The 55,194-nt window shown below is 71.9% G+C and carries 56 protein-coding genes and 1 pseudogene (2 of these 57 running past the window's edge); 25 read left to right on the forward strand and 32 right to left on the reverse strand.

Going from position 1 to position 55,194, the window contains the following annotated elements:
- A protein-coding gene (locus ACFYPR_RS15640; RefSeq protein ID WP_355063374.1) for a deoxyribonuclease IV crosses the window boundary here: on the reverse strand, window positions 1-728 show its 5' portion. It extends 64 nt beyond the left edge of the window; the window shows 728 of its 792 coding nt (coding positions 1-728); its start codon is at window positions 726-728; its stop codon lies off the left edge, out of view.
- Between the two features lie 641 nt (window positions 729-1,369).
- Between ACFYPR_RS15640 and rpsF the strand changes: the two genes are divergently transcribed.
- From rpsF to rplI, 4 genes are all read left to right on the forward strand, one after another.
- Window positions 1,370-1,660 carry a 30S ribosomal protein S6 gene (rpsF, locus tag ACFYPR_RS15645; RefSeq protein ID WP_007453836.1) on the forward strand — a complete coding sequence of 97 codons (291 nt, stop codon included), beginning with the start codon at window positions 1,370-1,372 and terminating at the stop codon, window positions 1,658-1,660.
- Between the two features lie 90 nt (window positions 1,661-1,750).
- The gene (locus tag ACFYPR_RS15650) at window positions 1,751-2,284 is read left to right on the forward strand and encodes a single-stranded DNA-binding protein (protein WP_234582687.1); all 534 of its coding nucleotides are present in this window, start codon (window positions 1,751-1,753) and stop codon (window positions 2,282-2,284) included.
- A 41-nt stretch (window positions 2,285-2,325) separates the two neighbouring features.
- Window positions 2,326-2,565, forward strand: a complete 240-nt coding sequence (gene rpsR / locus ACFYPR_RS15655; RefSeq protein ID WP_007073789.1) for a 30S ribosomal protein S18 — start codon at window positions 2,326-2,328, stop codon at window positions 2,563-2,565.
- Between the two features lie 14 nt (window positions 2,566-2,579).
- Entirely contained in the window at window positions 2,580-3,026 is a 447-nt protein-coding gene (gene rplI / locus ACFYPR_RS15660; RefSeq protein ID WP_007453817.1) for a 50S ribosomal protein L9, read from the forward strand.
- Window positions 3,027-3,108: 82 nt separating this feature from the next.
- Here the strand turns inward: rplI and ACFYPR_RS15665 are convergent, their stop codons facing one another.
- Entirely contained in the window at window positions 3,109-4,671 is a 1,563-nt protein-coding gene (locus ACFYPR_RS15665; protein ID WP_387180764.1) for a hypothetical protein, read from the reverse strand.
- 384 nt (window positions 4,672-5,055) lie between these two features.
- On the opposite strand from ACFYPR_RS15665, the gene dnaB reads away from it, so the two are divergent.
- Entirely contained in the window at window positions 5,056-7,821 is a 2,766-nt protein-coding gene (dnaB, locus tag ACFYPR_RS15670) for a replicative DNA helicase (protein WP_387180762.1), read from the forward strand.
- Between the two features lie 177 nt (window positions 7,822-7,998).
- Here the strand turns inward: dnaB and ACFYPR_RS15675 are convergent, their stop codons facing one another.
- The 5 genes from ACFYPR_RS15675 to ACFYPR_RS15695 form a co-directional block, all read right to left on the reverse strand.
- Window positions 7,999-8,676: a maleylpyruvate isomerase N-terminal domain-containing protein gene (locus ACFYPR_RS15675; RefSeq protein WP_387260503.1), complete on the reverse strand. Its 678-nt coding sequence runs from the start codon at window positions 8,674-8,676 to the stop codon at window positions 7,999-8,001.
- A gap of 133 nt (window positions 8,677-8,809) precedes the next feature.
- A complete protein-coding gene (locus ACFYPR_RS15680) occupies window positions 8,810-9,193 on the reverse strand; it encodes a zf-TFIIB domain-containing protein (RefSeq protein ID WP_354855770.1) in 384 nt (127 codons plus the stop codon).
- A 22-nt stretch (window positions 9,194-9,215) separates the two neighbouring features.
- Window positions 9,216-9,848 carry a phosphoribosyltransferase family protein gene (locus ACFYPR_RS15685; RefSeq protein WP_355063386.1) on the reverse strand — a complete coding sequence of 211 codons (633 nt, stop codon included), beginning with the start codon at window positions 9,846-9,848 and terminating at the stop codon, window positions 9,216-9,218.
- 41 nt (window positions 9,849-9,889) lie between these two features.
- Window positions 9,890-11,227 (reverse strand): glycosyltransferase 87 family protein, encoded by a 1,338-nt coding sequence (locus tag ACFYPR_RS15690; RefSeq protein WP_387260650.1) that lies wholly within the window; start codon window positions 11,225-11,227, stop codon window positions 9,890-9,892.
- A 115-nt stretch (window positions 11,228-11,342) separates the two neighbouring features.
- Complete coding sequence (locus ACFYPR_RS15695; RefSeq protein WP_387180756.1) at window positions 11,343-13,871, reverse strand: putative bifunctional diguanylate cyclase/phosphodiesterase; 2,529 nt, start codon at window positions 13,869-13,871, stop codon at window positions 11,343-11,345.
- Window positions 13,872-14,399: 528 nt separating this feature from the next.
- On the opposite strand from ACFYPR_RS15695, the gene ACFYPR_RS15700 reads away from it, so the two are divergent.
- From ACFYPR_RS15700 to ACFYPR_RS15720, 5 genes are all read left to right on the forward strand, one after another.
- Complete coding sequence (locus ACFYPR_RS15700; RefSeq protein ID WP_355063390.1) at window positions 14,400-17,498, forward strand: BTAD domain-containing putative transcriptional regulator; 3,099 nt, start codon at window positions 14,400-14,402, stop codon at window positions 17,496-17,498.
- A gap of 260 nt (window positions 17,499-17,758) precedes the next feature.
- A complete protein-coding gene (gene moaC / locus ACFYPR_RS15705) occupies window positions 17,759-18,250 on the forward strand; it encodes a cyclic pyranopterin monophosphate synthase MoaC (RefSeq protein ID WP_354855775.1) in 492 nt (163 codons plus the stop codon).
- A complete protein-coding gene (locus ACFYPR_RS15710; RefSeq protein WP_354855776.1) occupies window positions 18,247-18,717 on the forward strand; it encodes a MogA/MoaB family molybdenum cofactor biosynthesis protein in 471 nt (156 codons plus the stop codon). Before moaC ends, ACFYPR_RS15710 begins: the two co-directional genes overlap by 4 nt.
- A 77-nt stretch (window positions 18,718-18,794) precedes the next feature.
- On the forward strand, window positions 18,795-20,051 hold the full coding sequence (locus ACFYPR_RS15715) for a molybdopterin molybdotransferase MoeA (protein ID WP_387260506.1): 1,257 nt from the start codon (window positions 18,795-18,797) through the stop codon (window positions 20,049-20,051).
- Complete coding sequence (locus ACFYPR_RS15720) at window positions 20,048-20,476, forward strand: molybdenum cofactor biosynthesis protein MoaE (RefSeq protein WP_354855778.1); 429 nt, start codon at window positions 20,048-20,050, stop codon at window positions 20,474-20,476. The genes ACFYPR_RS15715 and ACFYPR_RS15720 overlap by 4 nt, the downstream gene beginning before the upstream one ends.
- Before the next feature lie 4 nt (window positions 20,477-20,480).
- On the opposite strand, the gene ACFYPR_RS15725 is transcribed toward ACFYPR_RS15720, so the two are convergent.
- Together ACFYPR_RS15725 and ACFYPR_RS15730 are read right to left on the reverse strand one after the other, a co-directional pair.
- On the reverse strand, window positions 20,481-21,926 hold the full coding sequence (locus tag ACFYPR_RS15725; protein WP_354855779.1) for a glycosyltransferase 87 family protein: 1,446 nt from the start codon (window positions 21,924-21,926) through the stop codon (window positions 20,481-20,483).
- 215 nt (window positions 21,927-22,141) lie between these two features.
- A complete protein-coding gene (locus ACFYPR_RS15730; RefSeq protein WP_354855780.1) occupies window positions 22,142-22,687 on the reverse strand; it encodes a DoxX family protein in 546 nt (181 codons plus the stop codon).
- Window positions 22,688-22,821: 134 nt separating this feature from the next.
- Between ACFYPR_RS15730 and ACFYPR_RS15735 the strand changes: the two genes are divergently transcribed.
- Window positions 22,822-23,370, forward strand: a complete 549-nt coding sequence (locus ACFYPR_RS15735; protein WP_354855781.1) for an N-acetyltransferase — start codon at window positions 22,822-22,824, stop codon at window positions 23,368-23,370.
- A 21-nt stretch (window positions 23,371-23,391) separates the two neighbouring features.
- On the opposite strand, the gene ACFYPR_RS15740 is transcribed toward ACFYPR_RS15735, so the two are convergent.
- From ACFYPR_RS15740 to ACFYPR_RS15750, 3 genes and pseudogenes are all read right to left on the reverse strand, one after another.
- A complete protein-coding gene (locus ACFYPR_RS15740; protein WP_355063398.1) occupies window positions 23,392-24,633 on the reverse strand; it encodes an ATP-binding protein in 1,242 nt (413 codons plus the stop codon).
- Window positions 24,634-24,766: 133 nt separating this feature from the next.
- On the reverse strand, window positions 24,767-25,222 hold the full coding sequence (locus tag ACFYPR_RS15745) for a hypothetical protein (protein WP_355063528.1): 456 nt from the start codon (window positions 25,220-25,222) through the stop codon (window positions 24,767-24,769).
- Between the two features lie 304 nt (window positions 25,223-25,526).
- Window positions 25,527-26,030 (reverse strand): annotated as a pseudogene (locus ACFYPR_RS15750) (flagellar basal body protein FliL); the annotation flags it as partial.
- 456 nt (window positions 26,031-26,486) lie between these two features.
- Here ACFYPR_RS15750 and ACFYPR_RS15755 point away from each other — a divergent pair.
- Both ACFYPR_RS15755 and ACFYPR_RS15760 read left to right on the forward strand, forming a co-directional pair.
- On the forward strand, window positions 26,487-27,491 hold the full coding sequence (locus tag ACFYPR_RS15755) for an EamA family transporter (protein WP_387260509.1): 1,005 nt from the start codon (window positions 26,487-26,489) through the stop codon (window positions 27,489-27,491).
- Between the two features lie 10 nt (window positions 27,492-27,501).
- A complete protein-coding gene (locus ACFYPR_RS15760; protein WP_355063402.1) occupies window positions 27,502-28,128 on the forward strand; it encodes a prepilin peptidase in 627 nt (208 codons plus the stop codon).
- 204 nt (window positions 28,129-28,332) lie between these two features.
- Here ACFYPR_RS15760 and ACFYPR_RS15765 read toward each other — a convergent pair whose 3' ends face one another.
- From ACFYPR_RS15765 to ACFYPR_RS15785, 5 genes are all read right to left on the reverse strand, one after another.
- Window positions 28,333-31,512: a UvrD-helicase domain-containing protein gene (locus ACFYPR_RS15765; RefSeq protein WP_387260512.1), complete on the reverse strand. Its 3,180-nt coding sequence runs from the start codon at window positions 31,510-31,512 to the stop codon at window positions 28,333-28,335.
- A 61-nt stretch (window positions 31,513-31,573) separates the two neighbouring features.
- Window positions 31,574-32,824 (reverse strand): metallophosphoesterase, encoded by a 1,251-nt coding sequence (locus tag ACFYPR_RS15770; RefSeq protein WP_387260515.1) that lies wholly within the window; start codon window positions 32,822-32,824, stop codon window positions 31,574-31,576.
- 13 nt (window positions 32,825-32,837) lie between these two features.
- Window positions 32,838-33,092, reverse strand: coding sequence for a MoaD/ThiS family protein (locus tag ACFYPR_RS15775; protein WP_355063406.1), 255 nt, complete (start codon window positions 33,090-33,092; stop codon window positions 32,838-32,840).
- A gap of 2 nt (window positions 33,093-33,094) precedes the next feature.
- On the reverse strand, window positions 33,095-34,108 hold the full coding sequence (gene moaA, locus ACFYPR_RS15780; RefSeq protein WP_354855788.1) for a GTP 3',8-cyclase MoaA: 1,014 nt from the start codon (window positions 34,106-34,108) through the stop codon (window positions 33,095-33,097).
- Window positions 34,105-35,019 carry a fructosamine kinase family protein gene (locus ACFYPR_RS15785; RefSeq protein WP_355133832.1) on the reverse strand — a complete coding sequence of 305 codons (915 nt, stop codon included), beginning with the start codon at window positions 35,017-35,019 and terminating at the stop codon, window positions 34,105-34,107. Before ACFYPR_RS15785 ends, moaA begins: the two co-directional genes overlap by 4 nt.
- 152 nt (window positions 35,020-35,171) lie before the next feature.
- Between ACFYPR_RS15785 and ACFYPR_RS15790 the strand changes: the two genes are divergently transcribed.
- Together ACFYPR_RS15790 and ACFYPR_RS15795 are read left to right on the forward strand one after the other, a co-directional pair.
- On the forward strand, window positions 35,172-36,218 hold the full coding sequence (locus ACFYPR_RS15790) for a DUF4192 domain-containing protein (protein ID WP_354855790.1): 1,047 nt from the start codon (window positions 35,172-35,174) through the stop codon (window positions 36,216-36,218).
- 256 nt (window positions 36,219-36,474) lie between these two features.
- The gene (locus tag ACFYPR_RS15795; RefSeq protein ID WP_354855791.1) at window positions 36,475-36,795 is read left to right on the forward strand and encodes a helix-turn-helix transcriptional regulator; all 321 of its coding nucleotides are present in this window, start codon (window positions 36,475-36,477) and stop codon (window positions 36,793-36,795) included.
- Window positions 36,796-36,954: 159 nt separating this feature from the next.
- On the opposite strand, the gene ACFYPR_RS15800 is transcribed toward ACFYPR_RS15795, so the two are convergent.
- Window positions 36,955-37,149 (reverse strand): DUF397 domain-containing protein, encoded by a 195-nt coding sequence (locus tag ACFYPR_RS15800; RefSeq protein WP_354855822.1) that lies wholly within the window; start codon window positions 37,147-37,149, stop codon window positions 36,955-36,957.
- Complete coding sequence (locus ACFYPR_RS15805; protein WP_387260653.1) at window positions 37,146-37,895, reverse strand: Scr1 family TA system antitoxin-like transcriptional regulator; 750 nt, start codon at window positions 37,893-37,895, stop codon at window positions 37,146-37,148. The genes ACFYPR_RS15800 and ACFYPR_RS15805 overlap by 4 nt, the downstream gene beginning before the upstream one ends.
- A 197-nt stretch (window positions 37,896-38,092) precedes the next feature.
- Here ACFYPR_RS15805 and ACFYPR_RS15810 point away from each other — a divergent pair, with 197 nt between their 5' ends.
- Together ACFYPR_RS15810 and ACFYPR_RS15815 are read left to right on the forward strand one after the other, a co-directional pair.
- Window positions 38,093-38,386, forward strand: a complete 294-nt coding sequence (locus ACFYPR_RS15810) for a hypothetical protein (RefSeq protein WP_354855792.1) — start codon at window positions 38,093-38,095, stop codon at window positions 38,384-38,386.
- Complete coding sequence (locus ACFYPR_RS15815; protein WP_354855793.1) at window positions 38,383-38,619, forward strand: flavin reductase; 237 nt, start codon at window positions 38,383-38,385, stop codon at window positions 38,617-38,619. The genes ACFYPR_RS15810 and ACFYPR_RS15815 overlap by 4 nt, the downstream gene beginning before the upstream one ends.
- Window positions 38,620-38,704: 85 nt before the next feature.
- On the opposite strand, the gene fdhD is transcribed toward ACFYPR_RS15815, so the two are convergent.
- Window positions 38,705-39,571 (reverse strand): formate dehydrogenase accessory sulfurtransferase FdhD, encoded by an 867-nt coding sequence (fdhD, locus tag ACFYPR_RS15820; protein ID WP_387260519.1) that lies wholly within the window; start codon window positions 39,569-39,571, stop codon window positions 38,705-38,707.
- Window positions 39,572-39,752: 181 nt separating this feature from the next.
- Here fdhD and ACFYPR_RS15825 point away from each other — a divergent pair, with 181 nt between their 5' ends.
- The 3 genes from ACFYPR_RS15825 to ACFYPR_RS15835 all read left to right on the forward strand — a co-directional run bounded on the left by ACFYPR_RS15825 (window position 39,753) and on the right by ACFYPR_RS15835 (window position 41,833).
- Window positions 39,753-40,355, forward strand: a complete 603-nt coding sequence (locus ACFYPR_RS15825; protein ID WP_354855795.1) for an NTP transferase domain-containing protein — start codon at window positions 39,753-39,755, stop codon at window positions 40,353-40,355.
- The gene (locus ACFYPR_RS15830) at window positions 40,352-40,615 is read left to right on the forward strand and encodes a DUF6457 domain-containing protein (RefSeq protein WP_363935556.1); all 264 of its coding nucleotides are present in this window, start codon (window positions 40,352-40,354) and stop codon (window positions 40,613-40,615) included. Before ACFYPR_RS15825 ends, ACFYPR_RS15830 begins: the two co-directional genes overlap by 4 nt.
- Window positions 40,616-40,738: 123 nt before the next feature.
- On the forward strand, window positions 40,739-41,833 hold the full coding sequence (locus ACFYPR_RS15835) for a hypothetical protein (protein WP_363935553.1): 1,095 nt from the start codon (window positions 40,739-40,741) through the stop codon (window positions 41,831-41,833).
- On the opposite strand, the gene ACFYPR_RS15840 is transcribed toward ACFYPR_RS15835, so the two are convergent.
- Window positions 41,830-42,786, reverse strand: a complete 957-nt coding sequence (locus ACFYPR_RS15840) for a zinc-binding dehydrogenase (RefSeq protein ID WP_387260522.1) — start codon at window positions 42,784-42,786, stop codon at window positions 41,830-41,832. The two genes, ACFYPR_RS15835 and ACFYPR_RS15840, sit on opposite strands and share 4 nt — an antisense overlap.
- A 61-nt stretch (window positions 42,787-42,847) precedes the next feature.
- Window positions 42,848-43,309 (reverse strand): Lrp/AsnC family transcriptional regulator, encoded by a 462-nt coding sequence (locus tag ACFYPR_RS15845; RefSeq protein WP_354855798.1) that lies wholly within the window; start codon window positions 43,307-43,309, stop codon window positions 42,848-42,850.
- Window positions 43,310-43,368: 59 nt separating this feature from the next.
- Here ACFYPR_RS15845 and ddaH point away from each other — a divergent pair, with 59 nt between their 5' ends.
- Window positions 43,369-44,202: a dimethylargininase gene (gene ddaH, locus ACFYPR_RS15850; RefSeq protein WP_354855799.1), complete on the forward strand. Its 834-nt coding sequence runs from the start codon at window positions 43,369-43,371 to the stop codon at window positions 44,200-44,202.
- Window positions 44,203-44,278: 76 nt separating this feature from the next.
- On the opposite strand, the gene ACFYPR_RS15855 is transcribed toward ddaH, so the two are convergent.
- Window positions 44,279-45,466, reverse strand: a complete 1,188-nt coding sequence (locus tag ACFYPR_RS15855) for an ABC transporter substrate-binding protein (RefSeq protein ID WP_354855800.1) — start codon at window positions 45,464-45,466, stop codon at window positions 44,279-44,281.
- A gap of 79 nt (window positions 45,467-45,545) precedes the next feature.
- Window positions 45,546-46,343 carry an alpha/beta hydrolase family protein gene (locus tag ACFYPR_RS15860; protein WP_387260524.1) on the reverse strand — a complete coding sequence of 266 codons (798 nt, stop codon included), beginning with the start codon at window positions 46,341-46,343 and terminating at the stop codon, window positions 45,546-45,548.
- An 84-nt stretch (window positions 46,344-46,427) separates the two neighbouring features.
- On the opposite strand from ACFYPR_RS15860, the gene ACFYPR_RS15865 reads away from it, so the two are divergent.
- Complete coding sequence (locus tag ACFYPR_RS15865) at window positions 46,428-47,030, forward strand: bacterial proteasome activator family protein (protein ID WP_354855802.1); 603 nt, start codon at window positions 46,428-46,430, stop codon at window positions 47,028-47,030.
- 9 nt (window positions 47,031-47,039) lie between these two features.
- On the opposite strand, the gene ACFYPR_RS15870 is transcribed toward ACFYPR_RS15865, so the two are convergent.
- The 3 genes from ACFYPR_RS15870 to ACFYPR_RS15880 all read right to left on the reverse strand — a co-directional run bounded on the left by ACFYPR_RS15870 (window position 47,040) and on the right by ACFYPR_RS15880 (window position 49,648).
- Window positions 47,040-47,852 carry an HAD family hydrolase gene (locus ACFYPR_RS15870; protein ID WP_354855803.1) on the reverse strand — a complete coding sequence of 271 codons (813 nt, stop codon included), beginning with the start codon at window positions 47,850-47,852 and terminating at the stop codon, window positions 47,040-47,042.
- On the reverse strand, window positions 47,852-48,673 hold the full coding sequence (locus ACFYPR_RS15875) for an HAD family hydrolase (protein ID WP_363935545.1): 822 nt from the start codon (window positions 48,671-48,673) through the stop codon (window positions 47,852-47,854). Before ACFYPR_RS15875 ends, ACFYPR_RS15870 begins: the two co-directional genes overlap by 1 nt.
- Before the next feature lie 249 nt (window positions 48,674-48,922).
- Window positions 48,923-49,648, reverse strand: a complete 726-nt coding sequence (locus ACFYPR_RS15880; RefSeq protein ID WP_354855805.1) for a hypothetical protein — start codon at window positions 49,646-49,648, stop codon at window positions 48,923-48,925.
- 174 nt (window positions 49,649-49,822) lie between these two features.
- Here ACFYPR_RS15880 and ACFYPR_RS15885 point away from each other — a divergent pair, with 174 nt between their 5' ends.
- The 3 genes from ACFYPR_RS15885 to ACFYPR_RS15895 all read left to right on the forward strand — a co-directional run bounded on the left by ACFYPR_RS15885 (window position 49,823) and on the right by ACFYPR_RS15895 (window position 51,588).
- Window positions 49,823-50,254, forward strand: coding sequence for an OsmC family protein (locus ACFYPR_RS15885; protein ID WP_007453754.1), 432 nt, complete (start codon window positions 49,823-49,825; stop codon window positions 50,252-50,254).
- Window positions 50,255-50,402: 148 nt separating this feature from the next.
- The gene (locus ACFYPR_RS15890) at window positions 50,403-50,750 is read left to right on the forward strand and encodes a metallopeptidase family protein (RefSeq protein ID WP_354855823.1); all 348 of its coding nucleotides are present in this window, start codon (window positions 50,403-50,405) and stop codon (window positions 50,748-50,750) included.
- Window positions 50,751-50,865: 115 nt separating this feature from the next.
- Complete coding sequence (locus ACFYPR_RS15895) at window positions 50,866-51,588, forward strand: AIM24 family protein (protein WP_234582643.1); 723 nt, start codon at window positions 50,866-50,868, stop codon at window positions 51,586-51,588.
- Between the two features lie 73 nt (window positions 51,589-51,661).
- Here the strand turns inward: ACFYPR_RS15895 and pheA are convergent, their stop codons facing one another.
- The 5 genes from pheA to ACFYPR_RS15920 all read right to left on the reverse strand — a co-directional run.
- Window positions 51,662-52,618, reverse strand: a complete 957-nt coding sequence (gene pheA / locus ACFYPR_RS15900; RefSeq protein ID WP_354855806.1) for a prephenate dehydratase — start codon at window positions 52,616-52,618, stop codon at window positions 51,662-51,664.
- Between the two features lie 10 nt (window positions 52,619-52,628).
- Entirely contained in the window at window positions 52,629-53,252 is a 624-nt protein-coding gene (locus ACFYPR_RS15905) for a hypothetical protein (protein WP_387180718.1), read from the reverse strand.
- A gap of 66 nt (window positions 53,253-53,318) precedes the next feature.
- Entirely contained in the window at window positions 53,319-53,708 is a 390-nt protein-coding gene (locus tag ACFYPR_RS15910) for an ACT domain-containing protein (protein WP_354855808.1), read from the reverse strand.
- Between the two features lie 137 nt (window positions 53,709-53,845).
- A complete protein-coding gene (locus ACFYPR_RS15915; RefSeq protein ID WP_354855809.1) occupies window positions 53,846-54,304 on the reverse strand; it encodes a hypothetical protein in 459 nt (152 codons plus the stop codon).
- A 167-nt stretch (window positions 54,305-54,471) separates the two neighbouring features.
- Window positions 54,472-55,194, reverse strand: partial view of a hypothetical protein gene (locus ACFYPR_RS15920; protein WP_354855810.1) — the 3' portion only. Its footprint extends 18 nt past the window's final position; the window shows 723 of its 741 coding nt (coding positions 19-741); its start codon lies beyond the right edge, outside the window; it ends in the stop codon at window positions 54,472-54,474.

The following is a 55,194-nucleotide window of genomic DNA, read 5'->3' on the forward strand; positions in this document are numbered from 1 at the left end:
GACACGCCGCCCGGGGTCTCGACGACCACCGGCGCCCCGGCGGCCCGGATCACGGCCACCACCAGCTCCGGGTCGATCGTCCCGCCGTCCAGGTTGTCGTGCCGGTCCTGGCCGGAGTTGAACGCGCCCTTGGAGTTGTTGGCGTGCACCAGATCGATCCGACCGGTGATCGCCTTCACCCGGTCGACCAGGCCGAGCAACTCCTCGCCACCGGCGTACGCGTGGCACGTGTCGAGGCAGAAGCCGACCTCGTGGTCGCCGATGGCGTCCCAGAGCCGGGCCAGCGCGTCCAGCCGGCGGGCGCAGGCGTTGTCGCCGCCGGCGGTGTTCTCGATGAGGACCGGGACGCCGAAGCCGCCGGAGTCCGCCGCGTACGCGAAGGTCTTGCGCCAGTTGTCGAAGCCGACCGACAGGTCGTCCCCGGCGTTGACGTGCCCGCCGTGGACGATCAGGCCCTTGGCGCCGATCGCGGCCGCCGCGGTCGCGTGCCCGAGCAGCAGCTTGCGGCTGGGGATCCGGATGCGGTTGTTGAGGGTCGCCACGTTGATGACGTAGGGCGCGTGCACGTAGAGGTCGACCTCGGCCGCGCGCAGCCGCTCGGCGTCCTCCCGCGGCTTGGGGGCCTTCCATCCCTGCGGGTCGGAGAGGAAGAACTGCACGGTGTCGGCGGACCGGGCGGCCGCCTCCGCCAGCGGGTCGGTCGAATCGACGTGGGCTCCGATACGCATGGCAGCGAGCCTACGTCGCGACCCCGACGGCTGCGGCGACGGCTGGCGCGGTGTCGTCGCTCGTCGCGTCACCCCGGCTGCTCGACGATCGTTGATGGGATGGAACCCGGCGAGCACGGCCCGGGGCTGCGCGTGGCGGGTCCGCCGCGCATGGCAGTCGGCGCTCGTCGGCCCGAGAGCGAGGTCATCCCCGCGGCGCGGCCCGGCACCGCGGGGGCGACCCCTCGACGTACCAGATCTCCGCCGTTGCAGAATCTCGGAAAATTCTGCCTTTTGCCCCGACAAGGGACGAGAGCCGTTGTATCGTCGGATAACAACACGATAAAGCTCCGCGGGGCGTCTTCGGTCCAACCTCATCGGTGTGGTCGTTCCTCCCCAGGTCCCACCCAAGGAATGCGGACGGGACGCTCCGCGGCCTCGTTGACGGGGGCTCGCCACCGACCAGTGACGGTCGGGTGGTGGGTCCCCGTCGGCACGCCCGGGGCACTGGCCCGACCGCCCCGGGCATGATCGTCCGGACCGGGTATCCTGGTCAGGTTGTCCGCGTCCGGCCGGGTTCCCCCGGCACGTGCGGGCAGCGACGCACGACCTCCTGCCACGGAAGGACCGTGGCCGCTTAGCCCACAGGAGGTGAGCACGTCTTGCGTCATTACGAGATCATGGTGATCCTCGACCCCAGCCTCGAGGAACGCACCGTCGCCCCGTCGCTCGACACGTACCTGAACGTGATTCGGACCGCGGGTGGCTCGGTTGAGAAGACGGACGTGTGGGGCCGCAGGCGCCTCGCGTTCGAGATCAACAAAAAGGCCGAGGGCATCTACGCCGTCGTCGACCTGCAGGCTACGCCTGCTGCCGTGGCCGAGCTGGACCGTCAGCTCCGGCTGAACGAGTCCGTGCTGCGCACCAAGGTCATCCGGCCGGAGATGCGCTAAGCATTCAGTCCGGCATTCAACCCGGTTCGCCCGGATCAGCCTCCGCGACTCTGTCGTACGGCTCTGAGAGCCTGTACGACGAGACGCTGAGTGCGCGAGGAGATGGTCATGGCAGGAGACACCACCATCACGGTCATCGGCAACCTGACCGATGACCCCGAGTTGCGGTTCACCCCGTCCGGTGCGGCGGTCGCCAAGTTCCGGGTCGCTTCGACGCCCCGTTTCATGGACAAGACCACCAATGAGTGGAAGGACGGCGAGCCGCTCTTCCTGGCTTGCACCGTGTGGCGTCAGGCGGCGGAGCATGTCGCCGAGTCGCTGCAGCGGGGCGCCCGCGTGATCGTCTCGGGCCGGCTGCGTCAGCGGTCCTATGAGACCCGCGAGGGCGAGAAGCGCACCGTCATCGAGCTTGAGGTCGACGAGATCGGCCCGTCGCTGCGCTACGCCACGGCGAAGGTGCAGAAGATGTCCCGCTCCGGTGGCGGTGGCGGCGGCTTCGGTGGTGGCGGCGGTGGTGGCCAGGGTGGCGGCGGAGGCAACTTCGACGACCCCTGGGCTTCGGCCGCACCCTCTCCCGCGCGTGCCGGTTCGGGCGGCAACTTCGACGAGGAGCCTCCGTTCTAATGGCGCCGAGCGCCCGCGATCGCAAACCAGGAGCAAGGTCAATGGCCAAGGCTGCGGCACTTCGCAAGCCGAAGAAGAAGGTGAACCCGCTCGACAAGGACGGGATCACCTATATCGATTACAAGGACACGGCGCTGCTGCGCAAGTTCATCTCCGACCGCGGCAAGATCCGCGCTCGGCGGGTCACCGGCGTGACCTCGCAGCAGCAGCGGCAGATCGCCCGCGCGGTCAAGAACGCCCGCGAGATGGCGCTCCTGCCGTACACCGCAACGGCCCGCTGAGAGGAGGCACCGATATGAAGATCATCCTGACTCAGGAAGTGTCCGGCCTCGGTGCCCCGGGCGACATCGTCGAGGTCAAGGACGGCTTCGGCCGTAACTACCTGCTGCCGCAGGGCTTCGCGATCGCCTGGACCAAGGGCGCGGAAAAGCAGGTCACGGTCATCAAGCGGGCCCGTTCGGCCCGCGAGATCCGCGACCTCGACCACGCGAACGAGGTCAAGGGTCAGCTCGAGGGTCTCAAGGTCAACCTGAAGGCCCGCGCCGGCGACGGCGGTCGGCTCTTCGGCTCGGTCACCTCGGCCGAGATCGTCGACGCCGTCAAGGGCGCCGGCGGCCCGGTCCTCGACCGCCGCCGGCTGGAGGTGCCCGGTCACATCAAGTCGACCGGCACCTACCCGGTGAAGATCAAGCTGCACCCCGAGGTCACCGCGTCGTTCAACCTGAACGTCGTTCAGGGCTGACGACCAGCTGCACCACGACGAGGGCCCGCACCGAGCGATCGGTGCGGGCCCTCGCGCATGCCCTGGCGTGCCCGGCTCGCCGTCAGCCGATCGGTTGACCGGTCACCGCGCTGATCAGCACCGTGGAGAGGCCACCGCCGACCACCGCGGCGGCCAGCGCGATGGTGGCCGACCGCCACGTCGTGCCGACCCGCCGCAGCAGGGCCGCCACCACCAGACTGCTCACCAGCGCCAACCCGAAACGCGGCGAGCCGGCCAGCAGCGACTCCAACGCGCGTGACCGGGCGGAGTCGCAGCCACCCCCGCTGATGTCGGTGACACACCCGGCCGGCGCCTGCCCGTCCAGCGTGAGCAACCACAGGAAGATCAGCACTGCCGGCACCAGGTAGCAGGCGGCGGTGTAGAGCAGCGGCCGGACGGACCCACCGGGATCCGGGTCGAGCAGGTCGTCCTCCAGACGACGCGCCCAACCGCCCGTCGCCACCGACTCCACCCGCCGTCGGACCGACGCCGCGCCGACCGGCGGCCGGTCCGACCGACGCCGGGCGCCATCAGGGGGTACGGGAGCACTGCGCGGTCGCGGAGCCGTGTAACCCACCACCGGCGACCGGGGTGCCGACGTCGTCGTATCCATCCAGCGCGGATCGTCGCCGGACAACCGCGTGCCGGACCAGAAACCGTTGTCCCGGCTTGACCACCCCTCGGCCGCCGTGAACCGGTCGGAACGGGGTGGGAGTGTCCGGTCCCACTGGTCGTCCTCGACCGCCGAGCGTTCCCACTGGCCGGTGCGGTCCGACCGCTCCCAGCCACCGATGTTCTCCGCCTGCGACCACTGCTCGCTCAGGTCGGCGCCGTCCGGGCCGGCCGGCGGCCAGGCGTGCACACCCGACGCGTCCCACGGGTCCACCGCGGGCGCGTACGACGGGTCCGGCTCCGCCGCCCGCTCCGATCCGCGTTCCCACGGATCCACCGCCGGACGCGTCCAGGACTCCTCCGCCGCCCGTCGGCTGCGCCGCGTCGGCCGGCTCGGCTCCGGACGAGACGTCCCGTCGGCCGGGTCGGACTCCAGGTCCCCACCGGACCAGATCACCTGGGGCCGGCCGACGGGCGCACGGCGGGGACGACGGTCCGGGACCGCGCCGGAGACCGGCTCCTCCTCTGCCGCGTTGGCACGCCGACGGCCGGCGTACCCCCCATCCTGCGGTCGGTCGAGCGTCCACTCCCGGGTGTGGTCCGAATCGGGGCCCGCGCCGATCGCCGGCCGCTCACGCCAACCCGTCTCGACGGCACGCCGTCGGGCACCCGTCGTCTCGGTGCTTCGCCAGCCGCCCCCGGAACTCGGACGCTCGACCTCGAACTCGGGCTCGGGCGCGTCCTCGGGCGCGTCCTCGTCCTCGTCGGGCGCGGCGTGCCGGCCGCCGCCGTCGGCGTGCCGAACTCCCGACTCCAGCGCCCACCGCGGCAGGTAGGCGTCGACCGGTTCGTCCTGCCCACGGTCCAGCGCGCGCCGCCGACTGGAGGTGCGATAGCGCGCGTCCTCGTCGTACGGCTCGACCGGAGCGGGCAGCATGGGCTCACCCCACGAGGCGGTCGGCGGGCGCTCGCGCGGGCTGCCCTCCCCGCGTCCCCAGTCCCGGTAACTCACGGCCGGAGTGTGACCCTTCTGAACCGAAAGCGTAATCCGCTGTCCAGGTGTAGCCGTTCGCTGGAGATAGTACGGGAAGATCGTGTCACAGAACCGACCAAAATATTCTCCTCCACAGGCTGGGGACCACGTTTCAGCAGCTCAGCGGCTTGTGGTCGAGAATTCCCCAACCGTTGTCCACAGCCTGTGCACACCCTGCGCACATGCTTGTGCACCGGTGTCCACAGGTTGTCCCGAGGCTCGTCCACCGGGCTTGTTGAGTCGCTGACCTCGGGGTCCGTATGGTTGGCCCTCGACCGCCGGCGCGATGGCCCCCGATCGACCGGCCTGGTCGGAGGAGAACTGTCGTACCCCGGCGGTAGAGCTGGGACCGGATCCGACGCAGTGGAGGGGGGACCCGTGTCGGTCACCGACGACAGGCGGGCGGAGTCACGGCCCGGCGGCGGCCAGCCGCCCGTGCAGCGGGACGGCCAGTTCGACAAGACCCCGCCCCAGGACGTCGCGGCCGAGCAGTGCGTCCTCGGCGGCATGCTGCTCTCCAAGGACGCCATCGCCGACGTCGTCGAGATCCTCAAGACCAACGACTTCTACCGGCCGGTGCACGCCACCATCTTCGACATCATCCTGGACATCTACGGCCGGGGTGAGCCGGCCGACTCGATCACCGTTGCGGCGGCACTCGCCGACTCCGGCGACCTCGTCCGCGTTGGCGGGGCGCCCTACCTGCACACCCTCATCGCCAGCGTGCCCACCGCCGCGAACGCCGCGTACTACGCGCGGATCGTCAGCGAGCGGGCGGTGCTGCGCCGGCTGGTCGAGGCCGGCACCAAGATCGTGCAACTGGGCTACGGCACCGCCAGCGGCGGCAGCCGCGACGTCGACGATGTCGTGGACCTCGCGCAGCAGGCCGTCTACGACGTCACCGAACGGCGGGTCAGCGAGGACTTCGCGGTCCTGGCCGACATGCTTCAGCCGACGCTCGACGAGATCGAGGCGGTGGGTGCGCAGGGCGGGATGATGACCGGTGTGCCGACCGGCTTCACCGACCTGGACCGGCTGCTCAACGGCCTGCACGCCGGGCAGTTGATCATTGTCGCGGGTAGGCCCGGTCTGGGTAAGGCGCTGGCGCTCGACACCCCGCTGCCGACGCCGGATGGCTGGACCACGATGGGCGAGGTCAAGGTCGGCGACCGGCTGATCGGCGCCGACGGGCATCCCACCACTGTCACGCACGCCTTCGAAGTACGTCACGATCGCCCGTGCTACGAGGTCGAGTTTTCCGACGGGTCGGTCCTCGTAGCCGACGCCGAGCATCTGTGGAAAACCACCACCCGCGCGAGCCGCAGAGCGGGTGACGTCAGGCGCCGCAACCACTGGCGTCCGGAGACCGTGGAGCGACTCCGCGTCGCTGCCGCAACGAGCACGGACACTGTCACCATCCACGAGTTGGCCAGCTCTGTCGGAGCGGAACTCGTGCACACCGCCCAGCGGGTCACCCGTGACATACCGCGAGGGGCTTCCCCCACCATGCGCGGCAGGCCGGGTGCACGCCCCGCGCGCGCTTATCCCGCCCGAGCGCTTTATGGGGGTTTACTCAACCGCGTGGAGCGGTGGACCGCTAGTTTGGCTGACAGCGTGCAGCCGGGGGTCTTCACCACCGCGCAGATTCGGGCGACACTTCGCACGGAGACCGCAGACCGTCGTCTCAATCACGCGGTCACGAATGCAGCCCCGCTCAACCTTCCCGATCGACTCCTTCCTATCCCGCCGTACACCCTTGGTGCCTGGTTGGGTGACGGCAGCAGCGCCGACAGCCGGATCACCACCGTTGACCCCGGTATCCTCCGGCGCATCGAGGAGGACGGCTTCGAGATCAGGCAGTCACGCTCTGTCTCGACTCTCTACACGATCCTGCCCAAGAGTTGCCCGGTGTGCGACAGGCGTCGAAATGGCTGCGTGGCCTGCGGGAATCGTCCTTCGTCCCTGGTACGAAGCCTGCGAGAGTCGGGCGTGCTGAACGTCAAGCACATACCCGAGGCCTACCTGCGCGCGTCCGAAGGGCAGCGCCGCGCCCTACTTGCGGGACTACTCGACACCGACGGGACTGTCACCGGTACGGGAAATGTTCAGTTCACCAGCACCTCGGAGCGGCTGGCCGCAGATGTGTACGAGCTGATCGTCAGTCTCGGTTACCGCTGCTCAATCAGTCTCAAGGCAGTCGAGGGACGCAAGCCGGAGACGTCGGTCGCGTACAACGTGAACTTCACGACCACGGACGAGGTCTTCGGGCTCGCCCGAAAGCGGGATGCGCACGTGGCGCGACGGCGGGGGGAGGGACCCGCTCGAACGGGTTGCCGCTTCATCGTGGACGTCCGGCCGGTTCCCAGCGTGCCCGTACGGTGCGTGACGGTCGACAACGACGACCACCTGTACCTGGCCGGTCGGTCCATGATCCCGACCCACAACAGCACTGCCAGCATGGACTTTGCCCGAAATGCTGCCATTCGTGCCAACCAGGCCGCCGCCATCTTCTCGCTCGAAATGAGCAAGGTCGAGATCGTCATGCGACTGCTCTCGGCCGAGGCGCGGGTGCCGCTGCACGTGCTACGCAGCGGGCAGCTCTCCGACGACGACTGGACCAAGCTGGCCCGCTGCATGGGCGAGATCAGCGAGGCGCCGCTCTTCGTCGACGACACGCCGAGCATGAACCTGATGGAGATCCGGGCGAAGGCCCGCCGGCTCAAGCAGCGACACGACCTCAAGATGATCGTCGTGGACTATCTCCAGCTGATGACCTCGCCGAAGCGCACCGAGAGCCGGCAGCAGGAGGTCGCCGACCTCTCCCGTGGTCTGAAGCTGCTGGCCAAGGAGGTCGAGTGCCCGGTCATCGCGGTGAGTCAGCTGAACCGTGGCCCCGAGCAGCGCACCGACAAGCGCCCCCAATTGTCTGATTTGCGTGAATCTGGCTCAATTGAGCAGGATGCCGACGTTGTCATCCTTCTGCACCGCGACGACTACTACGACAAGGAGTCGCCGCGGGCGGGGGAGGCGGATTTCATAATTGCTAAGCATCGGAATGGGCCAACCGACACGGTGACGGTCGCGGCCCAGCTGCATCTCTCACGTTTCGTGGACATGGCTATCGGATGAGCACTACGGCTTCTCGTCTGTCGGCGGCGCAAATCCAGGCTGTTGTTGAACGTGCGGGAGCGGGTGAGACTCTAACCCGAATTGCGCATTCGTACGGAGTCAGCAGGCAGGCGAAAATAATGTTGGGTCGCTGATTTCTGATCCGCTTGATGTCCTGAGCCGTCGGCGGCGAGGGCTTCAACCGAGCAGGGGGAACCAGCCCGCCGCCTCACCAAGCTCCACCCGGTCCCGGTCGGTGAGCGGGATTCGCCCGGTGGCCTTCAGCAGGAACTCCTGGTCGTCCCATCCAGCGGGGCGGACCGCGTCGTCGCTCAGCAGGCCGTCCATCGTGGAAACGGCGATGCGTACCGCCGTTGGGCCGGGTGGCGGCGCGTCCGACAGCTCCGGCGTCAGGTCGAGGTGGTGCACGACGGCCTCGGTGGTCAGGGTGGCGAGGAAATCCGGTACGCGCAGCACGTGCCCCTGCGTGGTGACGTACCCCTCGGGGTCTGCCGACGCGGCGGCGCGGACCGCCGCCGGGGCGGTCTCTTCCCAGAGCCGGACGATGCCGGTCGGTCGGTCGAAGGCGGACGCCGACCGGCGGACCCACCAGGCGTGCCGAGCGGCCTGGTCATCGCCGCCCGGGAAGCCGCGCCAGTAGGACACGTCGTCCACGTCGGCGGGACCGTCGACGGGTCTGGCCAGGGCCACGAGTGCCCGCTGGGCGTCGCCGAGCACGTGCAACAGCAGGTCCGCGACGAGCCAGCCCTGGCAGCGGGTCGCTCGTTGCAGGCGCGCGTCGTCCAGGCCGTCGACCACCGCCGTGATGCCGTCGTACGCCTGGGCGAGAGCCTCGTCCGGCCGGATCTCGGTCATGCGATGCAGCCTCGCATGACGCACCTCGGCCGCCAACCATCGACGGCGTGGGTGGCTGGGCCACGAGTGACGTGCCTCTGAGTCACAGCCGCGACTCAGAGGCATGTCACCTGGGATGACTCCGCGGTCGGGCTCAGCCGAACATCTCGTCGAGGAAGCCCTTGCGCTTCTTGTGCCGGTAGTGGCCGTGGTAGCCCTGGTGCTGCTGACCGTAGGCAGGCGCCGGCGGGTAGCCGTGCACGGGCGGCGGGGGCGGCGGCGGGGGGACCGCGCCGTAGCCGGGCTGGTGCTGCGCCGGGGCGGGCGGCGGCGGGTAGCCCCCCGGCTGCTGGACGGGCTGCGGCGGCGGGCCGCCGGCCTGCTGGCGGCTCCAGTTGGCCTCTGCCTCGAACAGCTTCTCCAACTCGCCGCGGTCGAGGAAGATGCCCCGGCACTCCCCGCACTGGTCGATGACGACACCGCTGCGCTCGTATTGACGCATCTCGCCGTGACACTTGGGACAGGTGAGGCTATTCATCACCCGACGGTACCTGGTCGAGCTAAGCGGTTGCTGTGAGCGCGTCGGTGACCTCGTCGTCGGAGACCTCGTGGAAGTCGTCGTAGTAGACGCTCACCGCGCCGAAATCCGACGGGCGCTGCGCGCAGACGACCTGGTCGGCCTCGGCCGCCAGGAGTTCGTACGCCTCCTGCGCGCCGACCGGCACGGCCACCACCACCCGGCGCGCGCCGAGTCGGCGGACGACCTCGACGGCGGCGCGGGCGGTGGCGCCGGTGGCCAGACCGTCGTCGACGATCACGGCGACGCGCCCGGTGAGGTCCAGCGGTGGGCGACCACCCCGGTAGAGCCGCTCGCGGCGCTCCAACTCGACCTGTTCGCGCTGGCTGACCTCGGCGATGTCGTCGCTGCTGAGGCGGCTGGCGATCGCGTCGTTGAGCACCTGCACCCCGCCCGGGCCGAGCGCGCCGAAGGCGACCTCCCGGGCCCAGGGCATACCGAGCTTGCGGACGACCAGCACGTCGAGGGGGGCGCCGAGCCGTTCGGCGACGACCCGGGCCACCGGTACGCCGCCGCGGACGAGGCCGAGGACGACCGTGTCCGGTTCGCCGACGAGGGCGGTGAGCCGCTCGGCGAGCACCCGGCCCGCCTCGGCGCGGTCGCGGTACGTGGTCATGCCTCCAGGTGTACGCCGTGCGGCGGCGTTTCGCCCGCCGGTTAGACCGATGTGGTCCGACCGGGCAGGCGGTCGGGCGTCGGGGTGGTCGGTGCGGCGTCCGGGCTGTGCAGGGCGGGTGCCCAGGCGAGCAGGGCCAGCGGGTACAGCAGGTACCCGAATCGGGTGGAGGGCATCAGCGCGATCGCGGCGAGGAGTCCGTACCCGCAGATCAGCGCGGTGGCGGCGGCCGTGCCCGGCGGGCGGCGCGCGAGTCGGACGGCGATGGCCACGCCGGCCGCCACCAGCAGGGCGGCGGCGATCAGCCGGCCCCCGGGCAGCGTGGCGGCGATCAGCTGACCGGGGAACGGAGACTGCGCCGGGCTGGTGACCAGGCCGTGCCCGAGCGGGAAGCGCAGCACGTTCTCGGTCAGCGCGTCGCGGTCGACCAGCAGGGCCGGGAGCAGGGCGGCGACGGGTAACCCGATCGCGCCGGCCGCGACCCGGGCGCCGGCTCGCCGGGTCAGACCCCAGACGATCAGGACCAGGGCGATCGGCCAGGCGAACAGCTTCAGCGCGCCCGCCAACCCGACCGCGAGGCCGGCCCGGCCGGGCCGACCGGCGGCGGCGAGTGCGAGGGCCAGCAGGCAGAGCGCGAGTACGGGCATGTCGTCACCGCCGGTGGCGAGGGTGAGCGCGCAGATCGGCAGGACGGTGGCGGCCTGCACGCCCCGCAGTAGCGCGGCATCGGACCGGTGCGCCCCGACGAGAGGGCCGCCGACGGTGCCGCGCGCGGCGCGCAGGGTGGCCACGGCCAGGGCGAGCGCCAGCGCGGTGCCCACCGCGAACCACACCCGGGCATCGGTCCACCAGGTGTCGGCGAGTGCCCGGGGCAGGCCGAACAACGCCATGCCCGGTTGGTACGGCGTGTATCCGAGCAGTTGTTCACCGGCCGGCAGGGCGGCGATGGCGTCTCGGCCGAGGTACGGCGTGCCGTGCTCCAGCAGGCGGATGCCGGCCTGCTCGACGACCAGCACCTCCTCCTGCGCGCGGTCGGTGCGTCCGGTGGCCCGCTCGACGCTCTGCCAGAGCACGGGTAGCAGCGCGGTGCTCGCCCACGCGAAACCGGTCACCGCCCAGCGGGCCGGAAGGCCGGCCGGTCGGGTCGCCGGGTTGCGCCGGCGCAGGAGGAGTTGAACGATCACCGCCACCGTCGCGACCAGGTAGCCGACGGCGGCGACCGCACCCCAGGCCCGGTGCGGCAGCAGGGTCGACGTGACCGCGGTGATCGCCGCGAAGACGGCCGACACGGCGTAGAGGCCCAGGTCGAGGGCGAGCCCACCGGCGGCGGTGTCGAGCGTCCGCCAGCGGTGGCGGCGGGCGGTCGGGGCGTCGGCGATCACGAGCGCCAGTCTGGCAGACCTCGCTGCTCACCCGATTGTCCGCGGGGCTCCGGCCGGCCTCGGTCACACCGGCGGCGGCGCCTCTGCTCGCCGTGTCGTGCTCGTGCCCCGCTCAGGCGGGGAGGTGGGGAAGGCGGTCGGGGCGGGAGCGCCCGGCCTGGCGGCGGGTCTGGCTCAGCCGGATCACCGCGCCGGTGTCGTGCAGCGGTGGCGCCAGAGTGCCGGGTTGGCCACCCGACCCGCGCTGCAACGCGGCGAGCAGGGTGCCGGCGGGCATCGGCCGGGCGAAGAGGTGGCCCTGGCCGGCCACGCAGCCCAACTCCCAGAGGGCGCGTCGTTGCGGCTCGCTCTCCACGCCCTCGGCGACCACCGCCAGGTCGAGGCTGCGGCCCAGGTCGAGGGTGGAGCGGATGACGGCGGCGGCCTCGGCCGAGCTCTCCATGGTCGTCACGAAGCTGCGGTCGATCTTCAGCTCGTGCACCGGGATCCGGGAGAGCAGGGAGAGCGAGGAGTAGCCGGTGCCGAAGTCGTCCAGCGCCAACCGCACGCCCTCGTCGCGTAGCCGGCTGAGCACCCGGTCGACCACGTCGAGCTGGCTGAGGGTCAACGTCTCGGTCAGCTCCAGCACCAGCCGGTCGGGCGGAAGGTCGTGGGCACGCAGCCGGGCCAGCACCGAGCCCGGGAAGCGTGCGTCGAGCAGGCTGCGCGGCGACACGTTGACCGCGACCGGTACGTCGAAGCCGGCGTCGCGCCAGTTGGCCGCGGCGATCAGGGCCTGGTCGAGGATCGCCTCGGCGAAGGCCGGCAGCATTCCCGAACGCTCCACCGCCTCCAGGAAACGCAGCGGATCGATCAGCCCGTGCGTGGGGTGGTGCCAGCGGGCCAGGGCCTCCGCGCTGGTCACCTCGCCGGTGCCCAGGTCGACGATCGGCTGGAAGTTGACGATGAACTCGTGGTCGGCCACGGCACGGGGCAGGTCGCCGCCGAGGGTGAGGCGGCTCAGGTCGGCGGTGTCCCGGGTCGGGGCGTACGTGGAGATCCGCTGCCCGGCCCGTTTCGCCTGGTACATCGCGACGTCCGCGCGGCGCAGCAGCTCGGCCATGCCGCCGCTGGCCGGGGCGACGGAGATCCCGCCGCTGGCCTCGACGCTGATCCGCATGCCGTCCAGCTCGAACGGCTCGTGCAGGGCGGCGAGCAGCGTCTCGGCCCGGTGCGCGGCCACCGCGGGGGCCGGCAGCCCGCGCAGGAGTACGGCGAACTCGTCACCGCCGAGGCGGGCCACCAGATCGCTGGACTGGGCGGCCCCGCGCAGCCGATCGGCGACCTGGACCAGCACCTGGTCACCGGCGGCGTGGCCGAGGGTGTCGTTGACCTCCTTGAAGTGGTTGAGGTCGATCAACACCAGTGCGGTCACCCCGTCGGCGTGCCGGGCACTGAGATGCTCGGTGCCCCGGTCGAGGAGGTGCCGCCGGTTCGCGAGGTCGGTGAGCGCGTCGTGGGTGGCGGCGTACGCGTGCTCGTCGGCGACGCGGGCCAGCTCGGCGTACGCCTGGGCGTTGCGGACCGCCGTGCAGAGCGCCGAGGCGAAGGTGCGCAGGGTGTACTGCTCCCGCTCGGAGAGCTGGACCGGCCCACGGAAGCGCAGGCGCAGGACGCCGACGTCGACGGAGCGGTCGTGGCCTTCCAGCGGGGTGGGCACGACGGTGCCGTCCACGTCGGTGGGCGTGCCGGTCGGTCCGTCGAAGGTGATGCCGCCGGTGCCGCCTCGAACGGTGCGGCCACCGTCGCGCAGCTCGATCTCGACCTCGTCGGCGGAGAACAACTCGGCGGCCTGGGTGACGGCGGTGGTGAGCACGTTGTCCAGGTCGACCACGTTGAGCGCGTCGGTGGTGCGGGCGAGCCGCTGCCACGCCTGCTGCTCGGTGCGACCTCGGATGCGCGCGGAGTAGGCCAGGTGCAGGCTCAACATCAGTGGGGGGACGGCAAGCAGCAGTCGGGGGTCCTCGCGGAGGATGAGTAGCGTGCAGACAGCCACGATGAATCGCACGCCGAAGCCGGCGATCCGCAGGTCAAGGTTGTTCAAGAACTGACGGGAGACCGGTGTCCCGGTGGCCAGCGCGATCACCGGGATGGCCAGCAGGTCGTCGAGGAGTGCCGCCACCAGGTAGATCGCCCCGAGCAAGGTGGCCAGCTCGACCACGCCGGCCGGCGGCCACTGCCAGGGGATGGCCAAAGTGGTGATGCCTGCTCCACCAGCCACCAAAATGTTCTTGCTGACTCCGAAGGCCGCCTTGATCATCGGCAGCTTCATGATGGCTGATGCGATACCGACGCCAGCCCCGGTCGCCAGTACCACCCAGGCGGGTGGTGCCACGGCAAGCCCTATCACGATCGCCGTCTCGACCCAGGTGATGCCGTGTGTGGTCGAGCGAATTCGGATAGGTGCCATGACGATCGTGCCAAGCGCAGTCATGAAGGTCAGCGCTACGAATGTCGCACCGTCGCCTACCGAGACGGGGCGACGGGTCAACACGTTGGCCCCAGCGATGACTGTGGGAACGATTGCCATGACCACGATGAGACCGACGAGCAGCAGAAGCGACCGATCTGCCCGGGGACTCTGCGGTGACACCTGGCTCATGAAGCTCCTGTCGTCGCCCACAGTTACCTGTTGACGACAGGAGCTTACCGCTCAGTGCTACTTCGATGTCAGAACCAGTCGCTGCCGCGCATTGCATGCTCCCTCCACTCGTCCGGCCGTTTCCGTATTCCGGATCCGTTCTCGTGATGGGAGCCTAAGAGGAGTTAGGCAGTTTTAGTAGCGATAAATGTCGGTATACGCAACATTAGCCAAGCCAGCGGCCTTTGTGACGGTCTGTCCATGCCACCTGAGCGGAGCGCGGTCGTGCTGCACTCGCGATCCGCAGCTTGCGCGCTGCTGAGAGGCTATCGGCGTTGTCGCCTCCTCCCTAGTGTGGCCAGGATGTGCGCCTGGCCTCATCCGTCAGTTTGGGCTCAGGGTCAATCCGGTCGGACAGAATCTGCTCTCCGTCGCCTGGTCGGTGTGGATTTGGGGTGTCTCGTTGGGGGGTTGGCGTGCATTCTGACCACCGTTAACCTTCCCCAGTGTGATCAGCTAGACACCGATAGACGCGAATTCGGAGGGCCGGTGGAGATCAACCTGCTGGGTGGCCTGGAGGTGCTGCTTGCCGACCACAAGTTGCACCTGGGTACGCCCAAACAACGGGTAATCTTCGCGATGCTCGCGGTCCAGCCAGGCCAGTTGGTGACGTTGTCCGGCCTCATAGACGAGCTGTGGGCCGACCGTCCTCCGCGTTCCGCTGTGGCGAATGTGCGGACCTATGCGGCCAATCTTCGCCGGGAGTTCGAGACGTTAGCGCTCGCGGACGCGACTCTCGTGCGGCAGGGGAACGGCTATCGCCTCGCCTTGCGGCCGGATGTGATCGACGTCTTCCGCTTCCAGGACGAGCTTTACGCTGGCCGGGATGCTCTGGGCGCCGGCGACCTGTCGCGTGCGTCGGAACTGCTGGGCCGCGCTTTGGTGCGGTGGCAGGGTCCCATGCTCGCCGGCATCCCGCTTGGGCCCGTCCTGACGGCTCGAACCGTCGCTGCGGAGGAGGAGCGTCTTCTGGCCGTGGAACTCCTCGCCGAGGTTCATCTGCGATCCGGGCGGGATGATCTCGCAATTCCGTCACTGCGCGCGGTGACTGCCCTTCATCCGCTCCGAGAGCCGACATACCTCCTTCTCATGCGGGCCCTGCACGAGCGCGGTGACAACGCGGAGGCGCTTGTCGCGTATGACGAGATTCGCAGGCATCTGATGACGGAGCTGGGGGTGCGCCCGGGGGCCAACCTCGAAAAGTTGCGGCGCAGGATCCTCACCGAGGCGCCGAGCCGGGAACCCGTCGTCACCGGCCTGAGCAAAGGCACGGCTGGGCGCCTTGCTGGGTCCCCACCAGGACCGGCGGGTGACCCGACGACGAAGCAGATGCCCACAGTCGCAGCGGTGGATCATCTGCCTCGTTCGGTCACCGACTTCGTTGGTCGGGAGGCCGTCGTGGCCAGGCTGTTGGCGGAGACGCGGCGTGTCGAGGATCGCGTACCGGCCGTGCACGTCATCGACGGAATGGCCGGCAGCGGCAAGACAACACTTGCCGTGCACCTGGCCCGCCGGCTGAGCGATCGGTACCCGGATGCCCGTTTGTACGTCGACCTGCGGGGGCATGGCGAGAAGGACCTGATTGGACCGGCGTCGGCTCTTGTCGTCCTGCTTCGCCAGCTTGGGGTGCCGCCTGAGCGGGTGCCGGTTGACCTCGACGACAGGACGGAACTCTGGCGACGCGAACTGGCCCGCTGGAGGTCGGTGATCATTCTGGACAACGCCGCCAGCAGCGACCAGATCCTGCCGCTTCTGCCGATCGAGCCCACCGCCGTCGTGCTGGTGACGTCTCGACGCCGACTCACCCACCCGGACCTCGGCGCGTCGCAGTCCCTGCCGGTCATGTCGTCTGGAGAGGGCGTCGACCTGTTGGCTGCGAGTGTGGGGCGGGAACGGGTCGACGCCGAGCCGGAAGCAGCGGTCGAGGTGGTCCGGCGGTGCGGCCATCTTCCTCTGGCGATTCGGCTGGCCGGCGCCCGGCTGGCGCACCGACGTGGTTGGCGCTTGGCGGATCTCGCGGCACAGATGGCCGGCGCGGCGTCGGTTCTCCCTCATCTGGCCGGGGAGAACAGCACAGTCACCGGTGCGTTCGCCGCCTCCTACGAACCTCTCCCCGAGTCGACCAAGCGGGTCTTTCGCTTTCTGGGTCTGTACCCCGGTAGCCGGTTCAGCCCAACGGCGGTCGCGGCACTGACCGGGCTGACGGTGGCGGAAGCTCACGCGGCTCTCGACGACCTCACCGACAGGCACCTGGTGGAGGATCTGAACTCCAGGCAATACGGATTGCACGACCTCATGCGCCAGTACTCCGTCGAGCTATGCCTGTACGTCGATTCGGCGCAGGACCGCTGGTCAGCCCTGGCCCAACTGCTCGACTTCACCCTGGCAGCGGCACTGCGGATTGCTGAGATTATCGAGCCCGTTGTCATCGAAAGCCAGGTCAGTCATCTCCCGTTCGGTCGGCCTGAATTGCTGGAGGCTCTTGGCGAGCCGAGCGCCGAGTGGTTGGAAGCCGAGCGGGCGGACCTGGTGACGATGGTGGCGTCGGCACATGAGGCGGGCTTCCACGAGCACGCCTGGCGGCTGGCTCGTGCCCTGTGGCGATTCTGCTACATCCGCGGATACTTCGAGGACATCATCGTGACCCACCAGCAGGGGCTGGCAGCGGCAGAGGCGACGGGCAACGCCGAGTCGACGGCGCTGATGCAGAACTACCTGGCCTCCGCTTACGTCCGGACCGGCGACAACCGAGAAGCCCTGAAACATCTGACCCGCGCGGTCGAGCTTTCCAAGGAATCCCGGGACGTGCTGAACACGGCTCGCTACCAGGCCAATCTTGCCCCGGTCCACTACTGGAGCGGCAATCTGACCGAGGCGGTGGCACTCGGTATGGAACATCTGCGTGACTACCGGGGCTACGGCAACGCAGGAGCGCCGAACGCGTTACCGAACGTTGGTATCGCCCTCACGTCACTGGGCCGTTACGAAGAGGCGTTATGGATTCACCGGCGTCACCTGGCCTGGGCCCGAACCAACTCGAACGAGTTCCACGTGCTCAACGCTCTCAGCCATATCGGATCGGTACGCACCCGAATGGGAGATTTCCATCAGGCGATCAGGATCCTCAGGGCCTCGCTGGCGCTTCGCGACCGCACCGGCCACCGCTACGGCGAGGCAGAGGTACGCCTCGACCTCGGCATCGCCTACCGCGGTCTTGGTCGCTTGGCGGAGGCCAAGCAGGAGCATGAGTTGGCTCGGACCCTCGCGGTCGGTTCGGGCGAGCGGCATGTCGAGGCCGCGGCGTTGAACGAACTGGGCCGCACGCTGCGGGCACGCGGGCGGGACCGTGCGGCAGCCGAGATGCACCGCGAGGCCCTGCGGTTGGCGACGCGGATCGCACACCCGCACGAGCAGGGGCGTGCACTGGCGGGCCTCGCGGAGCATTTCAAGGCTGTCGACCCGGCCGAGGCCCGGCGGCACTGGGAGCGGGCGTTGGCGATCTTCCGTCGGATGGGCGTACCGGAACGCCTCGATGTCGAGCGCCGCCTCGCCGAACTGGCTGCCAGTGTCGTCGATGCGGGGTGCTGACCTGCGCGAACGTCGCTTATCGATTTCTTATCGCCGGGCCCGGTAGCTTCTGGAGCGTATCGGCGAACGGGGGAGGTTCTGCCCGTGGGCAGAACCGGGTCGTCGACACGCGCCCGCCGCCAGGTCCCCCCAGCGACCTCGGCGGCGGGTCCAGCGAGGGAAGGGGCGCGGCCCGGTGAGCGCTGTCGCACCCGGCGAATGCCGGGCCGCCGCCCCTTCCGAGCCCCGGTGCGTCGTACCGCGACGATAGGCTCACGGCCGTGACCGAACCCGCGCAGCTCAGCCACGTCGACCGTGCCGGCGCGGCCCGCATGGTCGATGTCTCCGCCAAGCCGGTGACCGGCCGGGTGGCCGTCGCGGCGGGCCGTTTGCGCACCACGCCCGAGGTCGTCGACCTGCTGCACCGCGACGGGTTGCCCAAGGGTGACGCGCTGGCGGTCGGCCGGCTCGCCGGCATCATGGGGGCCAAGCGCACTCCGGAGCTGATCCCGCTCTGCCACCCGATCGCCCTGCACGGTGTCACCGTCGACCTGCGGCTGACCGCGGACACCGTGGAGATCACCGCCACCGCTCGCACGGCGGACCGGACGGGAGTCGAGATGGAGGCGCTCACCGCGGTCGCGGTCGCCGGCCTGGCGCTGATCGACATGGTCAAGGCGGTCGATCCGGCGGCCTCGGTGGAGGCGGTCCGGGTGCTGCGCAAGGAGGGCGGCAAGACCGGCGAGTGGGTCCGGCCGGAGGATCGGCCGTGATCCAGGCCCGGGTGATCGTGGCGTCCAACCGGGCCGCGGCCGGCGTCTACGCCGACACCAGCGGCCCGCTGCTCGTCGCCGGCCTGCGCGAGTTGGGCTGTCAGGTCGACGAGCCGGTGGTGGTGCCCGACGGCGAGCCGGTCGGCGCCGCCCTGCGGGACGCCCTCAGCGACGGTGTCGACGTGGTGCTGACCAGCGGCGGCACCGGGATCACCCCGTCCGACCGGACGCCGGACGTGACCCGGGCTCTGTTGGACTACGAGATCCCCGGCATCGCCGAGGCGATCCGGTCGCACAGTCGCGAGCGGGTGCCCACCTCGGTCCTGTCCCGGGGCCTGGCCGGGGTGGCCGGCCGGATGCTGGTGGTCAACCTGCCCGGCTCGACCGGCGGCGCCCGGGACGGGTTGGCCGTGCTCGGGCCGATCCTCGGCCACGCCGTCGACCAGCTTCGCGGCGGCGACCACTGATCGGTCCGCGCCGGCGACCACCGGCCGGTCCGCGCCCAGGCCCGGCGGGCGTCGGTCCGCCCCGATAGGCTCGGTCGGTGAGCACGGAAACCGCACCAACCGCGGGCCGGGTCGCCGCGCCCCCGCCGGCAGGGTGGGAGGAGGCACGGTCCCGGGTGTACGCGGTGGGTCTGGCCGCCGCGCTGCCTGCCGTCGCCCGGCCGTTGGTCGACACCGACGGGCTGACCCTGGCTGAGCCGCTGACCACCCGCACCGACCTGCCCGCGTTCCCCACCTCCAGCGTGGACGGCTGGGCGGTGCGCGGCACCGGGCCGTGGCGCGTCGTCGGGCGGGTGCTGGCCGGCAACACCCCCACGCCACTCGCCGAGGACGGCACGACCGTCGAGATCGCGACCGGGGCCATGGTGCCCGAGGGCGCCACCGCCGTGCTGCGCATCGAGGAGTCCACCGTCACGGGCGGCCTGGTCAGCGGCACGCCCCGGCCGACGCCGGAGTGGCGGCAGCCGGGCGAGGAGGCGTACGCCGATGAGGAGCTTCTGCCGGTCGGCACGCCGGTCGACCCGGCGGTGATCGGCCTGGCCGCCTCCTGCGGGCACGACACGCTGCGGGTCCGGCGGGCGCCGCGCGCCGCGCTGCTGGTCTTCGGTGACGAGTTGCTCACGGCTGGTCCGCCCGGGGCGGGCCGGGTGCGCGACGCGCTGGGCCCGGCGGTGCCCGCATGGCTACGTCGGTACGGCTGCCACGTCCGCCCGTCGGACGTGGTAGGCCCGGTCGCCGACACGCTGCCCGCGCACGTGGCGGCGGTGCGCGCGGCGCTGACCAGCGCCGACCTGGTCTGCACCACCGGTGGCACGATGTACGGCCCGGTCGACCACCTGCATCCGACCCTGGAGGCGCTGGGCGCCGACTACGTGGTCAACACGGTGGCGGTCCGGCCCGGCTTCCCGATGCTGCTGGCCCGGCTGGCCGATCACGACGGGCGGGTCCGGTTCGTCGCCGGCCTGCCGGGCAACCCGCAGTCCGCCATCGTCGCGCTGGTGTCACTGGTCGCGCCGCTGCTCGCCGGGCTCCAGGGTCGCTCGATGCCGGTGTTGCCCCAGGCCACGCTGGCCGAGGCGGTGCCCGGGCGCGGCGATCACACCCATCTCGCGCTGGTCCGCCTGGACCGGGCCGCCGGCACGGCGTACCCGGTGCGGCACGTCGGGTCGGCGATGCTGCGCGGGCTCGCGGGCGCCGACGGGTTCGCCGTCATCCGACCGGGCACCAACGGTGCGCAGGGTGATCGGGTGCCGATCGTGCCGTTGCCGCTGCTGCCCGGGGAGCGGGTGTCGTGACCGCGCCGGCGATCACCGTCGTCGAGGTCACCGACCAGCCCCTCGACCTCGCCGCGCACGAGGCGGCGGTCGCCGACCGCCGGGCCGGCGCGGTCGTCTCCTTCCAGGGCGTCGTACGCGACCACGACCACGGGCGTCCGGTGGTGAGCCTGGACTACGAGGGGCACCCGAGCGCCGCGCAGGTGCTGCGCGAGGTGGCTGCCGAGATCGCCGCCGATCCCGACGTCTACGCGGTGGCCGTCTCGCACCGGGTCGGGCCGCTGGCCATCGGTGACGTGGCGCTGGTCGCCGCAGTGAGCACCGCGCACCGCGCCGCGGCCTTCGCGGCCTGCGCCCGGCTGGTCGACGAGGCCAAGGCCCGGTTGCCGATCTGGAAACGGCAGGTCTTCGCCGACGGCACCGAGGAATGGGTCAACTGTCCCTGACCGCTCAGCGGCGGCCGTTGACCAGTACGGCCCGAGCGAGCCGTTCGCCGTAGAACGCCGGCTCGGCGCCGGGCCGCCAGGGCAGCGCCGCGACCAGCACGATCAGCGCGAGAGCCAGCGAGTTCTCCATCAGCGCCCCGAACAGACCGTCCTGGTAGTGCGACACCTCCGGCAGTTGGTGCTCGTACGGCCAGATGGGCGAGATCAGGAAGAGCAGGTAGAGGCCGAGGGCGGCGACGCCGTGCCGGAACCCGGTCAGCGTGGGGTACCAGATCGGCGGGCGAAGACCGTTGAGCCCGCTCAGGCCACCGAATGCGGCGCCCTGGCCGGTGCGCTGCCCCAGACCCCTGCTCGCTTCCCGTCGACGGACGGCGGCGTCGGCCAGCACGATGATCGCCGGGATCACCCAGATGAGGTGGTGCGTCCAGGAGATCGGGCTGATCACGTTGGCGGTCAGGCCGACAAGCGTGAACGCGGTCAGCTCGTCACCGTCGGCGCGCGAGCTGGCCGCCCGGGACAGACCCACCGCCAGGATCAGCACCGAGAAGGCGAGCCAGAGCAGCCCGGGAGTCTCGATCGAGTCGTACAGCCGGGCCAGCAGGCCGGCGAGCGACTGGTTCGGCGTCATGTCGGCCGCGCCGACCCGCTCGGTCTGCCAGAGCACGCTGCCGAAGTACGTCCGCGACTCGTCGCCGACGATCGCGAAGGTCCCGATCGTCACGCCGATCGTGGTGCCGATCGCGGTGGCCGCCACCCGCCACTGGCGGGTGATCAGCAGGTAGGCGATGAACAAGGCCGGGGTGAGCTTCACCGCCGTGGCCAGGCCGATGCCGGCACCCGCCCAGGCGCCACCGTAGAGGAAGCGCAGCAACGGGCCGTCGGTCGCGGCGTAGTGGGTGCCTCGGCGCGAGCGCCACCGCAGCCCGATCAGATCCGCCATGATCAGTGCGAACAGCAGGAGGTTGACCTGGCCGTAGCCCAGCGTCTCCCGGCTGGGCTCGATGGCGAGCGCGAGCGGCACCGCCAGGGCCACGGTGAACCACAGTGGCCAGGCCAACCGGTCCACGATGGGGCGCAGCAGTCCGGCCAGCACCAGTGTCAGCGTCGCGATGCTGGCGAGGGCGTTGACCATCCCCGCCGCGTCGATCGGCAGCTGCGCCATGGGCAGCATGACGAGCCCGGCGAACGGCGGGTAGGTGAAGCCGAGCGTGGTGCCGGGCGCGATGAACTCGTAGAGCTCATGACCGCTCGCCCACCACACCACCGCACCGTGGTAGATCTTCATGTCGAAGAAGTTGTACGGTCGCCCGAACTCACCGATGGCGAGCCATGCGGCATAGGCGACGGCGGCCACGATGGCGCCCCGTACGACGTTCCTGCGATCGATCCCCCGCGTCATGCGTTGAACTGGGGCGACGCGGTCCGCCCGTCTACCGACAGCCGTCGGCATGGCGTGGCCACCCCCGTACCAAGGTCGTCCTACCCGTCCAGGTCCTGCACGGAGCCTAGAACGGCGCCTCACGTCAGTGCCTCCCGCGTTATGCGACCGTGTCCGATCCCACACATGTTTTTGACATTTCCACCGCGTTAACGCCTACCGGGTGGTTCAGGTAATTCGTCGCCTTAGCGGGGGGTGGGGGTGACACCGAAGCAGATCGAGGCAGGTCAGCCGGGAAGTCGACGCGCGGTGGCCGCTGACCGGACGGCGATCCGGGCCTCGCGGCGGGCGGTGCGGACGGCGCGCTGCATGGAACGTCGAGAGTGGCCGATGCGGTGACCCGTACGCCAGCGGATGCCCGGCTTGCCACCGGTGTCGGCGGCGGCGAGCAGGAGGCCGCCGAAGAGCCCGAGATTCTTCAGGGTGTGGATCTCGTTGTTGTTCTTGGCGATCGGGTCGTCGTTCTTCCAGAACGGATGCCCGGCGAGGGTGACCGGCACCAACGTGCCGGCGAGAACCAGCGCGGCGGGCCGGCTGAACCGCCCGGTGGCCAGCATCAGCCCGGCGCCGACCTGCACCGCCGCGTTGAGTCGGATCAACGTCTCGGTCTCGGTGGGGAAGTTCGGGTGCGCCTTCTGCAGGAGCGGCGCGACCCGGTCGGTGACCGGCTTGGCGGTCTCCGCGAGCCGGTGCGGGTTGCGGAAATTGCGGTACCCGCTGACCACGAAGATGCCGCTCAGCATGGCGCGGGCAAGGGAGCGTACGGGCGTCATGGATCAGTCATACCCCGTCGGGGCGTTTGCTACCCCGGCAACCGCCGGATCCGGATCGGCCGATGTGCACGTGCGCCACGCCGATTCGAGCGACCATCGCTGATGGACGGGCCGTCACGGGTAACGTCGCGCGGGTGACGACGCTGCGGCTCCGCCCCGAAGGTCCGGCCGATACCGGCCCGGTGCGTCGGGTGCTGGCCTCGGCGTTCGCCCGACCGGAGGTGCAGACGCCGCCGGAGGTGGGGCTGGTCGACGACCTGCGCGGCACCGACGCCTGGCTGCCCGAGCTGGCCATGGTTGCCGAGTACGGCGGCGAGGTCGTCGGATACTCGCTGCTCACCCGGGTGCGGGTGCGGCCCGATCGCGGTGCCGTCGCGCCGGCCCTGGCGCTCGGGCCGGTGGCGGTCGCGCCGCACCGACAGCGGGTCGGGCACGGCAGCGCGGTGGTGCAGGCCGCGCTGGACGCCGCCACCGAGCTGGGCGAGCGGCTGGTCGTGGTCCTCGGTGACCCGGCGTTCTATCGCCGCTTCGGCTTCGGGCCGGCCGCGGAGCTGGGCCTCACCAGCCCGTGGGCCGGGCTCGGGGAGCCCTGGCAGGCGCTGGTGCTGCCGCCGTCCACCAGCGAGGAGGGTCCACCGCCGCGTGGTGAGGTGGTCTTCCCGGCGCCCTGGTCCAGGGTCTGAACGCGCTGGCGGGCGCGGCGGTCAGGTTGGCTGGGTGCGCAGGTACCGGCCGAAGTGCGGAACGGTGAAGGCCACCGTGCCCCGTTCGCCGGAGTAGATGAGCCCCTTCTTGATCAGCGCGTCGCGGGCCGGGGAGAGGCTGGCCGGCTTCCGGCCGAGAGCGCGGGCGATCTCGGCGGTGGGCACCGCGGCGTCCATGTCGTCACGGGCCACGCCGCCGGACTCGCCCTCCACCAGGGACAGCGTGGCCATCGCCCGCATGTATTCGCGCTCGGCCGGGGTGGCTCGCTCGAACCGGGAGCCGAAGAAGCCGACCGCCAGCTCGGCCTCGGCCTCGGGGGCGGCGACCCGGACGTCGGCGGCGGTGATCGGCGACCGTGGCGCATGATCCCAGGTCGCCTTCCCGTACGCCTGGACGAAGTACGGGTAGCCGCCGGACTTCTCGTAGAGCAGGTCGAGCGCCTTCTGCTCGTACTCCACCTCCTCGCGCTCGGCCGGCGCGCAGAGCGCCTGGTCGGCGGCGATCCGATCGAGCCGGTCGATGCGCTGGTAGCGGAAGAGCCGCTCCGAGTACGACTTGGCGGCGCTGAGCACGGCCGGTAGGTGCGGTAGCCCGGCGCCGACGACGATCAGCGGCGCGCCGATCTGGGACAGTTCGTGGCAGGCGGCGCAGAGCGCGGAGACGTCCTCCGGCCCGAGGTCCTGCATCTCGTCGATGAAGAGCGCGACGCCGGTGCCCACGTCACTGGCCACGGCTGCGGCGTCGCTGAACAGCTCGACCAGGTCGATCTCGATGTCTCCGGAGTCGGCCCGGCCACTGGCGGCGGGCACGTCGATGCCGGGTTGCCACCGGTCGCGCAGCTTGGACGGGGTCCCGGCGCGGCCGGTCGGTGTGGACCGCTGGGCGAACGCCTTGAGCACCCCGAGGAAGGCGTCGATCCGGTCCGGGGCGCGGTGCCGGGGGGCGAGTTCGCGGACCGCCATGTGCAACGCGGCGGCGACCGGGCGGCGCAGTGACTGGTCCGGCCGGGCCTCGATCTTGCCGCTGCCCCAGAGCCGGTTGATCGCCTGGGAACGCAGGGTGTTCAGCAGGACGGTCTTGCCGACGCCGCGCAGGCCGGTGAGCATGAGGCTGCGTTCGGGCCGACCGCGGGCGATGCGCTCCAGCACGATGTCGAAGACGTCCAGTTCCCGCCCCCGCCCGGCGAGTTCGGGCGGGCGCTGGCCGGCGCCCGGGGCGTACGGGTTGCGGACCGGATCCACGCATCGCAGAGTATCGGGCCCTCTAGCTGCGAAGCTAGATATGGATAGATGAGGCTACCGGCGTGTTGCGGCCGTCGAGATAAAACTAGGGCTGTCTAGCGTCCACGCTAGACAGCCCTAGTTTGCGCAAGGATCACCGCTTCTTCAGGCAGAGCACGTAATCGAACACGTCGATCGCGTTGTCGTGCACGTAGTTCGCGGTCGCCTGCGGCGCGAGCGTCTCGCACCGGTCCCCGTCGGTGGTCGCCGGGATGCGCAGCAGCACCTGGTAGGTGTTCGGGCCGCACGGCACCTTGCGCAGGTCCGCGTCGTCCTCGCTGCCGTCGTTGACCACGCAGTCCCCCTTGGCGAACTCCTCCTCGTCCGGGGATGGCAGGACGGGGCTCGGGGCGTCACTGGGCAGGCCCGGCGGGACGACGGGTGCGCTCAGCGACGGGGCTGGTGCGGCAGAGTCGCTGTCGCTGTCGGCGACCTTCCACGCCGCCCAGCCGACGAGGCCGAGACAGGGACAGAGCAGGAGCAGGACCACCAGCGCGACGATGAGGGCGATCTTCCCGCCGCTCCTTCTCGCCGGCGGGGCGGGTGGCATCCCGTACCCGCCGGGCGCCTGCGGAGGCCACGGCGCCGCCGTCTCGCCGGGTGCGGGCCCGGCGGGTGGGAACGGGCCCGGCGGTGCGTCCCACTCCGAGGGCTGCGGCGGCGGACCCCACTGCGCCGGCTGCGGCGGCGGGCCCCACTGCGGTGGCTGCGGTGGCGGCGGACCCCACTGGGGGACGGTCGGGTCGACCGGGGGCGGGCCATCGGGGCCGGTCGGCGGGCGCTGGTACGGGTCGTCCGGCTGCCCGGAACCCGATGGTCCGTAGGTCGTCATGTCATCCCCAGGGGGTGGGTGGTCAGCGCTGCTTCAGGCAGAGGACGAAGTCGAGGGTGTCCAGCTCGCTGTCGAAGAAGTACCAGTTGGTGTAGCCGTCGACCTTGGCGCACTTGGCCTCGGCGTCGCGTTCGCCGCTGGTCGCGCCGTCGATCCGGCGCAGCACCTCGTACGACTTCGCTGTGCAGCCGCTGATCAGCAGCTTGGGCTTGCCGCCGGCCGCCCCGTCGTTGCGCACGCACTGGCCGACCTTGACGAACCGCGGGTCGGCCGACGACTCCGGTGCGGCGGCGCTCGGCACCGGCTCGGCCGGCTCGGTCACGTCCGCGCTTGGCGCCCCGACACCGGCCGAAACGGTCGGCGCGGCCACCGGGGCGGCCGGGTCGTCGGACCGGCCGAGAAACCAGTACGCGCCGCCACCGGCCAGCGCCAGCAGCACCACGACGGCCACCACAGCGATCAGCGGCCCTCTGCCGCGTCCGGACGGGTCGGGTGCGGGGTCACCGCCGTACGGGCCGTCGTCGGGCCGGTACGGCTCTCCGCCGTACGGGGGGTTCGCCGCGGCCGGCGGGTACGCGCCACCGTAGGGCGCTCCGGCCTCCCCGCCGTACCGTCCGCCGCCGTAGGGCGCGCCGGACGGCTCAGCCCCGTACGGTGTCCCGCGCTCCCCGCCGTACGAGGGCCCCGCACCGTAGGGCCTCGCCGGTACGCCGCCGTACGGACCGTCGCCGTAGGACCCGGGGCGCTCCGCAGGGGCGGGCGGGTAGGCCTGGACCGTCGGCGGGTAGGGCTCGGGGCCCGACGGATAGGGCTGCTGCGGCGGCCGGCCGGGCGTCTCGTCGGGCCGTTGCCCACGCCACGGGCCTCGAAAGCCCTCACCCGGTGGTCCGTAGTTCGTCATGCCGCCCTCCTGCACATCTGGTGAGAGGCCGGCCACCAATGCGCGACGCCGACTCCGAGGTCACCGTAGCGTGGTCCACCGATGAGCTCATCTCCACCGAGCGCCGCCGCCCTGCCCGGCCGCCGCGCCGCCGCCAAGCCAACCCTGGTCTGGACCGCGTTGATCGTGGTCTACCTGCTCTGGGGCTCCACCTATCTGGCCATCCGGGTCGCGGTGGAGACGCTGCCGCCGCTGCTGTCGGCCGCCCTGCGGTTCGCCGTCGCCGGCCTGGTGCTGGCGGTGGTGCTGCGGTTGCGCCGAGGGCCGGGCGCGCTGCGCGTGCAGCGTCGGCAGCTCGGCTCCGCCGCGCTGGTCGGTGTGCTCCTGCTCGCCGGTGGCAACGGCCTGGTGGTGCTCGCCGAATCCGGGCCGCCCGGGGTGGCGGTGCCGTCCGGAATCGCGGCGCTGCTGGTGGCGACAGTGCCGCTGCTCGTGGTGCTGCTGCGATCCGCCACCGGTGACCGGCCCCCGGTCTGGACGTTCGCCGGGGTCACGTTCGGCTTCGTCGGTCTGGTCCTGCTGGTGCTGCCCGCCGGCAGCGCGGACGCGGTGCCGCTGGTCGGCGCGCTGACGGTGGTGGCGGGGGCCATCGCGTGGTCGGTCGGGTCGTTCCTGTCGGGACGGATCCGGGTGCCCGCCGACCCGTTCGTCGGCACGGTGTACCAGATGGTGGCCGGCGCGGTGGCGCTGGCCGTGGTCGCCGCCGGCCGGGGCGAGCTGAGCGAGTTCCACCCGGCGGCGGTCAGCACCCGGTCCTGGCTGGCGTTGGGCTACCTCATGGTGGCCGGCTCGCTGGTGGCCTTCACCGCGTACGTCTGGCTGCTGCAGAACGCGCCGATCTCGCTGGTCTCGACGTACGCGTACGTGAACCCGGCGGTCGCGGTGGCGCTCGGGGCGCTGCTGGTGGCCGAGCCGATCACTGGGCGGGTGCTGCTCGGCGGGGCGGTCATCGTCGCCGGGGTGGCCCTGGTGGTGAGCACGGAACGCCCGCGTCGGGCGGGCACGGGATCACGAACGGGGACCGCATCGACGGCGGACCGGCGGTAACCTCCGGCTCATGTCGGCCGCTGGGCTGGTGGGGGTGGCGTTGCTCGGTGGGGCGGCCGGTCTCGTCGTACCCCCACTGGCCCGGCGCTTCACCACCCCGGCCCGGCTGCGGCGCGGCGCCTGGCTGAGCCCACCGGTGGCGGCCGTGGTATTCGTGGGGCTCGCCGTCGCGCGGGGTGACGACCCGGCGTTGCCGGTCCTGCTCGCGGTGGCGGCGGTGGGGCTGGTGTTGGCCGTGGTCGACCTGGCGTGCCTGCGGTTGCCCGATCCGCTGGTCGCGGTCGCCGGCACGGTGGCCCTCGGGGGCCTGACCGGGGCGGCGCTGCTGGCCGGCACTCCTGGCCGGCTGCTTGGCGCGCTGGGGGGTGCGGCGGTCGCGGGCGCGTCACACGTGCTGCTGGCCCTGCTGCCGAGGTCCCGGCTGGGCTTCGGGGACGTGAAACTCGCAGCGGTCCTCGGGCTGCCGCTCGGCTGGCTGGGCCGCGATGCCGTGCTGGCCGGGCTGCTCCTGCCGCACCTGCTGCACGGTGTCCTGGTTCTTGCCCTGCTAGCAGCTCGAAAAATCCACCGCGAAACGTTGCTGCCCCTCGGACCGGCCCTGCTGACGGGCACCTGGCTCGCCGTGCTCATCGGTTGACCAGGGCTGAACGTGTGGCCGACGCGCCGGTTGCCGCGACTGCCGGGCTCAGCGGCGGGCAATCACCGTTAGTGACATCGCCGGTAGCGGTCGTCCGCACGAGCGGTATACCTGAAAGTCATAAATATGACTTTCAGGTATACCGCTCGTCGGCGTGACTAGGCCCGAGCGCGCCACGCCGACGGCACCCAGCCCCCGGGTAGCTCAGATCAGGCGGAGTTGGCGATCCCTGGGGCGACGCGGCTCGGTTTCACCGAACCGCTCGAACAGGCCCGGGTCGATCGCGGTGAGGAACGGCGAGGGTGCGCAGTCACGCTCCACGCCGTGCCGGGTCCGGCGGGCAGCGTGGCTGACGTACAGCCGGTCCTGGGCCCGGGTCAGGCCGACGAAGAAGAGCCGGCGTTCCTCGGCGACCGCGTCCTCGTCGGGCGTCGAGCCCGGCCAGCGCAACGGCAGCAGCCCGTCCTCGACGCCGACCAGGAAGACCACCGGGAACTCCAGGCCCTTCGCGGCGTGCAGGGTGAGCAGGGTGACCGCCTCGGCGCGCGGGTCGAGCGCGTCCACCTCCGCGCCGGTGGCCAGTTGCGACAGGAACGTCTCCAGGTCGTCGCCGCAGCGGCGGGCCAGCGGGGTCAGCAGGTCCACCGCCGAGCGGACGTCGTCGGGGCGGACCGTGCTGCCGGCGCCGTCCAGGGTGGGCACCGCGAACCGCTCGGCGACCACCTGACCGGCCAGGCGCACCCGGGCGGCGAGCGAGCCGGCCAGCCCGTCGGCGTGCCGCAGCTCGCGGGCGATGGCCGCCACGCCGGGCCGGTCCCGCAGCCGGTCGTGCGAGCGCTTCTGGACCGGGATGTTGGCCCGGGTCAGGGCGTCCACGATCGGGGCGGCCTGCGCGTCGGTGCGGTACAGCACGGCGATGTCGGAGAACGACAGCGAGGTGGACCGGCCGTCGATCCGGCCCGAGTCCAGCGAACGGTGGGACAGGCCGCCGACCAGCTCGTCGACGGTACGCACCACGAAGTCGGCCTCCTCGGCCACCGACGCCGCCGGGTACCGCCCGACGAGTGGGGCTTCCGGGTCGAGTCGGGCCGGGTCCAGCCGCCGGCCCCGCACCAGCGAGGACGGTGCGATGGCCTGCACGGCGGCGGCCAGGATGGGCGCGGACGAGCGGTAGTTGCGGTTGAGCCGGACCAGTCGGGCGTCCGTGAAATCCTGCGAGAAGCGCAGGAAGTAGCCGACGTCGGCGCCCCGGAACGAGTAGATCGCCTGATCCGGGTCACCGATCGCGCAGAGGTTGCCGTCGGCGGGGCTGAGCAGCCGCAGCAGCTCGTACTGCACCGCGTCGACGTCCTGGTACTCGTCGACGAAGATCCACTGCCAGCGGTTCCGGTACCGCTCGACCAGCTTCCGGTCGGCCCGCAGCAGCTCCACCGGGAGGCTCACCAGCTCGTCCAGGTCGACCAGGTCCTGCTTGCGCAGCAGCGCCGTGTAGCCGGCGAGATCGTCGCCGGCCTCCGACTTCGCCGCCGCCCGCTCGGCGTCGTCGGCGATCCGGAATCCGTCCGGCAGGCCCGCCGCGCCGGCGTTCTCCCGCAGGATGGTCAACCCCAGCGCGTGGAACGTGCCCACGGTGACGTCCTCGGCGACCGGGCCGAGCAGACCGTCGAGGCGGTGCCGCAGCTCCTCGGCGGCCCGTCGGGTGAACGTGATCGCGAGGCAGCGCTCGGGAAAGACGTTCAACTCCGCGCACAGGTACGCGATCCGGTGGGTCAGCGTCCGGGTCTTGCCGGTGCCCGGGCCGGCCACGATGAGCAGTGGCCCACCGGGCGCGGACGCCGCCACCCGCTGCATGGCGTCCAGCCGGTCCAGCAGGCCGGTGCCGACCTCCTCCATGCCGGAGAGCATCGGCTCGAACGGTTCGTGCGGTGACGGCGGCGACGCGATCGGCGGCGCGGGCGCCGGGGCCGGCTTGCGCTTCGGTTCCGCCTTGGCCGTCGCCGGGCGCTTGGCCGTGGCCTTGGCCGCCGGCTCCGCGGGGCGCCGCTGCGCCGGCACCGGTACGTCGAACAGCGTCTCCTGCGAGCCCAGCTCCGCCGGATCGAACAGCGTGATCACCCCGTACTCGCCGTCGTAACCCGGCACCCGGCGTACGTCGCCCCGCCGCAGCCGCCCGATGCCCTCCGCGAGCAGTTCGCCGCCGGCCTGCGCGATGTCCGACAACGGCCTCGTGGTCAGGATCTCCAGCTCGGGACCGAGCGCGGCGAGCAGCTCGTTGAGTCGCCCCTCGACCTTCTTCGACCGGGCACCCACCTTGTTGATCTCGCCGAGGATCTCGGCGAGCGGCACCAGGTGGGTGACCTCTCGGGCGTGTGCAGGACGGTGCCCGTCGGGTCGATCGGCCAGCTCCTCGATCCTGCTGAGGACGCCCACGGTGAGCGGCTTGCCGCACTCGGGGCAGCGCCCCCCGGCGGCCCGGGTGCGCTCCGGGGACCAGTTGACCCCGCAGAGCCGGTGCCCGTCCGCGTGGTACTTGCCCTCCTCCGGGAAGAACTCGATGGTGCCGGCCAGGCCGTCGCCGGTGCGCAGCGCCTCCCGGACGGCGAAGTAGTCCCGCTCGGCGGTCAGCACGGTGGCCTCCCGGCCCAGGGCCGGCGGCGAGTGCGCGTCCGAGTTCGAGACCAGTTGATAGCCGTCCAGGCTGCCGACGCGCCAGTTCATGGCCGGGTCGGACGAGAGGCCGGTCTCCACGGCGAAGATGTGCTCGGCCAGGTCGGCGTAGCAGTCGGCGATCGCGTCGAAGCCGGACTTCGAGCCCAGCGCGGAGAACCACGGCGTCCAGATGTGCGCCGGGACGAGATAGCCGTCCGGGCTCGCCTCCAGGGTGATCTCCAGCAGGTCCCGCGAGTCCAGGCCGAGGATCGGGCGGCCGTCGGAGCCGAGGTTGCCGATCCGGCCGAGCGCGGTGTTGAACCGGGCCACCGCTTCCAGGTCGGGCAGGTAGATGAGGTGGTGCACCTTGCGGGTCCGGTCGTCCCGCTTGTAGATGGTGGAGATCTCCACGCTCAACATGAACCGGACCGCGTCCGCGTCGGTCGTGCCGGCGAGTCGCGGCGGCAGCCGGCGGGCGATGTCGCGCTCCGCCTCCGGGGCGAGCCGGTAGAGCCCCGGCTCAGCCGGCCGCAGCGTCTCGGTCAGATGGTCGTACCAGGCGGGATGGGTGAAGTCGCCGGTGCCGAGCAGGGCGATGCCCTTGCGCCGCGCCCACCACCCGAGGGTCGGCAACGTCAGGTCACGGCTGCACGCGCGTGAGTACTTCGAGTGGATGTGCAGGTCCGCGACGAAGGGCGGGAGGCCACCGGGGGGTACGGCGCTGAACGGGGGCACGCCGCATCCTGTCACGCCCGCCGCGCCGCCCGCCCTCCGCCACGCGCGGACGTGACGTCCGCTATGCCGAGCGCAGCTCCACGAGGCTGATCTGCGGCTTGGCGCCCACCCGCACCGGCGGGCCCCAGAAACCGGCGCCGTTGGTCACGTAGACCTTCGTGCCGTCGACCTCGCCGAGACCGCTGACCACCGGCTGCGCCAGGCCGACGACCAGGTTGAACGGCACCACCTGCCCGCCGTGGGTGTGCCCGGAGAGTTGCAGGTCGACGCCGTAGCGGGCCGCCTGCTTCGCGGCGAGGGGCTGGTGCGCGAGCAGGACGACCGGGCGGCTCGGATCGCGGTCACCGAGGGCGGCGGCGAAGTCCGGACCGGCGGCGAGGCCGGTGCCCGCCGGGTCCGCGTCCAGGTCGTTCACGCCGGCCAGGTCGAGCACACCGCCCCGGGCCTGGATCTCCTGCCGACGGTTCTGCAGCACCCGCAGGCCGAGGCGGTCCACCTCCTGGACCCATTCCTCCACCCCGGAGTAGTACTCGTGGTTGCCGGTGACGAAGAAGTTGCCGTACCGGGAGCGCAGGTCACGCAGCGGCGCGGCGGCCGGGCCCAGCTCGGCGACCGAGCCGTCGACCAGGTCACCGACGACCGCCACCAGGTCCGCGTCGAGACGGTTGATCGCGGCGACGATCCGCTCGGTGTGCGCCCGCCCGCGCAGGGGGCCGAGGTGGATGTCCGAGACGGTGGCGATGCGCAGGCCGTCCATGCTGCGCGGGAGCTTGCTGAGGGGGATCTGCACCCGGTCGAGTTGGGGCGGGCCGAGTGCCGTGCGGACGCCGTACCCCGTGATGCCGGTGGCGGTGAGGCCGGCGAAGATGGCGGCTCCGCGGGCCAGCAGCAGACGGCGGGCCGGGTCGTGGTCCGGTGCCGTCACGGCGCCGGTGGCCGGCGGATCGGCGGGCCCGGCGGCCCCGACCAGCACCGGCTCGGGCGCGGCGGTGGTCGGCTCGGCGGCGGTCACCCGGCGGGGCAGCACCAGCCGGACGACCAGCATCGGCACTTCCAGCACGACGAGCGTGACCAGCAGGTAGAACATCACCGCGAGCCACAGGTAGCCGGGCCAGGCGAGCCAGTAGAGGCCGGCCTGCGTGCCGACCAGGGTGGCCGGCACGAGCACCGCCAGCACCAGGGCGGCGATCCCGCCGATCCGCCGCCAGCGACCCGGCGTGGTGGTGTCCCGGATGAGGCGCTTCCACAGGTAGAGGTGGATCAGCCCGGTGACCAGCGCCAGGACGCCCATGAACCCCAGAACCGCCAACATGTGTGCGCCCCCCTCAGCCGCCCGCGAACGGGGGCAGGACATCGATCGTGGCCCCGCCCGGCAGGGGTGCCCGACGATCATGACAGGCGACGCCGTCCACGAGGAAACTGGCCACCCGCAGCACGGCGGCGAGCCGGTCGCCGTGCCGCTGGGCCAGCTCGGTGGTGAGGTCGTCGAGTGACCGACCGGCGGGGGTGACCTCCTCGGCGCGGCCGGCTGCGGCGCGCGCACCGGCGAAGTAGCGGACGGTCAGCGGTCTCGGCTGCACGGTCATCCCCCGATCGCGGACATCGGCCGGGTCGGCTGGAGGAAGGTGGGGTCGTCGATGCCGTGCCCGGCGCGCTTGCCCCACATCGCGGTGCGCCACCGCTGGGCCACCTCGTCGTCGGTCGCGCCGCCGCGCAGCGCCGCCCGCAGGTCGGACTCCTCGGTGGCGAACAGGCAGGCGCGGACCTGGCCGTCAGCGGTCAGCCGCGTGCGGTCGCAGTCGCCGCAGAAGGGCCGGGTCACGCTGGCGATCACGCCGACCCGGGCCGGGCCACCGTCGACCAACCAGGTCTCCGCCGGTGCCGCGCCGCGCTCGGCCGGGTCAGGGCTGAGATCGAAATGGGTACGCAGGGAGGCCAGGATCTCCTCGGCGGTGACCATCGTGCTGCGGTCCCAGCCGTGCTGCGCGTCCAGCGGCATCTGCTCGATGATCCGTAGCTGGTAGCCGTGGTCGAGCGCGAAGCGGAGCAGGGCCGGCGCCTCGTCCTCGTTGACGCCGCGCATCAACACGGAGTTGATCTTCACGGGGTCGAGCCCGGCGGCTGCCGCCCCGGCGAGCCCCGCCAGCACCGCGTCGAGGCGGGGACGGCGGGTGAGCTGGGTGAACCGGGCCGGGGCCAGCGTGTCCAGCGAAACGTTCACCCGGTCCAGGCCGGCCGTACGCAGCGCGGGCGCCAACCGGTCCAGACCGATGCCGTTCGTGGTGAGTGAGATCCGCGGACGGGGGTAGAGCGCGGCGACCGCGGCCACGATGCCGAGCAGCCCGGGCCGGATCAGCGGCTCCCCGCCGGTGAACCGCACCTCGGTCACGCCGAGCCGCTCGACGGCCACCCGGACCAGCCGGACGATCTCCTCGTCGGTGAGCAGCTCCGGGCCGGCCAACCAGGGCAGCCCCTCGGCCGGCATGCAGTACGTGCACCGCAGGTTGCACTTGTCGGTGAGGGACACGCGCAGGTCCCGCGCGACGCGGCCGTACCGGTCGACGAGGACGCCGTCGGTCCGTGGGGCGACACTCACCGGTCGACCGTAGCGCGCTCGACGCTGCCCAGGGCGGCTCGGGCGAGTTCGACGACCGCATCGCGGTAGCCCGCGCCGAACAGCGCGGTGTGCACGAGCAGCAGATGCAGCTGATGCAGCGGCACCCGGTCGCGCCAACCGTCGGACAGCGGCCAGCTCTCCCGGTAGGCGGCCAGCACCCGATCCAGGTGCGCGACGCCGCCGAAGAGCGCCAGTTGGGCGAGGTCGGTCTCGCGGTGCCCGCCGTGCGCCGCCGGGTCGATCAGCCAGGCCCGCTCGTCGACGCCCCACAGCACGTTGCCCGGCCACAGGTCGCCGTGGACCCGGGCCGGCGGCTCGTCCCCGCCGAACTCGCCGACCCGGCCGATCACCTGCTCGACCAGCGCGGCGTCGGCGCTGCTGAGCGCACCGCCGTCGACCGACAGCCGCAGATAGGGGGCGAGCCGGCGGCGGGCGAACCATGTCGACCAGGGACCGTCGTCGGGGGTGTTGTCCTGCCCGAGCGCGCCGATGAAGCCGGCCCAGGCCGCACCGAAGGTCGGTGCGCCGGCCCGGTGCAGGGCGGCCAGCTCCCGACCGAGGCGTTCGGCCGCGTCCGGCGTCGGCTCGCCGGGCTCCACCCAGTCGAGCGCCAGCAGGTCGGGCAACGCCACGATCACCTCGGGTACGCCGATCGCGTCGGCCTCGCGCAGCCAGCGCAGCCCGGCGGCCTCGGCGGCGAAGAAGCCCTCGGGCACCGGCCGGTCGGCCCGCTCCGGCCAGGACTTGGCGAAGACCGAGTGGCCGTCGTCCAGGGTGAGCCGGGCGGCGGCGCAGATGTTCCCTCCGGCGACCGGCGTCTCGCGGAGTCGCTGATGGGTCCGGAACGTCGGCAGGTGTGCCGGATGCGCGCGCAGGTACGCCAGGTCCATCAGCGCACGGTAGCCGCTGCCCATGACACCGGGGTGTCGTGTGAGCACATCGAAACGCGTCCACCTGCATGAATACGCTCGGTAACTGTGGATAAGCCGCGTGTCATCCACAGGGCCTGGAAGGCTTCGCAGGACGGACGCAGCCTTCCTGCATGACCTCGACCGAACGTGCGAAGCTCTCCGTCCGCTCGCCCGCCGACCTGATCGCCGCCGTGCCGTACCTGCTCGGCTTCCATCCCGCCGACAGCGTGGTCGCGGTGGCGCTGCGCGGCCGGCAGATCATCTTCGCCGCCCGCGCCGACCTGCCCGAACCGTCCACGGACCCGGTCGAGCGTGCCCGACACCTGGCCGGGGTGATCTCTCGGCAGGGCGCGGAGGCGGCCACCGTGGTGGGCTACGGGCCACCTGATCGGGTGACCCCGAGCGTGGACGCGGTGCGCGCCGCCCTGACCGGCGCCGGCCTGGAGGTGCTCGACGCGCTGCGGGTGACCGACGGCCGGTGGTGGTCCTACCTGTGCACCGAGGCCGACTGTTGCCCACCCGAGGGTCGGCGCTACGACCCGACGGCCAACCCGGTGACCGCGTCGGCCGTGTTCGCCGGTCAGGTCGCCCTTCCCGATCGGGCGGCCCTCGTGGCGCAGGTGTCGCCGGTGGACGGCCCGGCCCGCGACGCGCTGCACGCGGCCACCGTCCGGGCGGAACGGCGACTGGTCGAGCTGGTCGAGCAGGCGCCCGCCAGCGACCTGCTCGGCGGCCGGGCACTGCGTTCCGCCGGGGTGGCGGCGGTCCGCGAGGCGCAACGCCGGCAGCGGCGCGGTGAGCGCCTCGACGACGACGAGGTGGCCTGGCTGAGCCTGCTGCTGACCCACCTGCCTATCCGTGACCACGCCTGGGAACGCACCGACGGCCGCGACCGGGACATCGCCCTCTGGACCGACGTGCTGCGCCGGGCCGAGCCGGAGCTGACCGCCGCCCCCGGTGCGCTGCTGGCGTTCGCGGCCTGGCGAGCGGGGCAGGGGGCGCTGGCGGCGGTCGCGCTGGAGCGCACGCTGAGCCTGCACCCCGACTACTCGCTGGCCCTGCTCCTGGACGACCTGCTCCGGCGCGGTGTGCCGCCCTCCGAGCTGGACGGCTGGCCGTCGGTCGGGATGCCCGGCGTGGTCCGCCCCCGCAAGCGGAGCCGACGTGGCCGCCGCTGACCCGCGCGCGGCCGGTCGTCGCCCAGCCGCCGTAGATTGCGCAGCAGCAGTATCGCACTTTTGCTATAGTCGGCGACGCCCCTGGTCAGTCCTCTATCACCCGCAGGCTCTGACCGAGCTGCAAGCCGTACCCGCCATCGAACACGTAGTAATCGGGCATGGTTGGCGCGATCGGTCCGGAGGCCGTTGTCAGTCAGCGAGACTTCAGGCGAGCGGTCAAGGCCGCGGAGCGAAGGATCAAGGATGTGGAGGAGGAGTGATAAAGCGTTCCGACCTCAAAACTGCACAGCAGGTCGTCGATGAGTGTGGTCATCAGGACCCGGATTTCCGCGCAGAGTGGGACCGGGCAGCCTTCGCTCGCGACGTCGCTCTCCGTATCGTCAAGTACCGCACCGCGAACGAATTGACGCAGACCGCGCTTGCTCGCAAGGTGGGCATGACCCAGTCGGTCATCGCGCGCCTGGAGTCTGGCGACCAGCCGCCGTCGATCGCGACACTCGCCAAACTCTCCAAGGGCACCGGCATGGCGTTCGAGGTCAAGATCTCGCACGGGGCTGCCGAGATCGTGGCCGCATAAGCCGCCGACCCGCGGGTCACTTGACCGTGGCGGCCACGCCGGACGAGTGGGCATCGCGGAGGGGCAGCCGAGCACTCCCATGGTTGATCGACTCAAGGTCGGCGATGTGGGGGCGTCGGGACGCCCGAATGCCCCCACATCGGCGATCTGGAGTGGATATCACGCCAGCGGACCAATCTCCTTCGCCAGATCGACGAAGCTCGCCCAGGCGACCGGGCCGAACGCCAGCGTGCCCCCGGCCCGGTCCTTCGTGTCGCGGACGAGCACGACGCCCGGCAGGTTGTCGGCCACCTCCACGCACGCCCCACCGTTCGAGCTGCTGCGGGTGCTCTTGCGCCAACGGGCGCCGGTCACGTCATCCATGCTCGCGCTCTCATCAGGTCGATGGTCAGGTCTCGCGGTAGCGCTAACGACCTCACGCTATCCCAGACCGCCCAGAATGGAGCAACGTCATTACTGAGGCGCCCGGCCGCCTGATCGTCGAGGTAGCCGACGTCGCCGCCGTCCGGTGTGCTGGCGATGACGAACGGTCCGGCCTGGCCGGGGTGGAACCCAGCAGTCAGGGGAAGCACATGGATCATCACGGCCGGCCGTTCGGCGAGCACCATCAGATGATCGAGCTGCTCGGCCATGATGTCGGGTCTTCCCCGGCGCAGCGCCGCCTCGTCGATGACGAAGACGGTCAGCGGTGGACGGGGTCGATCGAAGACGACGGCCTGCCGGCGCAGCCGGGTCTCCACGTGCGCCGCGAGGTCGTCGTCGGCCCAGAGCCCGCTGCTCAGCACGGCGCGCGCGTACGCCTCGGTCTGCAGGAGACCGGGCAACACGGTGGACTCGTACCACCGCAAGCCGACGGCCTCGCGCTCGATGTCCGTCCAGGGCCGGAGCCATGCTGGCTCGCGCCGCTTGAACAGGTCGGGCCACAGGTCCATCTCGTCGCGGCCAAGGACCGCCGCGACCTTCGACCGGTGGCGCGTCTGGGGAATCCGTCCCGGGTTCGCCCACTTGGCCGCCGTCTTTGGATCCACCCCGATCTCGGCGGCGAGGCTGTCCGCTGTCAGGCCGGATGCTGACATCGCCTCGGCGACTGCGCGGTTCATCCGCGACCCCTCCCGTACGTCCCAGACGTCCACAGGAGATATTGCTACGCAGTGTATTCGGATAGCAACCCTTGGAAGTGTTCCTTCCGAACGGCGCGGCCGGCAGGGACCCCCCGAGACCCGGCGGTCGCGTTCGTATCGGGGCCGCCCCGCGGGCGAGCACTCCGGGGCGGCCCCTCCCAACGAGGAGGGGGACCATGCCGCCCAAGCCCACGAACCCGCCACCGCTCAAGGCCGGTGACCTTGTTCGCCTGACCCGCGCCGCGAGCCCGCAGTTCATCCGGCCGATCACGGTCCGGGTCATCCGCGAACTCACCGACCGCCACACCTACCACGGCTGGACCTGGATCGAGGCGTACGAGCTGGGATCGGACGGCACCGCACGGGCTAGGCGGGAGCTGTTCGTGCTCCGCGAAGGGGTCGACCTGCTGACGTCCGGGCCGACCAGCCGCCAGGTGACTCGGCGTGACCCGGTGCGGGCTGTCAGATGACCGAACACCAAATGCTCAAGCCGACGTGGCGCTGTCGCACCTGCGGGATCGCGTGGCCCTGCTCGGCCGCGAAACTGCGCCTGCTCGGTAAGTACCGCGGTCGCCGTGACGAGTTGATCGAGCACCTGACGGCGCTACAGGCCGAGGCGACCGAACACCTCACCGAGCTGCACGGTGGCACGCCACCGGCTGGCCTGACTGAGCGCTTCATCGGCTGGACCCAGGCCCGGTAGCCCGCACCTCGGCGCGGGGTCCATGGCCACCTCGGGGGTCGGCCCGGCGACCACGGCTGGACCTGGTCAAACCGGCCGCTGAGGTTCAGGCTGACTGGTCGACCGTGATCCGCTGCGGGCCGGCGTAGACGTTCATGGTCGGGCCGCGCAGGAAGCCGACGAGCGTCATGCCCGCCTCCTCGGCCAGCTCGACGGCGAGGGTGCTCGGCGCGGACACCGCGGCCAGCAGCGGCAGGCCGGCCATCCACGCCTTCTGCGTCAGCTCGAAGCTGGCCCGGCCGGACACCAGCAGCAGGTGCCCGGTCAGCGGCAGCCGGCGTTCCCGCACCGCCCAGCCGATCACCTTGTCCACCGCGTTGTGCCGGCCCACGTCCTCGCGGAGCACCACCAGCTCTCCGGCCGGGCTGAACAGCCCTGCCGCGTGCAGCCCGCCGGTGCGGTCGAAGCCGCGCTGAACGGCGCGCAACCGGTCGGGCAGTTCGGCGAGGAGGGCGGCCGGCACGGTGAGCGGGTCCGCCGTGACGTCGAACAGCGACCGCGTCCGGATCGCGTCGATGCTCGCCTTGCCGCACACCCCGCAGGAACTGGTCGTGTAGAAGTTCCGGGACGGGTCGGTGGTCGGTTCCGGCACGCCGGGGGCGAGCACCACGTCCACCACGTTGTACGTGTTCGGCGTCTCCGCGCCGGCGCAGAGCTGGGCGGTCAGCACGTCGTCGGTCGACCGGATCAGCCCTTCGGTCAGCAGGAACCCGATCGCCAGGTCCAGGTCGTCGCCGGGGGTGCGCATGGTGACGGCGAGCGGCTTGCGCCGGCCCGGGCCCGCTGCGCCGACCCGGATCTCCAGCGGCTCCTCCACGGCCAGGGTGTCCGGCCGTCGGACGGCTGCGCGTCCGTCGGCCGCCGCGTCCAGGTCGATCCGTAGTACGCCCCGTCGGTCAGTCGCCCGTCCCATCCCGCCATCCTGCACCCCGGCCCGGCACACCCGCACGGCCGCCGGTCATCAGGCACCCGGCAGCGCACGCCGCCACCGGGCAACCGGCAGGGCCCCGCCGGGCACCGGACAGCGCACGCCGCCACCGAGCACCCGGCAGCGCACGCCGCCACCGGGCAACCGGCCCGGCTACCGTGACCGGGTGGGGACGTACGCCGCAGTGGTGCTCGCGGGTGGGGCTGCCCGACGGATGGGCGGGGTGGACAAGCCCGCGCTTCCGGTTGGTGGCCGGTCGATGCGTGACCGGGTGCTGGCCGCCGTGGACGATGCCGCGCCGCGTGTGCTGGTCGGTCCGGGTGACGGTGTCGCGGACGGGGTGCGGATCACCCGCGAGGATCCGCCCGGCGGCGGGCCGGTCGCCGCGACGGCCGCCGGGCTGGCACTGCTCGATCCCGACACGACGCTTGTCGCGTTGCTCGCCGCCGACCTTCCACTGCTCACCCGCGCCGCGATCGGCGACCTGCTGACCCACCTCGACGGGGAGCGACCAGTCGACGGGGTGTGCTTCGTCGACGCGGACGGCCGTCGGCAGTCGCTCTGCGGGGTGTGGCGCGTCGCCGCGCTGCGGACCGGGCTGGCCCGGCTGGCCGCCGAGCGGGGCGGCAGCCTGGCCGGTGCTCCGGTACGGGCGCTGTTGGCCGGTCTCGCCGTCCGGGAGGTGCCGTGGGCCGGTGACGGTCCGCCGCCCTGGTTCGACTGCGACACTGACGAGGACGTACGCCGGGCGGAGGAGTGGGTGCGATGACGGTGCTGGACGACTGGGTCACGGCAGCCTGTGCCGAGGTGGGTCTGGACTCGACCGAGGTGCCGGTGTCGGCGGTGCTGGACCTGGCCCGCGATGTCGCCCACCAGGTGCTGCGGCCAGGGGCGCCGGTCACCGCGTACCTGCTCGGGCTTGCCGTCGGCAGGGGTGCCGACCCGGCGGACGCCGCGGCCCGGCTCAGCGCCCTCGCGGCCGACTGGCCGGTCCGGTTGGGTGCCGATCCCGACGACCCCACCTCCTGACCCGCCGCGCCCCCGCCACCAGGCCGTCGCCACGGCGAGAGGACGGCGGTGTCCGATCCCGGTCCGGGCTGATTCGACGCCCGGACGGCGTGGGTAGGGTGATCGGAACGGACGGAGGCGATCATGACGGCTGACCACCCCTCGGCGCCGGACGGTGAGCCCGGCGGCACATCCGAGCCGGCAGAGTCGATCCTGCTCGACGAGCCCAGCACCACCGACCTGCGTGCCAAGGTGACGGAGGCGTGGCGGGAGTTCGCCCGGATGCTCGCCCTGCGGCTGCGGGAGCTGCCCGCCGGCGCGCACCTCGAACTGACCCTCGACCCCACCGCCTCCGGTACGGGGGATGCCGTCTACTCGATCAGCGTCGACGTGACCGGCGACGGCGGGCTGTCGGCTCGGGCCGTCGGCAACGCCGCCCTGCCGCAGGGCTACCGGCTGGACCGTGCCGCGGTGGCGGACATGGTGGCGCTGGGCTGGTCCCCGCCCGGGGTGGTGGCCGGCTCCGGCGGCTCGTTCGGGCTGGACGGTACGACGGCGGAGGCGGCCCGGATCGCCCCGCTGCTGTCCCGCACGCTGCGCGACGTGTACGGCGCCCCGCATCCCGCCTTCCTCGTCTACCTGGTGCACGACGCCGAGGGTGAGCCGTTGACGGTGGAGCCGCTGGGCACCGCGCGCAGCGAGTTCGGCCCGGACGCCGACGTCGAGGGTGACCTCCAGGAGGCGCTGGCCGAGGCGGCCGCCGAGCGGGACGACGTGCTCGACCTGGCGGACCGCGTCCGCACCGTCGTGTCCACGATGCTGAAGTCCGACGCCGAGCGGTTGCAGATCGACTCGGACGGCGACATCACCATCCGGGCCGGCTCGGCGATGGTCTTCGTGCGGGTGCGGGACAATCCATCCCTGGTGGACGTCTTCTCCCCGGTGCTCACCGAGGTCGAGCCGACCGAACGGCTCTACGTCAAGCTGTCGGAGCTGACCAACCGGATGCCGATCGGTCGCCTCTACTGCGCCGACGACACGGTCTGGGCGTCCATCCCGGTCTTCGGGCGCAACTTCCAGGCCACCCACCTCATGCTGGCGGTGCAGGTGATGACCGGCCTCGCCGACGAGCTGGACGACCGCCTGCACGGCGAGTTCGGTGGCAAGCGGTTCTTCGGTGAGGGCGACAAGCCGGTCCGGCGCGACGAGTCGGAGCACCGCACCGGCATGTACCTCTAAACCACGTCCAGCAGGGTCTTGCCGACCGTCGCGCGCGCCTCGATGGCGGCGTGCGCGTCGGCGGCGCGTTCCAGCGGAAAGCGCTGGCCGATCAGCGGCCGGAGCTGGCCGGCCGCCGCGTCCGCCAGGGCCCCGATGGTGTACGCCCGCAGCCGCGCGGGCGGCACGTCCGGCCGGACCAGCGTGACCTGACGTTCGGCGGCGGCCTCCGGTGCCACCGGGGACCACTCGCCGCTGGCCAACCCGAAGCTGATCATCCGGCCGCCCGGGGCCAGCAGCTCGAACGCCGTCCGGGCGACCGGGCCGCCGACGCCGTCGAACACCACGTCGACCCCGCCCACCGTGTCCCGGATGCGGTCGGCCCAGCCCGGCATCCGGTAGTCGACCGCCACCTCGGCGCCCAGGCCGGGCAGCAGGTCCACCTTGCGCGGCCCGCCGGCCACGCCGATCACCCGCGCGCCGGCCCGCGCCGCGAGCTGGACGAGGAGACTGCCCACGCCGCCCGCCGCGGCCTCGATCAGCACGCGATCACCGGGGCGGACGCCGACCGCCTCGACGAGCATGGTGGCGGTACGCCCGTCGGCCATCATGGCCACGGCCGCGTCCAGCGCCAGCCCGGCCGGCACCTCGATGGGCGCGGACGCGTCCACCACCGCCCGTTCGGCGTACCCGCCGGAGCCGCCGGTGGCGCTGACCACCCGCCGCCCGGTCAGGGCCGGGTCGACGTCCGGCCCGACGGCGGCGATCACCCCGCCTACGCCGTTGCCGGGGATCAGCGGCGGAGTGACCTGGAACGGGCCGGGACGTCCCGAGCGCTGCTGCGTCTCGACGAAGGTGATGTTCGCGTGCGCGACGTCGATGAGCACCTGGCCAGGGCCGGGGCTCGGGTCGGGCGCCGGGCCGGGCGTCAGCACCTCGGGACCGCCGAATTCACGTAACCAGATCGCCCGCATGGAGTCCCCCTCGTGTCGTGCCCAGGCCGCAACGAGTCCAACACCTGAACCGGGCTTGAGGTCAAGCCCGGTTGGACGGCCCGACGCCGGGGGACTCGACCAGCCGGGACAGCACGATGGTGCTGCGGGTGGAGGTCACGAAGGACTCGGCGCGCAGCCGCTCCAGCGCCGCCTCCAGGTGGGCGATGTCGGCGGCCCGCAGGTGCACCAGCGCGTCCGCCTCGCCGGAGACGGTGTACGCGCCGACCACCTCCGGGTGCCGGCGGGCGGCCACGCCGATCTGCGCCGGGGTGGTCCGACCGGCGCAGAACAGCTCGACGAACGCCTCGGTGGTCCAGCCGACGGCCGCCGGGTCCACGACGGCGGTGAATCCCCTGATCACGCCCGTGGCGCGCAGTCGGTCCACCCGGCGCTTGACCGCCGGGGCGGAGAGTGACACCCGGACGCCGATGTCGGCGTACGACGCGCGGGCGTCAGCGACGAGCAACGCAATGATCCGCTGGTCTACGGCGTCTATCTGCAACGTTCCGCCTCTGGGAAGCAATGGTTGTGGCTGTTACCAAAGTTCAACGGTACCTACTCTTGGTGACCGTGAACCAGCAGCGAGTCTCGCGAAAGCGGACATATCTCATGTGCTCGCCCGAGCACTTCGCGGTCGAGTACGCGATCAATCCGTGGATGGACGTGACCACCCCGGTCGACCGGGAGTTGGCCGTCAAGCAGTGGGACCGCCTGCGCGAGACGCTCGTCGGCCTGGGGCACGACGTGCATCTGCTCACCCCCGAGCCGGGCCTGCCCGACATGGTCTACGCCGCCAACGGTGCGTTCGTGGTGGACGGCAGCGTCTACGGCGCCCGGTTCAAGCACGAGCAGCGGGCCGCCGAGGCCGCCGCGCACCACGCCTTCTACGAGTCGCAGGGCTGGCGGTTCATCGCCCCGAGCGAGACCAACGAGGGCGAGGGTGACTTCGCGTACGTGCCGGAGGCGCACGGCGGGCTGATCCTGGCCGGGCACGGCTTCCGCACCGAGATCCCGGCGCACGCCGAGGCGCAGGAGGCGCTGGGCCGCCCGGTGGTGTCGCTGCGCCTCATCGACCCGCGCTTCTACCACCTGGACGTGGCGCTCGCCTCCATCGACGACTCGAACGTCGTCTACTTCCCCGGCGCGTTCTCGGCCGCCAGCCAGCGGGTGCTGACCCAGCTCTTCCCGGACGCGGTGATCGCCGACGACGAGGACGCCATGGCCTTCGGGCTGAACCTGGTCAGCGACGGCGCGAACGTGGTGCTCAACAGCGAGGCCACCCGGCTGGCGGGCAAGCTCAAGGCCGCCGGCTACAACCCGGTGCCGGTCGAGCTGGCCGAGCTGAAGAAGGGTGGCGGCAGCGTGAAGTGCTGCATCGCCGAGCTGCGGCACTGACCCGAACACTGCCGCGTACGGCAGGGGCCGGCCTCCCGTCGGAGGCCGGCCCCTGCTGCTGCTTGTGGTGGGCGTTTCAGCCGAGCGTGGCCAGCTCGTTGATCAGCACGTTCGACATGACCTGACCGTCGCGCTGGACCTCGCGCAGGTACCACTTCTGCTGGGGGGTACGCGGCTGGTTGAACTGCCAGATGCCGCGCGGGCTGTCGATCTGGCCGATCCGGCCCAGCGCCAGGTTGACCTGCTGCGGGGTGGGCGACCCACCGGTCAGCTGGATCGCCTGGTCGAGCACCTGCGCCGCGTCGTACGACGCCATCGCGTAGGTCGTCGGCGTGGTCTGGTGCTTCTTGCGGTAGGCGGAGGCGAAGACCCGGTTCGACGTGTTGTTGAGGTCGGCCGAGTAGTTCAGCGCGGTCTGGATGCCGAGCGCGTCCCGGCCCAGGCTCTCCAGCACGGTGCCCTCGGTGAGGAAGCCGGGCGCGTAGACGGGGCCGCTGAACTGGTCGCGCAGTTGCTTGATGAACTCCACGGCGGCCGAGCCCGCGAAGAAGCAGAAGACGGCGGTCGGCTTCTTGCGCAGCGCCTTCTCGATGTCCGCCACGTAGGTGCCCTTGCCCGGGTTCGGGGTCGGGTTGGTGTTGGTCACCGGGTCGGCGATGCGCGGGTCGGAGGTGCCGAACTCCTGCCTGAAGCCCCGCACCACGTCCGGGCTACCCACGTTCTCCGGCATGATGATCGCGATCCGGCCGTTCGCCGGGAGCTGGTCGCGCAGGTAGCGGCCCAGCGCCCGGCCGGCCTCATCCAGCACGTACGACGTACGCCAGATGTAGACGACGCTCTGCAGGCTGCTCGGCGAGGCGTTCGAGCCGATGAGCGGGACCCGGGCCTCCTCCACGGTGTCGCGGATGCCGACCATCACCGACGAGTTGACCACGCCGGTGAGCGCCAGCACGTTCTGCTTGAGCAGTTGGTCGACGGCGGCCTTGCCGGTCTTGGCGTTGTCACCCTCGTCGGCGGTCAGCAGCTCGACCGGATGCCCGCCCAGCTGCTGGCCGTGCAGGTCGAGGAAGAGCTGGAAGCCGTTGGTGATGTCGTCACCGATGGACTTGAAGCCGCCGGCCTTCGGCGCGATCAGACCGATCTTGATCGGGCTCTTGGCGGCGGCCGGCTTGCCCTCGGTGTCGGAGCCGCACGCGGCGGCGAACCCGGTCGTTCCGAGCGCGGCCAACAGTTGGAGCGCCCGCCTGCGATTCATCTGCGACACCGAGTTCCTTCCAGGAGCGTTGCAGGGCAGAACACCGCCCCTCCGGCGTTCTACCTGCTCCGCGACGCTGCGTCAATGGTTAGTGATCATCGTGCAGGGACCGCAACACAGCCAGCACCGGGGGCCACGCCGAAGACTCCGGGTCGATCAGCCCGAAATGCTCACATCCGGGCAGCTCGACAAGGGAAATATCGGATCCTGCGGCACGAGCCGCCGCGACGAAGTCCTGGCTCATCGCCACCGGCACCTGCAGATCCGCCGAACCGTGCACGACTACTGTCCGTGTCCGGATCGGTACCAATGATCGTGGATCGGCCGCCGCGTACCGGTCCGGGAAGTCGAGTGGGCCGCCGCCGAGCAGCGCCGCCACCGCACCCGCGTCCAGATCCAGCCGGTACGCCGCCGCGAGATCGGCCACCGGGGCCAGGGCCAGCACTCCGCCCACCGTCGACGGCGCGGTGGCCGCCGCGTACAGCGCCAGGTGGCCACCGGCGGAGTGACCGATGACGATCGGCGCGGCCCTGCTCACCCGACCGGGCAGCGCCTCGGTGGCCAGCTCGGGCAGCGCCGCGATCCCGGCCAGCGCGTCGGTCAACGTGCCCGGCCAGCCGCCGCCCGGCTGCCCCGTACGCCGGTATTCCAGCTGCGCCACCGGGTAGCCCTCGGCGGCGAGCGCGGCGGCCAGCGGGCCGGTGTGGCGGCGGTCGTACTCGGAGCGCCAGAAACCACCGTGCACCACGACGACCAGCGGCTGGGCCGGACCGACACCGGCCGGCCGGCGCAGGTCGGCAATCTGGTCCGGGTGGTCGCCGTAGGCCACCGTCAGGTCCGGCTCCGGCGCGGGCCGGGTCAGCACGGCGCGTGGGTCGGCAGGCATGGCGCGACGGTAGCGCGCCCCGCCCGGGTGGTTCGGCCCTGGGAGTCGGTCCCGGGCGGCATGGGTCGCGCCCACTGGGTAAAGATGGACCCCATGACCGAAGCGCGCTCCGCTGAGCAGAACGACCAGCCCGGCCCCGACGACTCCGGCCACTCCGGCACGGTGGTGGTGGTCGGTCCGGACGGCCGGCCGATCGGCACCATGCAGACCGAGGAGGGGCAGGGCGAGGACCCGACCCGTCTGGTAGAGCAGCCGGCCAAGGTGATGCGGATCGGCAGCATGATCAAGCAGTTGCTGGAGGAGGTCAAGGCGGCCCCGCTGGACGACGCCAGCCGGCACCGCATGCGCGAGATCCACGAGCGGTCGATCGTCGAGCTCAAGGAGGGTCTCGCCCCCGAGCTGCGCGACGAGCTGGAGCGGATCTCGCTGCCCTTCACGGAGGACAAGGCCCCGAGCGAGGGCGAGCTGCGTATCGCGCACGCCCAGCTCGTCGGCTGGCTGGAGGGCCTGTTCCACGGCATCCAGGCGGCCCTGGTCGCCCAGCAGATGGCCGCGCGGGTCCAGCTGGAGCAGATGCGCGGCGGCCGGCAGGCGCTGCCCAGCGGCCCCGGCGGTGTGGTGCCCGGAATGCCGGGCATCGGCCAGCCCGGCGGCGGTGAGGGCCACAACACCGGCCAGTACCTCTGACCTGGCCGGTCAGTCCACCCCGAAGATCTTCTCCAGGTACGCCGCCACGCCGTCCTCGGAGTTCGCCCCGGTCACCTCGTCGGCGACCGCGAGGACGGCGGGGTGCGCGTTGGCCACCGCCACCCCGCGCCCGGCCCAGCTCAGCATCGGCACGTCGTTCGGCATGTCGCCGAAGGCCAGCACGTCCGCGGCCGCCACGCCGAGCCGGTCGCAGTACCAGTCGAGCCCGGCCGCCTTCGTCACCCCGGCCGCGGAGATCTCCACGAGCCCCGAGGACGACGAGTGCGTCGCCTCGGCCAAGCCCGCCACCGCTGCCGCCACCAGTGCGACGAACGCGTCCGGGTCCTGCTCGCCGGCGCGGGCGAGCAACTTCACCGCGGGAAGCGAGAGCAGCTCCTCCGGTGTCTCGACCGGCCGGATCCCGTCGGGGTCGACGTCCCAGCGCAGCGGGTAGTCCGTCTCGTGCCGCATCTGGCGGCTGTCCATGATCTCCACGGCGAAGCTGATCCCGGGCACCTCGGCCCGCAGCCGCTCGGCCACCTCGGCCAGGTGCTGCGGCGCGAGCGGGTCGGCCCGCAGCACCTCGTCCCGCACCGGGTCGTAGACCACGGCGCCGTTGGCGCAGACCGCCGGCAGCGGCTCGGCCAGCTGGTCGTACACCATCTCGAGCCAGCGGACCGGACGGCCGGTGACCAGGACGACCGGCGTGCCTCGCGCGGTGATCCGCGCGAGCACGTCGGCGGTGCGCGGGCTGAGCGTGCGGTCGTCGCGGATCAGCGTGCCGTCGATGTCGGTGGCGACCAGCGCAGGGGTGTCTCGCATCACCGGGACAGTAGCCGGTCCAGGTACACCGCCACCCCGTCGTCGTCGTTGCGCAGGGTCACCTCGTCGGCGGCGGCACGCAGCGCGGGGTGCGCGTTGGCCACCGCGACCCGGGACCAGCCGGCCCACTCGAACATCGGCAGGTCGTTGGGCATGTCGCCGAAGACCAGGACGTCAGCGGGGTCGACCCCCAGGCTCTGCGCCACCACGGTCAGCCCGGTCGCCTTGTCCACGCCGGGCGGGCAGATCTCGATGAACCCGAGCCCGGCCTGGGTGAGCGAGGCAACCTGCGGCGAGACGATCCGGCGGGCCACCGCCAGCAGCTCGTCGACGTGGTGGTCGGCGGTCCGGGCGAAGGCCTTGATCACGTCACAGGAGAGGCACTCAGCGCGGCTGCGCGCCTCGAACCGGTCCTGGTAGGGCCAGCTCTCGTGGTAGTCACCCCAGAGCGGGGCGTCGTGCTCGTCGGACGCCTCGACCATCACGGTCAGCGGGCCGACCTCGGCCTCCAGGTCGGCGAGCAGCCGGGCCAGCACCTCGGCGGGCAGCCGCTCGTCGCGGAGCACCACCGGGCCGGTCGGGTCGCTCTGGTCGACCACCCGTCCACCGCCGGCCATCACCAGGAAGTCGGCGGCCCGGATGTCGTTGCGGGTCAGCTCGGTCAGGCGGGGGCCGCGTCCGGTCGCGCCGACCACCGGAATTCCGGCGGCCCGCACCCGGTCGAGCACCCCATGGGTGTACGCGGAGACGGTGTCATCGCTGCGGACCAGCGTTCCGTCGAGGTCGGTCGCGATCAGTTTGGGCAGTCCCGGGCGGGTCATCGTTCCTCCTTCGCCCGCCGCCGTCGCACCTGCCGAGGCCAGGGAAAGCGAGGCCCGGCGTGACGGCGGGCAGCAACCGTACCTCGGGAAACGGGCCCGAACCATGTCTTCCAGGCGAATCGGGCACCAACTCCAGGCCCGTTCCCAACCTCCGCGATCTTGTACTTCCGGTCGCCGATACGCGGTGGAATGCGCCTTCTGTCGCTGCAGAAAGTGCAAGATCGGTGGGTCGGGGTCGGCCTGGCCGGCTCAGGTGTTGGGGTGTTCGGGGCGGGCGAACGGCGCCACCGCGGTCACGGTCAGGTCGGCCGGCGCGGGCGGGCCGTCCTCCTTCTCGACCGGGTCGAGGTGCCGACGGCGCCAGCCCTGCCCCGTCGCGGCCCCGGAACGGTTGTCCTCCGTCGGCGCGTTCGGGGCCAGCCGCAGGGCCGCGGCGAGCAGCACGCAGGCCACGAACGCCATCACCAGGCCGCGACCGTACTCGACCCGGAAGTTGTCCTCCGGCTCGTAGAAGTAGTTGCGCTGACCGGGGTCGTCGAGTGTCGCCGTCGCCGCGACCAGCAGTGCCAGCAGCGCCCCGCTCAGGGTGAACCCGACCAGTCGGGCGTTCGGCCGGACGGCCGCCGTGCCCCGCAGCGCCAGTGCCACCGTGCAGACCAGCCCGAGCAGACCGACCAGGTAGCCGATGCCGAAGCCGCCGACGTCGGACACCCCGGCGGGCACGTCGATCGAGGTGGCACCGGCCGGGCCGCCGTTCGGCAGAGTCATCACCAGCCACTCGCCGAGCAGCGAGGCCACCCCCGCCACCGCCCCGAGCCCGGCGAGCAGCACGGGCAGGCGGGGATCCCGGGTGATGCCGGCCAGGGACCCGCCGAGGCGACGGCGTCCGGTGGCGGGCTCGTCGGCACCCCACTCGATCACGGCCGGCCCGTCGGACGGGTCGCCCTGCCGTGGGATGGGCAGCTCCTCGGACATCGGCCATCCTTCCGCCGGTCGCGGGCCTGCGTCGAATCATGGCACAGAGGGTCGTGCTGGTGCCGCTGCCGAAACCGCCCGCGTCGCGCCTCCGCCAGGGGTGACGGGAATCGCACGGCAGGCGTCGGTGCCGGTCGGTCGCTCGGGAGGCACCTTTCCGCTAGCGTTCTCCTCATGCCTATCCGTACCGCTTCCGCACAATGGCAGGGCAATCTCACCGAGGGTTCCGGCACCGTCCGCACCGGTAAGGGCGGCCTGTCCGGCAACTACTCCTTCAAGTCGCGCTTCGAGGAGGGTGAGGGCACCAACCCCGAGGAGCTGATCGCCGCCGCGCACGCCGGCTGCTTCTCGATGGCGTTCTCGAAGGCCCTCGCCGACGCCGGCTCGACGCCCACCTCGGTCGAGACCACCGCCAAGGTCCACCTGGACAAGACCGACGCCGGAATGAGCGTGACCCGGATCGACCTGGAGACCGTCGGCCAGGTGCCCGGGGTCGACGAGGCGGAGTTCCAGAAGCTCGCCGAGGCCGCCAAGGCCAACTGCCCGATCTCCCGGCTGCTCTCGCCGGGCGCCGAGATCACCCTCACCGCTCGCCTGGCTTCCTGACCCGGCGACGCACGCCGCACGTTCACGGAAGGAGCCTCCGCCCGGTCCCGGGCGGCCGCTCTCTTTCGTGAACGCGCGGCCCCGGCCGGGGTGGCCGCGCGTGAGCCGGCCGATCGGTGCGGCGTCGGGCAGAATGGACGCCGTGCCGGTGGACATGACTCGCGAGCGCTTCGAGGAGCTGGTGGCTGACGCCCTCGACGAGGTGCCCGAGGAACTGCTCGGCCTGATGAACAACGTGGTGATCCTGGTCGAGGACGACCCACCGCACACCGACCCCGACCTGCTCGGCCTCTACGAGGGGCACGCGCTCACCGATCGGGGTTGGGACTACGCCGGCGTGCTTCCGGACCGGATCTTCATCTACCGCCGTCCGATCCTGCGGATCTGCGACAGCGACGAGGACGTCGTCGACGAGGTCGCGGTGACCGTGGTGCACGAGATCGCCCACCACTTCGGCATCGACGACGCGCGACTGCACGCGCTGGGCTGGGGCTGACCCGGCCGCACACCGCCAGGTCAGAGCGCGGCACGCCGCTTCGCCGATGGCCCCTGGTTGCCGTGGTCGCCTACCGTCGGTGCAGCGACCGCGACCGTTTCAGGAGGCACCTTTCATGCGCAGCGAGCTGTTCTCGGCGGAAAATCTGGAGAAGGAGTCCGCGCAGGCCGGCATGCGGCTGCAGAACTCCAAGATGTTGAAGATCGAGCTCAACGGCGAGGCGATGGCCCGGGTCGGGTCGATGGTCGCCTACCAGGGCAACGTGCAGTTCCAGGCGCTGGGCTCGGGTGGGCTCGGCAAGTTCCTCAAGCAGAAGCTCACCGGCGAGGGTGTCCCGCTGATGAAGGTCACCGGCCAGGGTGACGTCTTCCTCGCCGAGCTGGCCAAGGACGTGCACATCATCGACCTGGAGCCGGGCGACGCCCTGTCCATCAACGGCTCCAGCGTGCTGGCCTTCGACTCGACCCTGCAGTACGACATCAGGATGGTCGGCGGCGCCGGGATGGCCTCCTCGTCCGGCCTGTTCAACTGCGTGTTCAGCGGGTACGGCAGGATCGCCATCACGACCAAGGGCACCCCGGTGGTGCTCAACGTGGACGCCCCGACGTACGTCGACCCGCAGGCCGCCGTCTGCTGGTCGGCCAACCTCCAGACCGGCTACCACCGGGCTGAGCAGCTCGGTCTTGGCACGCTGCTGGGCCGGCGCACCGGCGAGTCGTTCACAATGAGCTTCGCCGGTCAGGGCTTCGTGGTGGTGCAGCCGTCCGAGGAGCCGCCGGTCATGGGCAGCGGTCAGCAGCAGCAGGAGGGCGGTCTGCTCGGCGGTCTGCTGAGCTGAGCACCGACGCGGGTACGGGCGCTCCCGGTCGCACCGGAGCGCCCGTACGCGTGTTGCTCGCCTGCTCGGCCGGTCAGCTCAACTCGCCGGTGCGCAGCCGGGCCAGCCAGGCCGCCGCGTCGGCGTAGTCGACGTCGGAGAGGCCGGCCGGCGCGGGCACGGGCCGCTGGCCCGCCGCGTCGACCCAGCGATGCCGCGGGTACGACCCCAGGAAACGGACATCGGCGCACACCCGGCGCAGCCCCTGCAACGCCTCACCCAGGCGTACGTCGGCCACGTGGCCGGTGCAGTCGAGGAAGAAGACGTACCGGCCCAGGGCCTCGCCGGTCGGGCGGGACTCGATCCGGGTCAGGTTGACGCCGCGGACGGCCAGCTCCATCAACACCGACAGCAGCGCGCCGACCCGGTCGTGGGCGATGTAGACGGCCAGCGAGGTGAGGTCGTCGCCGGTCGGCGGTGGGGGTGGCCCGGGGCGGGAGACCAGGACGAAACGGGTCACCGCGTCGGGATGGTCGGCGATCTTGTCGGCGAGCAGGGCGAGTCGGTGTCGGGCGGCCCCGATCGGGGCGCAGATCGCCGCGTCGTACTCGCCGGACCCGGCGCCGGCGGCTGCCGCGCCGTTGGAGAGCACGTCGACGACCACGGCGTCGGGTACGTGGTCACGCAGCCAGCCCCGGCACTGGGTGGACGCCTGCGGGTGCGCCGCGACCGTGCGGACCGCCGACAGCGCGGTGCCCGCACGCGCGGCGAGCACGAACTCGACCGGAAGGATCACCTCTCGGGTGATCACCAGCGGGTCGCCCTCGACCATCTCGTCCAGGGTGACGCCGACCGCCCCGCCGATCGAGTTTTCCAGCGGCACCAGCGCCGCGTCGGCATCTGAGGCCCGGACGCTGTCCAGGGCCTCACCGACGCTGCGGGCCGGCGTCCGGGTGCCACGCTCGGCGGCGGGGACGGTGCGCAGGGCCTGCTCGGCGAAGGTGCCCTCCGGGCCGAGGTAGACGAAGCGCGTGGGCGGTGTTCCGGGCATGTCGACCAGACTACGCACCCGGCTGGACCGCCGGAGAAGCATCGCAGGCGAGCGTACGGATCCCGGCTGGCCCGGTGGCGCGGACCTCGATGGTGCACACGTCGGTGCCGGCGGTGACCAGTTCCGGGGCGGTGGGCCGACCCCGGGTGACGACCTGAAGCTCCTCGTGCCCGGTCACCTCCAGCACGGTGTACTGCCAGTCGGCGGCGCACAGCGGCCCGGTGCGGACCCGGACCCGCACGTTGTCCGGGAGCACCGAGGCCCGGCCGCGCAGCAGCTGCACCACCCGCTGCCCGGTCGGACCGTTCCGGCAGGCCGTCGCGACCAGACCCGGGTCCCGGGTGGCCGACGGGGTGGAGAGCGGTGGGGCGCTCGGCACGGTGGACGGCGTGCCCGTCGGGACGCCGGTCGGGCCGGTCGCCGTCGGGGTGCCGGCGCCGGTGGGCACCCCGGCCGGGTCGCGCAGCTCGGGAGGGGCGCCGCAGCCGGTCAGCGCCCCGATGGTGAGGAGCGCCAGCAGGGCCCCGGCCACGGGCAGCGCGCGAACCGCCACGGGTGTGATGGCGGTTGTCGCCCGGGGCGGGGGAGCCGGGTGGCGGGGCGGGTCGAACGGCACGGGCCGATCCTCGGACATTGGGAAACGTCATCGCGGCCGGGGTGGCCGAGCCCATCGTAGGGCGAGCTGACGGCGGGGTGAAGCTCAGCCGAGGACGCGGTGCCCGGCGCGCTCCAGGGCGGCCGTGCCCTCGGTCAACCGGACGGTCGGCACCAGCACGTAGTCGGTGTCGAAGGTGGAGAACGTGACCACGCTGACCCGGGCCGCGGCGAGCGGGTCGACGAGCGCCGCCAGTGTTCCCGTGGCGTCCACGCCCGTCGGGCCGACGACGCGCAGACAGCGCCAGGTGGTCTCCACCACGGCCTGGGCGGGCACCCGGTCGGTCGGGCAGATCACCGAGATCCCGTCGGCGGTCCAGCTCACCGTGACCACGTCGGCGCGGCCCAGCCCACTCGACAGCGCGGCCGGCAGGGCGGTGTCGGCCCGCAACCGGCACACGGCGTACTCCCCCGGCAGCAGAGCGATATCGAGCATGAGGGCACCTTACGGCGTGGGTGTGGGCCCATCCCGCCATCGCCGCGTGCGGCGAACGACACATTGCGCCGCAGGTCAGACGGCGAACGACACATTGCGCCGCAGGTCAGGCGGCGAACGACATATTGCGCCGCAGGTCAGACCTCGGAGAAGAAGGTGAGCGAGCCGGCCACGGCGCCGTTGGTGAGCACCGGGGTGGAGATCGCGTCCACCGTCGCGTCGGAGCTGTCCGGCGAGGCGGCCTGCACCCGCAGCAGCCCACGGGCGAGCCGGCCGGAGGAGAGCGCCAGCAGAGGCGGGATCTTGTCGATCTCGGCCTCGGTCAGCTCGCCCCGGTTGGCGGTGAAATCCAGCAGTCGCAGGCCGCCGTCGAGCAGTGGTCGCCCGATCAGGCCGGCCGGGTCGCCCAGACAGAGCAGCTCGCAGCCGGCGGCGGAGATGGCCACGACCCGGGTGTCGGCGTCGATCAGCAGGCAGGGCTCATCGGCCCGGTCGACCGTCGAGGACCACTGGCCGACGTTGTCGGACTCCAGCTCTGTCGAGGCCCGCGCCGACGGCACGAACACTTCCGAGAGCGAGAGTTCGACGTGGGCCACCGCGCCTCCTATGTCCACCGACGGACTGTCCACGCTAGCCGGTCGCCGACGGAATCACCGAGCGCACCAGGTCACCGGACCGCACAGCTCGAACCGGGGCGGCCGGCGACGGCGCGGGAGCCGGTGGGTAGGTGGGGGACCGGGGCCGCGTGGCGTCGCCGGTGACGTTACCGGCGGTGGGCCGGCTTGTCAGCGGCCGTTCGGCCCTCGTCGTACCACCGGTAGTCGGCCGATGGACGGTAGGTGCCGTTCAGCCAGGTGCTCGGGTGCTGTGCCACCCGGGACAGCTTCTCGGCCGTGGCCGGGCTGATCCGGCTGCCACCGGCCACGAGGAGCCGATCCAGTTCCCGGTGGGTGGCCATCAGACAGTCCTTCGGAAGGCCGTAGACGCTGATCACGCCGGAGCCCACGAAGGTCAGCACCGGCGTCACCGGGATGGTCAGCCCCACCGCGTCGGAGAGGGCCTTGCTGGCCCGCCTGGCGTCCCGCCGGGCCTCGGTGACGTACGGAGGCCGCTTGCCGTTGATCTGCACGACGTCCCCGGCGACGAGCACCCGGGCCCGGCCGTGGTCGGCGATGGTCACCGCGAACAGGCCGCTCGGCCCGATGGCGAGGAACCCGGCGCGGTCCTCCTGGGTGCGGTCGAGCAGGACGTCCGCCACGTCGGTGCGGGGCCACTCGATGACGTGCCAGGCCGGCCCGAGATGGTCGAGCTGGCCGAGCGCGCGGGCTCCGGCCGCCTCCAGTCGACGGGCTCCCCGCTCGGCACGGCGTCGGCGGGCCCATTCGAGCGGTGTCGGACGGACCGGCTCCAGAGCCCCGGGCGACTCGACGCGGGGGTGGGGCACCGCGATGGGCGGCAGTGCCCTGGCGGTCGGTACGGCTCGTCG

The organism is Micromonospora sp. NPDC005254, assembly GCF_042872525.1.
Lineage (GTDB): Bacteria > Actinomycetota > Actinomycetes > Mycobacteriales > Micromonosporaceae > Micromonospora.

Coding starts and splice junctions, on each gene's coding strand:
- rpsR (WP_007073789.1), top strand. CDS start 2,326: ATGGCCAAGGCTGCGGCACTTCGCAAGCCGAAGAAGAAGGTGAACCCG.
- rplI (WP_007453817.1), top strand. CDS start 2,580: ATGAAGATCATCCTGACTCAGGAAGTGTCCGGCCTCGGTGCCCCGGGC.
- ACFYPR_RS15675 (WP_387260503.1), bottom strand. CDS start 8,676: ATGACCGAGATCCGGCCGGACGAGGCTCTCGCCCAGGCGTACGACGGC.
- ACFYPR_RS15680 (WP_354855770.1), bottom strand. CDS start 9,193: ATGAATAGCCTCACCTGTCCCAAGTGTCACGGCGAGATGCGTCAATAC.
- ACFYPR_RS15685 (WP_355063386.1), bottom strand. CDS start 9,848: ATGACCACGTACCGCGACCGCGCCGAGGCGGGCCGGGTGCTCGCCGAG.
- ACFYPR_RS15695 (WP_387180756.1), bottom strand. CDS start 13,871: ATGAGCCAGGTGTCACCGCAGAGTCCCCGGGCAGATCGGTCGCTTCTG.
- ACFYPR_RS15725 (WP_354855779.1), bottom strand. CDS start 21,926: ATGCCGACGGCTGTCGGTAGACGGGCGGACCGCGTCGCCCCAGTTCAA.
- ACFYPR_RS15730 (WP_354855780.1), bottom strand. CDS start 22,687: ATGACGCCCGTACGCTCCCTTGCCCGCGCCATGCTGAGCGGCATCTTC.
- ACFYPR_RS15745 (WP_355063528.1), bottom strand. CDS start 25,222: ATGCCACCCGCCCCGCCGGCGAGAAGGAGCGGCGGGAAGATCGCCCTC.
- ACFYPR_RS15755 (WP_387260509.1), top strand. CDS start 26,487: ATGAGCTCATCTCCACCGAGCGCCGCCGCCCTGCCCGGCCGCCGCGCC.
- ACFYPR_RS15760 (WP_355063402.1), top strand. CDS start 27,502: ATGTCGGCCGCTGGGCTGGTGGGGGTGGCGTTGCTCGGTGGGGCGGCC.
- ACFYPR_RS15770 (WP_387260515.1), bottom strand. CDS start 32,824: ATGTTGGCGGTTCTGGGGTTCATGGGCGTCCTGGCGCTGGTCACCGGG.
- ACFYPR_RS15785 (WP_355133832.1), bottom strand. CDS start 35,019: ATGGACCTGGCGTACCTGCGCGCGCATCCGGCACACCTGCCGACGTTC.
- ACFYPR_RS15790 (WP_354855790.1), top strand. CDS start 35,172: ATGACCTCGACCGAACGTGCGAAGCTCTCCGTCCGCTCGCCCGCCGAC.
- ACFYPR_RS15805 (WP_387260653.1), bottom strand. CDS start 37,895: ATGAACCGCGCAGTCGCCGAGGCGATGTCAGCATCCGGCCTGACAGCG.
- ACFYPR_RS15810 (WP_354855792.1), top strand. CDS start 38,093: ATGCCGCCCAAGCCCACGAACCCGCCACCGCTCAAGGCCGGTGACCTT.
- ACFYPR_RS15815 (WP_354855793.1), top strand. CDS start 38,383: ATGACCGAACACCAAATGCTCAAGCCGACGTGGCGCTGTCGCACCTGC.
- fdhD (WP_387260519.1), bottom strand. CDS start 39,571: ATGGGACGGGCGACTGACCGACGGGGCGTACTACGGATCGACCTGGAC.
- ACFYPR_RS15830 (WP_363935556.1), top strand. CDS start 40,352: ATGACGGTGCTGGACGACTGGGTCACGGCAGCCTGTGCCGAGGTGGGT.
- ACFYPR_RS15835 (WP_363935553.1), top strand. CDS start 40,739: ATGACGGCTGACCACCCCTCGGCGCCGGACGGTGAGCCCGGCGGCACA.
- ACFYPR_RS15840 (WP_387260522.1), bottom strand. CDS start 42,786: ATGCGGGCGATCTGGTTACGTGAATTCGGCGGTCCCGAGGTGCTGACG.
- ACFYPR_RS15860 (WP_387260524.1), bottom strand. CDS start 46,343: ATGCCTGCCGACCCACGCGCCGTGCTGACCCGGCCCGCGCCGGAGCCG.
- ACFYPR_RS15865 (WP_354855802.1), top strand. CDS start 46,428: ATGGACCCCATGACCGAAGCGCGCTCCGCTGAGCAGAACGACCAGCCC.
- ACFYPR_RS15870 (WP_354855803.1), bottom strand. CDS start 47,852: ATGCGAGACACCCCTGCGCTGGTCGCCACCGACATCGACGGCACGCTG.
- ACFYPR_RS15875 (WP_363935545.1), bottom strand. CDS start 48,673: ATGACCCGCCCGGGACTGCCCAAACTGATCGCGACCGACCTCGACGGA.
- ACFYPR_RS15880 (WP_354855805.1), bottom strand. CDS start 49,648: ATGTCCGAGGAGCTGCCCATCCCACGGCAGGGCGACCCGTCCGACGGG.
- ACFYPR_RS15885 (WP_007453754.1), top strand. CDS start 49,823: ATGCCTATCCGTACCGCTTCCGCACAATGGCAGGGCAATCTCACCGAG.
- ACFYPR_RS15895 (WP_234582643.1), top strand. CDS start 50,866: ATGCGCAGCGAGCTGTTCTCGGCGGAAAATCTGGAGAAGGAGTCCGCG.
- pheA (WP_354855806.1), bottom strand. CDS start 52,618: ATGCCCGGAACACCGCCCACGCGCTTCGTCTACCTCGGCCCGGAGGGC.
- ACFYPR_RS15905 (WP_387180718.1), bottom strand. CDS start 53,252: ATGTCCGAGGATCGGCCCGTGCCGTTCGACCCGCCCCGCCACCCGGCT.
- ACFYPR_RS15910 (WP_354855808.1), bottom strand. CDS start 53,708: ATGCTCGATATCGCTCTGCTGCCGGGGGAGTACGCCGTGTGCCGGTTG.